Origin of the sequence: Amycolatopsis sp. cmx-11-12 (assembly GCF_046269425.1) — a bacterium.
Lineage (GTDB): Bacteria > Actinomycetota > Actinomycetes > Mycobacteriales > Pseudonocardiaceae > Amycolatopsis.
The window spans coordinates 1-51,419 of the sequence record NZ_JADNQM010000050.1; the positions used below are offsets into that span (position 1 = coordinate 1).

General features: G+C 68.1%; 42 protein-coding genes, 1 tRNA gene and 1 pseudogene. 23 read left to right on the top strand and 21 right to left on the bottom strand.

Going from position 1 to position 51,419, the window contains the following annotated elements:
* The coding region (locus ACLARN_RS39970; RefSeq protein ID WP_409496680.1) for a transposase at positions 1-202 on the bottom strand (202 nt) is incomplete at its 3' end.
* A gap of 198 nt (positions 203-400) precedes the next feature.
* Here ACLARN_RS39970 and ACLARN_RS39975 point away from each other — a divergent pair.
* On the top strand, positions 401-832 hold the full coding sequence (locus tag ACLARN_RS39975) for a DUF6892 domain-containing protein (protein WP_409496681.1): 432 nt from the start codon (positions 401-403) through the stop codon (positions 830-832).
* Between the two features lie 26 nt (positions 833-858).
* Here ACLARN_RS39975 and ACLARN_RS39980 read toward each other — a convergent pair.
* Positions 859-1,126 (bottom strand): annotated as a pseudogene (locus tag ACLARN_RS39980) (IS5/IS1182 family transposase); the annotation flags it as partial.
* A gap of 500 nt (positions 1,127-1,626) precedes the next feature.
* The gene (locus ACLARN_RS39985) at positions 1,627-2,574 is read right to left on the bottom strand and encodes a helix-turn-helix domain-containing protein (protein ID WP_409496682.1); all 948 of its coding nucleotides are present in this window, start codon (positions 2,572-2,574) and stop codon (positions 1,627-1,629) included.
* Positions 2,575-2,585: 11 nt separating this feature from the next.
* Between ACLARN_RS39985 and ACLARN_RS39990 the strand changes: the two genes are divergently transcribed.
* Entirely contained in the window at positions 2,586-5,900 is a 3,315-nt protein-coding gene (locus ACLARN_RS39990) for a DUF5107 domain-containing protein (protein ID WP_409496683.1), read from the top strand.
* Between the two features lie 35 nt (positions 5,901-5,935).
* On the opposite strand, the gene ACLARN_RS39995 is transcribed toward ACLARN_RS39990, so the two are convergent.
* A complete protein-coding gene (locus tag ACLARN_RS39995) occupies positions 5,936-7,618 on the bottom strand; it encodes a beta-N-acetylhexosaminidase (RefSeq protein WP_409496684.1) in 1,683 nt (560 codons plus the stop codon).
* A gap of 158 nt (positions 7,619-7,776) precedes the next feature.
* Here ACLARN_RS39995 and ACLARN_RS40000 point away from each other — a divergent pair, with 158 nt between their 5' ends.
* Genes ACLARN_RS40000 through ACLARN_RS40020 form a run of 5 tightly spaced genes read left to right on the top strand, consistent with a single transcriptional unit; the run spans position 7,777 to position 14,019 of the window.
* Positions 7,777-9,054 carry a glycoside hydrolase family 36 protein gene (locus ACLARN_RS40000; RefSeq protein ID WP_409496685.1) on the top strand — a complete coding sequence of 426 codons (1,278 nt, stop codon included), beginning with the start codon at positions 7,777-7,779 and terminating at the stop codon, positions 9,052-9,054.
* Between the two features lie 20 nt (positions 9,055-9,074).
* Positions 9,075-10,025 (top strand): carbohydrate ABC transporter permease, encoded by a 951-nt coding sequence (locus tag ACLARN_RS40005; protein ID WP_409496686.1) that lies wholly within the window; start codon positions 9,075-9,077, stop codon positions 10,023-10,025.
* Positions 10,026-10,037: 12 nt separating this feature from the next.
* Positions 10,038-10,874 (top strand): carbohydrate ABC transporter permease, encoded by an 837-nt coding sequence (locus tag ACLARN_RS40010; RefSeq protein ID WP_125798859.1) that lies wholly within the window; start codon positions 10,038-10,040, stop codon positions 10,872-10,874.
* Positions 10,875-10,891: 17 nt separating this feature from the next.
* Entirely contained in the window at positions 10,892-12,232 is a 1,341-nt protein-coding gene (locus ACLARN_RS40015; protein ID WP_409496687.1) for an ABC transporter substrate-binding protein, read from the top strand.
* Between the two features lie 11 nt (positions 12,233-12,243).
* Positions 12,244-14,019: a bifunctional metallophosphatase/5'-nucleotidase gene (locus ACLARN_RS40020; protein ID WP_409496688.1), complete on the top strand. Its 1,776-nt coding sequence runs from the start codon at positions 12,244-12,246 to the stop codon at positions 14,017-14,019.
* 8 nt (positions 14,020-14,027) lie between these two features.
* Here ACLARN_RS40020 and ACLARN_RS40025 read toward each other — a convergent pair whose 3' ends face one another.
* Positions 14,028-14,939, bottom strand: coding sequence for a phytanoyl-CoA dioxygenase family protein (locus ACLARN_RS40025; RefSeq protein ID WP_409496689.1), 912 nt, complete (start codon positions 14,937-14,939; stop codon positions 14,028-14,030).
* An 84-nt stretch (positions 14,940-15,023) separates the two neighbouring features.
* Here ACLARN_RS40025 and ACLARN_RS40030 point away from each other — a divergent pair, with 84 nt between their 5' ends.
* The gene (locus tag ACLARN_RS40030; protein ID WP_409496690.1) at positions 15,024-15,884 is read left to right on the top strand and encodes a helix-turn-helix domain-containing protein; all 861 of its coding nucleotides are present in this window, start codon (positions 15,024-15,026) and stop codon (positions 15,882-15,884) included.
* A gap of 247 nt (positions 15,885-16,131) precedes the next feature.
* Positions 16,132-16,205 (top strand) — tRNA-OTHER (locus tag ACLARN_RS40035).
* Between the two features lie 67 nt (positions 16,206-16,272).
* Here ACLARN_RS40035 and ACLARN_RS40040 read toward each other — a convergent pair.
* Positions 16,273-17,730, bottom strand: a complete 1,458-nt coding sequence (locus ACLARN_RS40040) for a trypsin-like serine protease (RefSeq protein WP_409496691.1) — start codon at positions 17,728-17,730, stop codon at positions 16,273-16,275.
* Between the two features lie 31 nt (positions 17,731-17,761).
* The gene (locus tag ACLARN_RS40045; RefSeq protein WP_409496692.1) at positions 17,762-19,297 is read right to left on the bottom strand and encodes a S8 family serine peptidase; all 1,536 of its coding nucleotides are present in this window, start codon (positions 19,295-19,297) and stop codon (positions 17,762-17,764) included.
* A gap of 195 nt (positions 19,298-19,492) precedes the next feature.
* Here ACLARN_RS40045 and ACLARN_RS40050 point away from each other — a divergent pair, with 195 nt between their 5' ends.
* Complete coding sequence (locus tag ACLARN_RS40050; protein ID WP_409496693.1) at positions 19,493-22,339, top strand: ATP-binding protein; 2,847 nt, start codon at positions 19,493-19,495, stop codon at positions 22,337-22,339.
* Between the two features lie 404 nt (positions 22,340-22,743).
* Here ACLARN_RS40050 and ACLARN_RS40055 read toward each other — a convergent pair whose 3' ends face one another.
* Together ACLARN_RS40055 and ACLARN_RS40060 are read right to left on the bottom strand one after the other, a co-directional pair.
* Complete coding sequence (locus ACLARN_RS40055; RefSeq protein ID WP_409496694.1) at positions 22,744-23,112, bottom strand: hypothetical protein; 369 nt, start codon at positions 23,110-23,112, stop codon at positions 22,744-22,746.
* The gene (locus ACLARN_RS40060; RefSeq protein ID WP_409496695.1) at positions 23,048-23,683 is read right to left on the bottom strand and encodes a TetR/AcrR family transcriptional regulator; all 636 of its coding nucleotides are present in this window, start codon (positions 23,681-23,683) and stop codon (positions 23,048-23,050) included. The genes ACLARN_RS40055 and ACLARN_RS40060 overlap by 65 nt, the downstream gene beginning before the upstream one ends.
* Positions 23,684-23,775: 92 nt before the next feature.
* On the opposite strand from ACLARN_RS40060, the gene ACLARN_RS40065 reads away from it, so the two are divergent.
* Together ACLARN_RS40065 and ACLARN_RS40070 are read left to right on the top strand one after the other, a co-directional pair.
* Positions 23,776-25,170, top strand: coding sequence for an MFS transporter (locus ACLARN_RS40065; protein ID WP_409496696.1), 1,395 nt, complete (start codon positions 23,776-23,778; stop codon positions 25,168-25,170).
* Entirely contained in the window at positions 25,167-26,399 is a 1,233-nt protein-coding gene (locus ACLARN_RS40070) for an FAD-dependent monooxygenase (RefSeq protein WP_409496697.1), read from the top strand. The genes ACLARN_RS40065 and ACLARN_RS40070 overlap by 4 nt, the downstream gene beginning before the upstream one ends.
* Here the strand turns inward: ACLARN_RS40070 and ACLARN_RS40075 are convergent.
* The 7 genes from ACLARN_RS40075 to ACLARN_RS40105 all read right to left on the bottom strand — a co-directional run bounded on the left by ACLARN_RS40075 (position 26,343) and on the right by ACLARN_RS40105 (position 31,296).
* Positions 26,343-26,843: a DUF5994 family protein gene (locus tag ACLARN_RS40075; protein WP_409496698.1), complete on the bottom strand. Its 501-nt coding sequence runs from the start codon at positions 26,841-26,843 to the stop codon at positions 26,343-26,345. The genes ACLARN_RS40070 and ACLARN_RS40075 overlap by 57 nt on opposite strands.
* Before the next feature lie 126 nt (positions 26,844-26,969).
* Positions 26,970-28,004 carry a fatty acid desaturase family protein gene (locus ACLARN_RS40080; protein ID WP_409496719.1) on the bottom strand — a complete coding sequence of 345 codons (1,035 nt, stop codon included), beginning with the start codon at positions 28,002-28,004 and terminating at the stop codon, positions 26,970-26,972.
* A 2-nt stretch (positions 28,005-28,006) separates the two neighbouring features.
* Complete coding sequence (locus tag ACLARN_RS40085; RefSeq protein WP_409496699.1) at positions 28,007-28,489, bottom strand: hypothetical protein; 483 nt, start codon at positions 28,487-28,489, stop codon at positions 28,007-28,009.
* Between the two features lie 172 nt (positions 28,490-28,661).
* Complete coding sequence (locus ACLARN_RS40090; protein WP_409496700.1) at positions 28,662-28,919, bottom strand: hypothetical protein; 258 nt, start codon at positions 28,917-28,919, stop codon at positions 28,662-28,664.
* Between the two features lie 19 nt (positions 28,920-28,938).
* Positions 28,939-29,829, bottom strand: a complete 891-nt coding sequence (locus tag ACLARN_RS40095) for an AurF N-oxygenase family protein (protein ID WP_409496701.1) — start codon at positions 29,827-29,829, stop codon at positions 28,939-28,941.
* Positions 29,826-30,707, bottom strand: a complete 882-nt coding sequence (locus ACLARN_RS40100) for a crotonase/enoyl-CoA hydratase family protein (RefSeq protein WP_409496702.1) — start codon at positions 30,705-30,707, stop codon at positions 29,826-29,828. The genes ACLARN_RS40095 and ACLARN_RS40100 overlap by 4 nt, the downstream gene beginning before the upstream one ends.
* Positions 30,697-31,296 carry a TetR/AcrR family transcriptional regulator gene (locus ACLARN_RS40105; RefSeq protein ID WP_409496703.1) on the bottom strand — a complete coding sequence of 200 codons (600 nt, stop codon included), beginning with the start codon at positions 31,294-31,296 and terminating at the stop codon, positions 30,697-30,699. The genes ACLARN_RS40100 and ACLARN_RS40105 overlap by 11 nt, the downstream gene beginning before the upstream one ends.
* A gap of 558 nt (positions 31,297-31,854) precedes the next feature.
* On the opposite strand from ACLARN_RS40105, the gene ACLARN_RS40110 reads away from it, so the two are divergent.
* Both ACLARN_RS40110 and ACLARN_RS40115 read left to right on the top strand, forming a co-directional pair.
* The gene (locus tag ACLARN_RS40110) at positions 31,855-33,744 is read left to right on the top strand and encodes a GTP-binding protein (protein WP_409496704.1); all 1,890 of its coding nucleotides are present in this window, start codon (positions 31,855-31,857) and stop codon (positions 33,742-33,744) included.
* 61 nt (positions 33,745-33,805) lie between these two features.
* Positions 33,806-34,546, top strand: coding sequence for a GAF and ANTAR domain-containing protein (locus ACLARN_RS40115; protein ID WP_409496705.1), 741 nt, complete (start codon positions 33,806-33,808; stop codon positions 34,544-34,546).
* 237 nt (positions 34,547-34,783) lie between these two features.
* On the opposite strand, the gene ACLARN_RS40120 is transcribed toward ACLARN_RS40115, so the two are convergent.
* Together ACLARN_RS40120 and ACLARN_RS40125 are read right to left on the bottom strand one after the other, a co-directional pair.
* Entirely contained in the window at positions 34,784-35,923 is a 1,140-nt protein-coding gene (locus tag ACLARN_RS40120) for a Gfo/Idh/MocA family protein (protein WP_409496706.1), read from the bottom strand.
* Positions 35,924-36,074: 151 nt separating this feature from the next.
* Positions 36,075-36,437 (bottom strand): MerR family transcriptional regulator, encoded by a 363-nt coding sequence (locus ACLARN_RS40125; RefSeq protein ID WP_409496707.1) that lies wholly within the window; start codon positions 36,435-36,437, stop codon positions 36,075-36,077.
* A 63-nt stretch (positions 36,438-36,500) separates the two neighbouring features.
* Here ACLARN_RS40125 and ACLARN_RS40130 point away from each other — a divergent pair, with 63 nt between their 5' ends.
* The gene (locus ACLARN_RS40130) at positions 36,501-37,727 is read left to right on the top strand and encodes an MFS transporter (RefSeq protein ID WP_409496708.1); all 1,227 of its coding nucleotides are present in this window, start codon (positions 36,501-36,503) and stop codon (positions 37,725-37,727) included.
* Here ACLARN_RS40130 and ACLARN_RS40135 read toward each other — a convergent pair.
* Entirely contained in the window at positions 37,648-38,544 is an 897-nt protein-coding gene (locus ACLARN_RS40135) for a LysR family transcriptional regulator (protein WP_409496709.1), read from the bottom strand. The two genes, ACLARN_RS40130 and ACLARN_RS40135, sit on opposite strands and share 80 nt — an antisense overlap.
* Before the next feature lie 86 nt (positions 38,545-38,630).
* Here ACLARN_RS40135 and ACLARN_RS40140 point away from each other — a divergent pair, with 86 nt between their 5' ends.
* The 3 genes from ACLARN_RS40140 (at position 38,631) to ACLARN_RS40150 (ending at position 43,665) form a co-directional block, all read left to right on the top strand.
* Positions 38,631-39,971, top strand: a complete 1,341-nt coding sequence (locus ACLARN_RS40140) for an aspartate aminotransferase family protein (RefSeq protein WP_409496710.1) — start codon at positions 38,631-38,633, stop codon at positions 39,969-39,971.
* 320 nt (positions 39,972-40,291) lie between these two features.
* Positions 40,292-42,187, top strand: coding sequence for a hypothetical protein (locus tag ACLARN_RS40145; protein ID WP_409496711.1), 1,896 nt, complete (start codon positions 40,292-40,294; stop codon positions 42,185-42,187).
* Positions 42,184-43,665, top strand: a complete 1,482-nt coding sequence (locus tag ACLARN_RS40150; RefSeq protein ID WP_409496712.1) for a hypothetical protein — start codon at positions 42,184-42,186, stop codon at positions 43,663-43,665. The genes ACLARN_RS40145 and ACLARN_RS40150 overlap by 4 nt, the downstream gene beginning before the upstream one ends.
* A gap of 103 nt (positions 43,666-43,768) precedes the next feature.
* Here the strand turns inward: ACLARN_RS40150 and ACLARN_RS40155 are convergent, their stop codons facing one another.
* The gene (locus tag ACLARN_RS40155; protein ID WP_409496713.1) at positions 43,769-44,635 is read right to left on the bottom strand and encodes a bile acid:sodium symporter family protein; all 867 of its coding nucleotides are present in this window, start codon (positions 44,633-44,635) and stop codon (positions 43,769-43,771) included.
* Positions 44,636-44,804: 169 nt separating this feature from the next.
* On the opposite strand from ACLARN_RS40155, the gene ACLARN_RS40160 reads away from it, so the two are divergent.
* Both ACLARN_RS40160 and ACLARN_RS40165 read left to right on the top strand, forming a co-directional pair.
* The gene (locus tag ACLARN_RS40160) at positions 44,805-45,830 is read left to right on the top strand and encodes a medium chain dehydrogenase/reductase family protein (RefSeq protein ID WP_409496714.1); all 1,026 of its coding nucleotides are present in this window, start codon (positions 44,805-44,807) and stop codon (positions 45,828-45,830) included.
* 46 nt (positions 45,831-45,876) lie between these two features.
* A complete protein-coding gene (locus ACLARN_RS40165; RefSeq protein ID WP_409496715.1) occupies positions 45,877-46,407 on the top strand; it encodes a DM13 domain-containing protein in 531 nt (176 codons plus the stop codon).
* Here the strand turns inward: ACLARN_RS40165 and ACLARN_RS40170 are convergent.
* Positions 46,404-47,036, bottom strand: coding sequence for a TetR/AcrR family transcriptional regulator (locus tag ACLARN_RS40170; protein WP_409496716.1), 633 nt, complete (start codon positions 47,034-47,036; stop codon positions 46,404-46,406). The genes ACLARN_RS40165 and ACLARN_RS40170 overlap by 4 nt on opposite strands.
* A 60-nt stretch (positions 47,037-47,096) precedes the next feature.
* Between ACLARN_RS40170 and ACLARN_RS40175 the strand changes: the two genes are divergently transcribed.
* The 3 genes from ACLARN_RS40175 to ACLARN_RS40185 all read left to right on the top strand — a co-directional run bounded on the left by ACLARN_RS40175 (position 47,097) and on the right by ACLARN_RS40185 (position 50,825).
* A complete protein-coding gene (locus ACLARN_RS40175) occupies positions 47,097-47,528 on the top strand; it encodes an RpiB/LacA/LacB family sugar-phosphate isomerase (RefSeq protein ID WP_409496717.1) in 432 nt (143 codons plus the stop codon).
* A 262-nt stretch (positions 47,529-47,790) separates the two neighbouring features.
* On the top strand, positions 47,791-49,431 hold the full coding sequence (locus ACLARN_RS40180) for a glycosyl hydrolase family 18 protein (protein WP_409496718.1): 1,641 nt from the start codon (positions 47,791-47,793) through the stop codon (positions 49,429-49,431).
* Between the two features lie 38 nt (positions 49,432-49,469).
* A complete protein-coding gene (locus ACLARN_RS40185) occupies positions 49,470-50,825 on the top strand; it encodes a cellulose binding domain-containing protein (protein WP_409496720.1) in 1,356 nt (451 codons plus the stop codon).
* The last annotated feature ends 594 nt before the right edge of the window (positions 50,826-51,419 follow it).

Sequence of the window (51,419 nt, forward strand, 5' to 3'; positions counted from 1 at the left end):
GCCGGAACAACCCATACACCGTCTGCCAGGGCCCATACCGGGCCGGCACATCCCGCCACTGAACACCCGTACGCACCCGAAACCGGATCCCGTCGATCAACTGCCGCCGCGGATGCACCGGCGGACGACCCGGCTTCTTCCCAATAGGCAGCAACGGTTCCAGCTTCGCCCACTGCTCATCCGTCAGGTCACCACGCCCCACACGAAGATCATCTCAAACCAAGACCCACTTCTGAAACAGGCCCTAGCTCCGCCGTTGCTTCCGCAGCGCTATGGGCCAGGCAAGCCTGCGCCGTGACCTGCGACGTCACGATGAAGAGGGCCCAGTGTGCACGATTCGCCGATCAGAAGGTGTGTGTTGACTGCCCGGATTGTCGGGGTGGTCTGGTAGATGATGGGCATGTTCCGCGACTTCAACTTCAAGCTGTTGGTCATCGACAAGCTCATGTACCAGGACAAGGTCATCCAGCCCCGATTCCGGATCGCCGACATTCTCCACGCCAAGGGCGCCACCGGCGACCTGTGGAAGTACCTGCGCGAACAGGACCTGCTGTACACCGTCCTTGAGGAAGCCCGCCAGTACTTCACCGACTTGGAGATCACCCCCGACCAACTGGCCGCTGTGGAAGAACTGACCACTGACGGCGGCTTGGAGATCTACCACCAGTGCTCGCCGTTCTGGGACGGAGAGGACGACCTCTTCGACGTCACCTCACTGGACGACCTCGCCCTGCTACCCAACCTCCGCGTGATCCACGGCGGCGGCGAGGCCATGATGGCCGCCCCCGGCGCCGAGGACACCCTCAAGGCCCGCGGAATCGCCGTGGAATGAACCCTTTCATCGTGGCCGGGGCGAGTCTCGAGGCGGTGCAGGACGAGGATGATCGCGGTGGCCCGGCGTGGGCAGCAACGGAGTTTGGCCACTTTCCAGCCCATGAGCAGCGAGACAGCGCGTTCGCCGAGCGCGCGGATGCGGGCATGGACACAGTAGACCGCCTTCTGCCCGCGTGACAGGTGAGGGCGTGTGGCGTGGCATCTGAACGGGGTGCGGACCCGTGCAGCCCGCACCCTGGTACACCTTGTCGGCGAAGGCGGTGACGTCGCTGGTGGTCAGCATGCCGATCAGGATCGCGCCGATCTTCCACCGTCATCGTCCACACCACCCAACAACGCGGCCCTTCACCACAGCTGGACCAAGCGGCAGAACCCGGCGTCGGCGAGCCCGAGACTAGCCCGTGAGGTCCGAAACAGTCCGACACCAGGCGACACACCCCGACACCGCAGCCACCTCGCGACCAGACGAAAAGGTCTTGTCCGACGTCATTTGACACCATCCGACACGCCAAGGTTCCGACTCTTAACCAGCGAGTTCGGGGTTCGAGTCCCTGATGGCGCACATTCAGACCCCACGTTTTCGGTTTCGATGACGTGGGGTTTTGTGTTACATGGACGCATTTCTTCCATTTCTCACTGTCCATTGTGGTCTGATCCGCGCCCGAGAAGTCGGACTGAAGTCCTGGGGATGGTCTTGGCGGTCGCTTCGGCCGCAGCGAGGGCGAGCCGCTGAAAGACCCGTCCCCGTCCTCAGGCCCTACCCCGCGTCAACAACCTCACGACCGGCAACAACTAGTTCTTCCCGCGTCGGTACTCGCTGGGACTGCAACCGTGTTCTCTGCGGAAAGTGCGCGAGAAGTAGAACGCGTCGTTGTAGCCGATGGTCCTGGCGATCTCGGAGATGTCGCGGGACGTGGTGGCCAGCAGCTCGCGCGCTCGGGCCATCCGCAGGCGCTTGGCGTATTCGACCACGCCGCAGCCCGCCGCCATCCGGAACAGGGCCGCGAAGTGCGAGGGCGACAGGCCCGCCGTGCGCGCCAGCTCTTTGACGATCACCGGCTTCGCGAAGTTGTGCCGCAGGTACTCCTGCGCCTGGCGAACCGGCTCGGTGGGCTGGTGGGCTTCGGTCAGCGCGTCCGCGGCCAGCTGCGCCAGCAGGGTCCAGCCCGCGCCGGAGGCCGAGATAAGGTGCGGGAAGCTCTCGTCCCGTTCGAGGAAGCCGATGGCGTCGTCGATCGCCGAGACGGCCCGGTAGGCGTCGCGCACCTCGATGATGGCTTCTCCCCCGTCCGGCGTGACGACCGAGAGCAGCTCCGAGACCTGGGAGCCCGCGGCGTGCAGCCACCAGATCGTCCAGGGGTCGCGCGAGTCCGCCCAGTAGAAGTGCGGGCGGGATGGGGGCAGGACGAGGGCGTTTCCCGGCCTGATCACGCTCACCCTGCCGTCGACCTCGCAATGCCCGACCCCGTCGGTGCAGACGATCACGATGGCTTCCGGTGCGCTGCGCGGACGGTGCATGCCGTGGTCGGCCGCGCTGGGGAAGTACCCGGCGTCGGTGACGAGCAGGCCCGAGGTCGGGGCTCTGCGCAGGGCTGACGCCACCAGCGGCCGCGGCAGCACGCGCAACCGCTGACCTGGGAAGCCATCGGGCAGCAGCATCCGCACACCGTACATCCGGCCGTCGAATCGTCCAGGTGACTCGGTCGATTCGGCCATCCCGCCGAACGGGTGCCCGGGCATAGCGTTGCCGCATGTCACAGGGTGAATCGACGCTGATCCTGCCGTCCCGACCCGCCGAGCACGCCGAGGCAGGGGTCGCGGCGTGGCGGGCGGGGGTGATGATCGACAGCTACCTTCCCGAGGCGCCCGACCGGTATCCCGCCTACCTGGACCGGCGCGTCTATCAGGGCTCCTCCGGGCGGGTGTATCCACTGCCGTTCCATGACCGGATCAGCCCGGTGAAGGCCCCGGCGGAGTGGGACGCGGTGCACCTGGAGAACCGCTGGCTGCGGCTGATGGTGCTGCCCGAGCTCGGTGGCCGCATTCACGTTGCTTTCGACCGCACCCGAAACTACGACTTCTTCTACCGCAACCCGGTGATCAAGCCCGCTCTCGTCGGCCTGACCGGCCCGTGGATCTCCGGCGGAGTCGAGTTCAACTGGCCGCAGCACCATCGTCCCGCCACGTTCCTGCCGACCGACGTCGAGATCGAGCACGAGCCCGATGGCGCCGTGACCGTGTGGTGCTCCGACCACGACCCCTTCGACCGGATGAAGGGGATGCACGGCGTCCGGATGCGGCCCGACAGCGCCGTCCTGGAGTTGCGGGTGCGGCTGTACAACCGTTGCGAGCGGACCCGGACGTTCTTGTGGTGGACCAATATCGCCGCGCGAGCGGATGAGAACTACCAGTCGTTCTTCCCCCGTGACGTGCGCGTGGTCGCCGATCACGCCAAGCGTGCGACGACCGGCTTCCCCGCCGCGGACCGGGCCTACTACGGGGTCGACTACCCGGCCCGCCGCGACGAGGTCGACACGGTCGCCGGTGGCGTGCGGGTCCGCGGCGACCGCCTTGACTGGTACCGCAACATCCCGGTGCCGACCTCGTACATGTGTGTGGGCAGCAAGGAAACGTTCTTCGGCGGCTATGACCATGCCGCGCGGGCCGGGTTCGTGCACGTCGCCGATCGGCAGATCGCTGTCGGGAAGAAGCAGTGGACTTGGGGCGCTTCGGAGTTCGGTGACGCGTGGGGCCGCAATCTGACCGACGACGGTTCGGCCTATGTCGAATTGATGGCCGGGGTTTTCACCGACAACCAGCCGGACTTCTCCTTCATCGCGCCCGGGGAGACGAAGGTGTTTTCCCAGTTCTGGTATCCGATTCAGGAGATCGGTCCGGTGCAGGCGGCAACCGTGGACGCCGCGGTGCGGGTGGACCTCCGGGGAACGAGCGCGCGGGTCGGAGTCGCAGTGACGGCTGACCGCCCCGGATGCCGCTTGTCGCTCGTCGACGGCACTGGGGCCGAGGTCGCCGAGGTGCGCGCCGACATCGCGCCGGGCAAGCCCTTCCATGAAAGCATCCCGCTGACGCGGCCCGCTGATCGACTCGTGCTGCGCGTCCTCCACGGTGACGAACTGTTGGTGGAGTGGGATTCCCTGGTCCCCAGTGCGGACGATCAAGTCACCCCGGCACGCGAGCCCGCCGCGCCCGAGGACGTGCCGACCGTGGAAGAGCTGGCCGTGATCGGCGCGCACCTCGATCAGTACCGGCACGCGACGCGCTCGCCGGAGCTGTACTGGCGTGAGGCCTTGCGCCGCGATCCAGCGCATGTCGCGGCCAATGTCGGGCTCGCCGGGCGCGCGTATCAGCGTGGCGACTTCGCTGAGGCGGAGAAGTTGTTGCGGGTAGCCGTTTCCCGGCTGACGACATTGAACCCCAATCCGGTCGACACGACCGCGCTGTACTGCCTCGGTCTCGTGCTGGAGCGACTCGGCCGGGCCGAAGAGGCGTACGACGTATACGGTTCCAGCTCCTGGGCGCGTGCGTGGCGGGCACCGGCGGGCTATCGCATGGCGCGCATCGACGCCGCACACGGGCGGAACAGGGAGGCGCTGGCCAGGCTTCAGGATGTGCTGCGCACCGAGCCGGAGCACCTACAAGCCCGTGCGCTCCGGGTGATTGTGTTGCGCCGTATCGGAAAAGATGGTCAAGCGGCAGAACTTGCCGAAGCCACCCGTGCGCTTGATCCCCTGGACTGGTGGACGCGCGATCTACTTGGCCTGCCTCTCACTACGGACGCGCAGACCTGCCTTGACCTCGCGCTGGAGTACGTCGGCGTTGGTGAGCACGATGCGGCGCTGCGGGTGCTCGACGTCGCCCGCGAGCGGGAGGGTGCTCGCGCGATCGGACAGACAGCGGCCGGGCCGTTGCTGGAGTACTACCGAGCCGAGGTGCTGCGCAGGCTGGGCAGAGACCACGAGGCGCGTGAAGCCGTTGGGAGGGCGCGAAATCTCGACGCGACGTGGTGTTTTCCTTCGCGGTTGGACGACGCGTTGACGTTGGAGCGTGCGGCGAACTCCGACGACACGGACGCGCGGGCTCGCGCGCTGCTCGGACACTGGCTCTACGCCAACGGACGCCCTGATGACGCGTGCACGGCCTGGACCGCCGCGGCGGCGATCGACCCGGATGATCCCGTGGTGTGGCGGAATCTGGGGCTCGCGGCCTTCAACCACCTCGGTGACGCCGACCAGGCATGCGCGGCCTACGACTCCGCGCTCGCCGTCGCGGGGGACGACGCCAGGTTGATCTTCGAGCGTGACCAGCTCAGTGCGAGGCGCGGCGTGCCGCCAGGGCAACGGCTGGACTGGCTCCTGCGGAACCGCGCCCTGGTCGAGACGCGGGACGACGCCACCCTTGAACTCGCGCACCTGCTGATCACCGCCGACCGGCTCGACGAGGCCCGCGAACTGCTGCTCGGCCGCACCTTCCAACCGTGGGAGGGCGGTGAGGGCGACGTGCTGCGCGTGTGGGACCGGCTGTGCCGCTTGCAGTCCACAGTGGACGACGCGTTCGCGCCGCCGGAATCCCTCAGTGAGGCAAGGCATCCGCTCGCGAACACCGCGCAGCTGCACCTGATGCGGGGTGACCTGCTTGGCGACCGGGCGGCGTGGGAGCTAGCCGCCGCGCAGCAGGGCGACTTCCTGGGGATGAGTACCCAGCCCTACTCCGAGGCGACCTACTCTTCGGTGCTCGCGCTGCGCAGGCTTGGTCGCACCGAGGAAGCCGACCGGCTCACGGAGGCATTGCGCGCCTTCTGCGACACGTTGGAGGCGAGCCCGGCGACCGTGGACTACTTCGCGACTTCGCTGCCGTCGATGTTGTTGTTCACCGAGGACCCGGCCGCCGCGCAGCTGCGCCGAGTAGGTTTTTTGCGGGCGCAGCTCGACATTCTCGACGGGCAGCACGCACGTGCGGGTGACCGGTTGGCCGCGCTGCTGGCTGAGGACCCGCACCACGTCGACGCGCTGGACCTCGCCCGTTCGATCCGGACTCCGACGCGGTGACGGCGTCTGTGCACCGTCACCACGCGCGGAATTCCTTACACGTCAGGGCTATCCGCTACGGTTCCGGTCGCGGCCGCGTCGGCGTAGTTCGCGAGGCGCTCGGCCATCGGGACCCCGGCACGATGGGCTCGCCTGCCGGTGCCGCCGCGCTGCCACGGCGCCGGGCCGGTCAGCGGGCGGAACTCGACTCCGGCCGCCGCCAGCCGGTCGAGGTGGCGGGGCAGCCGCCGGTGGAGATCCTGCGTGCGGGAGCCCCAAGCGATCTCCGCGAAGGCACACGTTCGCGGGTACAGGAGGTAGTCGACCAGTCGTGGGTCCTCGACGAACTCGGTCCACATCTGGCACTGGATCCCTTGCACACGAGCACTTTCGGCCTCGGACCAGTCCTGCGGGATCGGCTCCCACGAGGCGACGTCGCCGAGGGTGACCGGGCCGCCGATCGCGAGTGGCTCGTCGGGGTGGGCCTCCTGGAAGTAGTCGAAGTAGGTCGGCATGACCGGCGAGAGCACGACGTCGTGACCGGCCGCCGCCGCCCGGCGGGCGACCTCCGCGCCACGCCACGCCATGACCAGCGTGGTGGTCGATTCCGCGTCGGCGGCGGTTCCTTGTGCGGCAAAGCTGTCGTCCCACGTGACCGGTGTTTTGCCGTGCTCAGTCAGCATCTGCCGCACTTCGGCCATCAGGGCGGCGAAGATCTCGGCGCTCCCGGAAAGCCTCCGCTTGTCGGCGAACGCACGCACCACCGGATCGTTGTCCCACGCCCGCAGGACGGACTCGTCGCCACCCACGTGCACGTAAGGGGAAGGGAACAGCGGGAGCAGCTCGTCGAACAGGAGGCGCAGGAACTCCAGGGACTGCTCCGACGGCGCCAGGAGCGCGTCGTGCACACCCCAGTTCGTGTGCACCGCGCGATCCGGCACGGACGGGGACCCGAACTCCGGGTAGGCGGCCAGCAAGGCGCCGGTGTGGCCGGGAACGCCGATCTCCGGGACGACCGTGATCGCGCGGTCCGCCGCGTAGGCGATGATCTCGGCGAGGTCGTCGCGGGTGTAGTAGCCGCCGTGCGGTGTGCCGTCGTGGACGACCTCGTCGGAGTAGTGGCTGACCTGGCTCGTCGCCCGCCAGCTGCCGACCTCGTGCAGGCGCGGGAAGCGAAGGCTCTCCACCCGCCAGCCCTGGTCGTCGCTGAGATGCAGGTGCAGGGTGTTCAGCTTGTGCGCGCTCATCAGGTCGAGGTGGCGCAACACCTCCCGCTTGGGCAGGAAGTGCCGGGCGACGTCGAGGAGCATTCCACGCCAGCGGAATCGTGGGCTGTCCTCGACGCGGACGACCGGTGCGACCCACCGGGTGTCCGACGGCGCGGCCTGCCGGTACGCGGCGTCGGGAAGGAGCTGGCGCAGGGTCTGCACGGCGTACACGACACCGGAACGGTCCGCCGCGGTGATGGTCAGTCCGGCCTCGGTCACGTCGAGCACGTAACCCTCGGGAGGGGTCGCGCCCGCGCGGAGCAGCACCCGCAGAACCGCGGGTTCGGTGACGACCTTGCCGGCCATGGGCAGCAGCGCGATCGCCCGCAGGACCGCCGCCCGTTCCTCCGCCGGCACGTCCAGGCGCACCGGGAGTTCGGCCGGAAGCCGGAGCACCCCCGCGCCGAGCAGCACCGAGTGTGGTTGGGGAACGAGGTGCGCCGCCCGGTCTCGCGCGTCGTCGTGGCTCATGGTCGCTGCCTCCCGGTATGCGTGCACATGTTTCTTTCTGTTCAATTACCGTCTAGAGTACGCATATAGTGCTCATTTGTGAGCCATTATGCGCATAAACAAACGAAAACCACCACGAAGGGACGCCGATGTACCTTCCGATCGCCGAGGTTGCCTGCGTGCCGGCTCGGGCGCGCGTCTTCGAACAGGGCTGGCAGTCCTGGAGTCCCACCGGCACCTACCCGGGTGACGCGACCTCGCCCCGGCCGTCCTCGGCGCAGATCGCGGCGAGCTGCTTCCGCTTCGACCGGCCGATGCCGGAGTCCGGCTTCCAGGGCGAGGGACTCATCGTGATCGACCCTGGCGACGGCGGCCCGGTGCGGTCGTGGTCCGCGGTGGATCACTCCGCCGAAGTCCCCTCCATCCGCGTGCGGGCGCTCGGGGACCGGCTCGTCGTCTCCAGCCTGGGCGCTGTCCGGGAGACCGAGCACGCCGACCTCCCGCGCGCGCTCGTCGCCTGGGCCGAGGAGGTGGCGGCCGGCGGTGGCGTGACGGCGGTCCGTCCGCTCGGTCCGGGGTGGAGCAGCTGGTACGGGCACTGGAACAAGGTCACCGAGCAGGACATCGCCGACACCCTGGTGCACGCCGAACGACTGGAGCTGCCGCTGGAGATCATCCAGCTCGACGACGGCTACCAGAGCGCGATCGGGGACTGGCTCGACATCCGGCCGGGCTTCGGATCCCTTGAAGGAGTGGCGAAACGCGTCGCCGACACCGGACGGCGCGCGGGCATCTGGCTGACGCCGTTCTTCGTCGCCGCCGACAGCCGGGTGGCGACCGAGCATCCGGACTGGCTGGTGCGGGGCACGCCCGCGATGCGCGAGTGGGACCGGGACATCGCGGTGCTCGACGTGACGCACCCTGGCGCGGCGGAGCATCTCGGTGGCGTGTTCAGATCCCTTGTGGCGACCGGGTTTTCGTTCTTCAAGATCGACTACATCTACGCCGGAGCGCACCCCGGCCCGCGACACGCCGACGTGTCGGGGCACGACGCCTACGTGGCGGGGATGCGGATCATCCGCGAGGCGGTCGGGCCGGACTCGACCGTTCTCGGTTGCGGCGCACCGATGCTGCCCAGTGTGGGACTCGTCGACGCCATGCGGGTCAGCCCGGACACCGCGGTCGCCGTCGAACCCAAGTCCGGGGACGTCAGTCAGCCCTCGCAGCTCGGCGCGCGGCTGGCAGGGGCCGCGCGGGAGTTCATGCACGGCCGGTTGTGGGTCAACGATCCCGACTGCCTGCTGGTGTCTCCGCGCGTGGAAGACCGCGCCGGCTGGGCGGATCACGTGGCCTCCAGCGGTGGGTGGAGGTGTTCGAGCGATCGCCTCGCCGACCTCGACGAGTGGGGGGCCACGCGCACCCGCGAGCTGCTCACGCCGTCAACCGGTCCTGCCTGATCTCCGGAAGGGAGTCCGCCATGACTCAGGTCCTCACGGTGCCGGCCCCGCCGCCACCGGCCTCGACCCGGCCGGTGCCGCCACGGGGACGTCGTCGGCGGGCGCGGGAAACCCTGACGGCATATGCCTTTGTGGCTCCGAGCCTGTTCGGCGTCGTCGCGTTCCTGTTGCTGCCGGTACTGATCGTCGCCGGGCTGAGCCTGTTCGACTGGAAGCTGCTGGCCGTGCCGGAGTTCGTCGGGCTGGCCAACTACGAGCGGCTCTTCGCCGACGGCGGGATCGGCCACTCGCTGCTGGTGACCATCGCCTACGTGGTCCTGACCATCCCGGTGCAGACGATGCTGGCCCTGTTGCTCGCGCTGCTGCTCAACCAGCGAGTGCGCGGCGTGAAGATCTTCCGTGCGTTGTTCGTCCTGCCCTGGATGGCGACGCCGGTGGTGATGGGCCTGGTGTGGGGCTGGATCTTCGACCCGGCCAACGGCGCGGTCAACTCCTTCCTGGAGATCTTCGGGATCGACGGGCCGAGTTGGCTGTCGTCGGCCAGCCTCGCGCTGCCCTCGGTGGCGGCGACGCAGGTGTGGCAGTTCGCGGGCTACAACATGCTGTTCTTCCTCGCCGGGTTGCAGTCCATCCCGAAGGACTACTACCAGGCGGCCTCGCTGGACGGGGCGTCGCCGGTCCGGCAGTTCTTCGCGATCACACTGCCGCTGTTGCGCCCGACGCTGTTCTTCGTCCTTGTCACCAACGTGATCGGCTCGTTCCAGGTCTTCGACACCGTTTTCGTGATGACCAACGGTGGTCCCGGCAACAGCACCGAGGTCATCAACTACACGATCTACCAGACCGCGTTCCGGCAGTTCGATTTCGGCTACGCCTCCGCCATCGCGATGGTGCTGTTCCTGATCATCCTCGCGGTCACCATGGCGCAGGTCCGGTACTTCAACCGCACCACGACCTACGACCTGACCTGAGAGGGGCCGACCGTGACCACGACGACCCGGCGACGGCGGCCCTCCCGCCGCGCCGCCCTCTACGCGACGCTGATCATCGGGGCGGCCATGTCGGTCTTCCCGTACTGGCTGATCGTCTCGACCGCGTTGAAACCGCGCGGTGAGCTCTTCGAAGCGGCACCGTGGGCGCCGCCGTCCTCGCCGACGCTGGAGAACCTCGGCGCGCTGCTGGGCTCGGACTTCGCGCAATCCATCCTGAACACCTTCATCTTCGTCACCGTCCTCACCGTCGGGCAGCTGATCTTCACCACGCTGGCGGCGTATGCGTTCGCGCGCTTGGACTTCCGAGGCCGCAACTCGCTGTTCTGGCTGTACCTGGCCACCCTGATGGTGCCCAACGTGGTGACCCTGATCCCACTGTTCCTGATCATGCGTGAGCTGGACCTGGTGAACAGCTGGTACGGGCTCGTCGCGCCGTACGTCTTCGGCACGCCGTACGGGATTTTCCTGATGCGCCAGTTCTTCCGCAGCATCCCGCGCGAGATCGAGGAGGCCGCGCGGGTGGACGGCGCGGGGCACCTGACCATCCTGTGGCGGATCATCCTGCCGCTGAGCAGGCCGATCCTGGCCACGCTGGCGATCGTCACGGTGATCTCGTCCTGGAACAACTTCCTGTGGCCGCTGATCATCACCAGCAGCGAGGACACCCGCGTGGTCACCGTCGCGATCGCCGCCCTGCGCTCGGAGATCGGCATCGACTACACCCGGATGATGGCAGGCAGCCTGCTCACGCTGCTGCCGATGCTGCTCGTCTTCGTCTTCTTCCAGCGCTACATCGTCCGGTCGGTCGCCCTGACCGGACTCAAGTGACACAAAGGAGTGTCCCCATGAAGCTCTCGGCTTTCCGGCGGAAGATGTTCAGCATGCTGACAGTCGGCGCACTGGTCGGGCTGGTCGCCGCCTGTGGCGGCAGCGGCGACAGCAACGGCAAGACGACACTGACCTACCGAATCTGGGACGAGCAGCAGCAGAAGGGCTACGAGAAGGTCTTCGAGGCGTTCAAGGCCAAGCACCCCGACATCGACGTCAAGATCGAGCTTCAGCCCTACGACCAATACTGGACCAAGCTCGTCACCGAGATGGTCTCCGGCACCGCGCCCGACGTGTTCTGGATGACGCCCGCGAACTTCCCCGAACTGGCGACGCAGGGCGCATTGATGGACGTCTCCGCCGCCGTGGAACAGTCCGGCCTTGCCAAGGACAAGTACCACCCCAACGTGGTGGATTCCTTTACCTACAGGGGAAAGATGTACGCCGTCCCCAAGGACTGGGGCGTACCGGGGATGCTCTACAACAAGCAGGTCTTCGCCGAGGCCGGCGTCGAGATGCCCACCGAGCCGCTGACCTGGGCGCCCGACGGATCCGGGACGTTCCTGCCGCTGATGCAGAAGCTCACCGTCGACGTGAACGGCAAGCACCCCAATGAATCCGGCTTCGATCCGGCCAAGGTCAAGCGGTGGGGCTTCGCCTCCTGGAACCACTCGGGCACCCAGTGGCTGAACTGGATCCCGAGCAACGGCGGCACGACGATCACCAAGCCCTACGGCACGTTCAACTTCAACGAGCCCGCTTCGGTCGAGGCGTTGCAGTGGGGCGTCGACCTGATCAAGAAGTGGCACGTGTCCCCGCCCGCCGAGCAGACCAACCCGCCCGCGGGCCGTGCGACCGAGATGTTCCAGCGCGGCGAGGTCGCGGTCTTCCCGGCCAACAACGCGCTGCTGCCCTTCGTCGCCCCCGGCTCGACCTTCCCGATCGGCACCGCATCGCTTCCCGCGGGCAAGGCGGGCCGCGTCGTGATCATCAACGGCCTCGGCGAGGCGGTCTACTCCCGCACCGAGCATCCCGACCAGGCCAAGCAGCTCGTGTCGTTCTTGGCCACCCCGGAGGCGCAGGCGATCATGGCCGAGGGCGGCTATGTCTTCCCGGCCATCAACGACCTCGCCCCGCGCTACGTCGAGCACTGGAAGGCCAAGGGCATCGACACCCAGCCGTTCCTGGACGAGGCGCGCGGCAAGACGGTGAACTTCCCGATCGTGTCCGGCTTCGCCGCGGCGGAACCCAAAATCAACCAGATCTTCAACGACATGTACCTCGGATCGGTCAACGTCCCCGACGCCGCCGGGGAGGCTGTCAAACAGGGCAACGCCCTGCTCCGTCCCGAGAAGTAAGGAGGTCTGCCATGTCCGCATCACCCAAGAGATGGCGCGCGGCGGCGATCGCCACCGCCGCGTCGCTGGCCGTCTCACTGGCACCGGCCGCGACGGCCGAGTCCGCGCCCGGGGTTCCCGTGCAGCTGCTGTCGATCACCGACCTGCACGGCTACTTCGGCGAGTACACCACGACCGTGCCCGGCTCGCGTGCCGGTGAGCCCGCGAAAACCGTCGGTGGCGGGGCATATCTCGCCTCACACCTCGACCGGCTGCGCGCACCGGAGAACTCCGTACTGTTCTCCGCGGGCGACGACTTCTCCGGCTGGCCGTCGGAGACCGCGTGGTTCTGGAACGAGCCGACGATCGAGTACATGAACATGATCGGCGTCGAGTTCTCCACCGTGGGCAACCACGAGATCGACCGGAAACCGGCCTACCTCAAGCACATGATGGAGGGCACCTGCAAGGGCCGCCCCGACCGCGACCTCTGCTTCACCGACTCGACCGGGAAACGCTTCCAGGGCGCGGACTTCGACTACTACTCCGCGAACGTGGTCAACGAAGCCACCGGCCGGCCGCTGGTCAAGCCGTACCACGTGCGGCAGGTCGATGACGGTCGCGGCGGCACGCTCCCGGTGGGATTCATCCACGCCACGACCACCCACACGCCGGAAGAGCAGCTCTCCTACTGGCCGAGCGAGCTGAAGTTCCTGCCCGAAGTGGAGACGATCAACCGCTACGCCGAGGAGCTGCGCGGGCGGGGCGTCCAGGCCATCGTCGCCGTTGTGCACGAAGGGTTCTCGCAAGCGAACGGGGCGGGGTACAACGACTGCACCGCACCGTTCGGCCCGCTTGCCGACATGAACAAGCAGATCAGCCCGGCGGTGGACGCCATCGTCGGCGGGCACTGGCACGCGCTGGTGAACTGCATGCTGCCCGACCCGGCCGGTAATCCCCGCCCGGTGGTGGACGCGGCGAACCACGGCAGGCTGATCAACGAGATCAACCTGGAGCTGGACCCGGCGACCGGCGATGTCCGCCGAGACCGGACGAAGTCGGTCAGCCACGCCAACACCCGTGATGTCGCACCGGATCCCGAGGTGCAGCGGATGGCGAAGTACTGGAAGGACCGGCTCCCCGCGCGGGGGAACCAGCAGGTCGCCACGGTCACCGGCGATCTCACCCGCACCTCCGGCACCGACGAGGAGTCCACGCTCGGCAACGTGACCGCCGATGCGTTCCTCTGGGCGGCCAACAAGGACGGACAGGCCGACCTCGCGGTCGCGATGCCGGGAATCTTGTTGCGCGACATACCTTTCGCTCCCAATCCGGCCAATCCCGCGGACGCGCCAGGGCGGGTGCTGTTCTCCGAGCTGGTCTTCGGCACGGTCTATGAGAACGGCATCGGCCCGGCCGTCGTGCGCGGGACGGTGACCGGCAGGAAACTCGACGAGCTGATCGAGAGCCAATGGCAGCGGGGGGCCGACGGTGTCGTGACGTATCGGCACATGGCCGTTTCCGGCAACGTTTCCTACACCTACGACCCCGGCGCCCCGCTCGGGCAGCACGTCGACATCAAGAAGATCCGGATCAACGGGAAGCCGGTGAAGGCCGACCGCGAGTACCGGATCGCGACTCTGGCCAACAACTTCTTCGCCCGCAACGCCACACCCGGGTTCACGGCGCTTTTCGATGCCAGGAACCAGGATCGGAGCATCTACTCCGGTGCGGACGCGCTCTGGAAGTACCTGGAGGCGAGGTCGCCGGTCCGGCCGCCGAAGCTCGACCGGGTCCGGCCCCGTTAAGCGCCGGCTCACCTGAACCGGGACGGAGGGGTTGGCACGTGTTCGCTCATCGAGTCGAACTTGCGGACATAGGTCAGCCCCTCCGGGATCTCGATGCTGGTCGTCGAGGTCCAGCCCCGGGCCAGGGTGGGCCAGTCGGGCACATCGGGGTGGAAGTGCGGCCGGAACGGCTCGTAGCCGTCGATGAAGGCGGCCGGTTCCGACCTCGCCTGCCACCGGATGTCCGCCGACAACCGCAGCCGGTCGCTGAGGTTGGGGCGGGCCCCGTGCACGGTGAGGCTGGTGAACATGAGGACGTCCCCCTGGCCGAAGTGGGTGCTGCGCCAGTCATCCACGCCGCTGCCAGCCACCTGCGCGGTGACCCCGCCGGGACCCTCCGCCCGGGACACACCGAGCACGCCGAGCTTGTGCGACCCGGCGAGGACCTCAAGCCCGCCGGCGTCGGAGGGACAGTCGGCGAGGGGGATCCACATGGTCAGGGTGTCGACCGCGCCCTGGATGAGGCGGTAGTCCTGGTGAGCGGGCGTGGGTGTGGCCCGCGGCGTCGGCGCCGTGATGCGGGCGATGTGCATCGGGTGGCAGAAGACCTCCTCGCCGAGCAGCCGCCGAGCCAGGCCGCGCAGCTCCTCCCGTTCGCTGAGCTCGTGGAAGGACTGCGTCGCCTGGACGGCGGAGTACATGCCGAAGAAGGTGGACTTGCCCTCCTCGACCGCCCGGTCGGACGCCCGCAGCTCGTGCGGCTCGGTGCCGGAGGCCAGCCACCTGCTGTCGTGGAGCACGGCCGCGATGTCGGCGCGAACACCGGTGACGTAGTCGCTGGGCAGCAGGCCTGGGAAGTAGAGGTAGCCGTCCTCGGACATGCGCTCCCGTAGCGCCGCGACGTCGTCGGCGATGTCGCTGGAATCGATCAACTGCTTCATGTTCTGCCTCCGCCGTGGGGGTCTCGTCGGATTCGACTGTAGGAAAGGCGGGGCATCGCGGACATGGCTGAACCTGCCGGGGAGATGACAGATCCTGCTGCGACGCCCTCGCCTCCGGCCGGGTTGCTCGTCGTCGGCGAGAGCACCTTCACCAAGCGCGTCGAGGCGATCCGGCCGACCGGCTCGCCTAGCTGGCTGCTCATGTGGACAACGCGGGGGCGCGGCGTCGTGCACCACGGGGACACGGCCCTGACAACCAGCGCGGGGCAGCTCGTGCTGATCGAACCCGGCGTGCGGCACACCTACGGAGTCGCGCCCGACGCCGGGGAATGGTCGCTGCTGTGGGCACATTTCCGGGCATCACAAGGAAACTGGCTCGGGACGAGTCGCCATCTGACACCGGCGGCGAGTGGCGCCGCGGAGGCCATCGACGCCGCCTTCGACCGGCTCCGCCGTTACGCCCGGCTCACCGGTGATCACATCCCGCCGTCGCCGGTCCACCTTCCGGCCTTCGCCACCCGCCCCGAACAGCAGGCCCTCGCCATGTGCGCGCTCGAAGAGATCGTGCGCCTGGCCGACCTCACCGGTGCTCCCGCCGCACCGCCGGGCCCTGACCCGCGCATCGCCCGCGTGCAGCAGCTCATCGCCGAGACACCGGAGGCCCCGCACACCCTGAACTCGCTCGCCGCCATCGCCGGGCTGTCACCGTCACGCTTCAGTCACCTCTACGCGAGGGCCACCGGCCACAGTCCCATGCGGGAGGTGCGCAACCGCCGCCTGCACCGCGCGGCTCGACTGCTGACCGGCACGGGAATGTCCGTCGCCGCTGTCGCCGGCACCGTCGGCTACGTCGACCAGTTCCACTTCAGCCGCGCGTTCCGCCGCGAGTTCGGCCTGCCGCCGAGCAGTTACCGGCACAACGGCGAGGTTCCCGGTTGGGACTGACGTGTGCGGAATCTGTGCGGGCGTCCCCCAACGGGCAGCAGTGGCCGTCTTGGTCGCGGCCGCCCCTTCCGCGCGAACCAAGGTCGTGAAGGCCTCCTTGCTTACCCTCAAGGTAGGCAAGGAGGCCTTCACGACCTTGACGATACGGACATGCGGTATTTAATCGGGCAATATGGCTCTAAAAGCGTCCTTCACGTGATTTCTCACGGAATCAACCGCCTGGGGGCGCATGGGCCAGCCGTTCGGCGCGAGGCATTGCGGAGCTATCGCATCGCGTTGGGCTGACCCAGCGGGTTCGGGGTTCGAGTCCCTGATGTCGCACCGACCGTCAATAACCGTGGAGCCCGTGACCGTATGGTGGTCATGGGCTCCACAGGGTCGGGTCACCTCATTGGACGGTAAGGCTGTATTCGGTGGTACCGGTTTTGCCGGTGCTGTCGGTGGCGGTGATGGTGATCTTGTAGGTGCCGCGCTGGAACGGGGCGGCGATGGACATGCGTGATGTACCGCCAGGGGCGACGGTGGATGGCTGGAACATCGGGTTGAACGTCAGGCCCGTCGCGGTGAGTGTGCTGTTGCCCGTTCCTCCGGCGACGGTGACCGTCGCATTGACGAACGAGCCGGATGTCACCGTTCCCGCACCAGGAGAGACAGTCGGCTTGGGACCTTCCGTGGTACCACCGTCGCCGACGGTCAGGGTGTAGTCGGCGGATTTGGTGCCGGACGGGCCTTTCGCCGTGACGGTGATCCGGTGCGTGCCTTTCGGAGTGCTCGCCGCGGTCTCCACGGTGAGTTTGGCGACGTCGCCGGAGTTGACGGACGCACCGGGCTGGAACGTGGCCGTCGCGCCGGCGGGCAGGCCGGACGCGGCCAGCTCGAGCTTTTCGGGTCCCGCGTCGCCTGCCTTGGTCACGACAGAGGTCGAGATGTACTTGCCGGGCTCGACCTTGCCCGCCGCCGGACTGAGGGAGACGCCGAACTTCCCGTCACCGGGCTGAGTGCCGCCGATCTCGCCGCGGGCCCAGTCGCCCATCTCGTTGGTGAGCCGGGCCATGATGCTGTAGCGGTCGCATCCGGACGCGCCCCACGAGACGACGCCGACGATCACACCGTCCACGATGAACGGCCCGCCGCTGTCACCGGAGCAGGTCGCGGTGCGTCCGTCGTCGTACCCGACGCACACCATGAGGTCGGGATTCACCCGCACGTTGAACACCTGGCAGTTGTTCCCGTCGTTGACGGGCATCGTGGTCTTGTACAGGACGCCGGATCCACCGCCGGACGAGGTCTTTCCATAGCCGACGGCGGTGCCCGACTTCCCCGGTGCGGTCAGCCCGGCATCACCCGATCCGGCCACCTTGGCCCACTGGCTCTCCGGGACGGGCAGGTCGGTCTCGGTGGTGATCACCGCGACGTCGTAGCCGGTCTGCCAGGAGTTCGGGCCGGTGTAGCGGGGGTGCACTTTGTAGGAGGCGACAGGAGTGCGGAAGGTTTCGTCGCCCGGAGTGTTCAGGTCGTCGTCGCCGTAGAGGTAGCTCTTCGCCCCGCCGACGTCGATCATGCAGTGTGCCGCGGTGATGATCTTGCGTTTGCCGACGACGGAAGCGGTGCAGGACTGTCCCTGCGGGCCGCCGCCACCCGCTCGCAGACCCGCGATGATGTAAGGGTTTTCCCGTACGGTCGTGCGTTGTCCGTTGACCACCCGGGTGCCCATGTCCGGGGGCCGCAGCTGATCGGTGGGTGTCGCGGCGATGGCGGTGGGTTCGGCGTTCGCCGTCCCGATCGCGGGCAAAGTGATCACGGCCAGTGCCATGGCGACGGCGGTGACCAGACGCGCTGTTCTCATCGTGCTCCTCGGTTCGCAGGGTTGTTCCCGATCAGAACGTGATCGACCAGCCGGTCAGGGTGCCGGTGTCGAAGCGGTGGATGTCGCGCGCCTGAAGCTTCCAGGTGCCGTTGGCGTTCTCGCCGGAGGCGTTCACGGTGAAGGTCTGGTGCACACCGCCTGCCTCACCGATCCCACCCGCCGGTTTGACGGGCAGCGTGGCCCCGCTCGGCCCGATCAGGTCGATCGCCAGATCCGCGGAGTAGGTGTGGTCGATGTCCACCCGGACGGCCAGTTCCGCCGAAGCGTTGCCGTCGCAGCCGCTCTGGGTCACGGCGCTGCCCACGGCGGCCCCGGCGTCGGGGATGGACACATCCTCGTCATTGGACTTGACACCGCACTTGGGCGGCGTGCCACCACCGATGAATCCGGTGTAGAGCAACGCATCCGGCGAGCCCGCGCCGGGATCGGTCACCAGCCCCGGTGAGGCGTTGCGGACGAGCGCGTCGCGTACTTGCTGGGGTGTCGCGCCGGGATTCGCGGCGAGGTACAGCGCCGCCGCACCCGCACCGTGTGGCGAGGCCATCGAGGTGCCGCTGCCGGTACGGTAGCCGCCGGTGTGATCGGTGGAGTAGATGTTGCCGCCCGGGGCGAACAGGTCGACACACTTCCCGTAGTTCCCGCTACGGCCGCCGCCCTGGTTGATCCAGCCGACGGTCAACGCTTCGGGGGTACGGCCGGGGCTGGCCGTGCAGGCGTCCTGGCCGTTGTTGCCCGCGGCTACCGCGACCACAAAACCCTTGTCCACCAACGCTTTCACTTGAGCATCGCCGACGCCGACGGTGTCCATGACCAGGCTCAGGTTGACCACGGCCGGTTTGCTCCCGTTGGCGGCCACCCATTCCAGTCCGCTGACGGTCGCCGAGTCCGGTCCGGAACCGCCGCAGCCCAGCGAGCGGACCGCGACCACCTTGGCCTTCTTGGCGACGCCGACGGTTTTGCCCGCGATCGTGCCCGCCACATGCGAGCCGTGCCAGAAGCAGTCGCTCGCGTCGTTGTCGTTGTCGATGAAATCGCGGCCGTGCGCGGCCCGGCCCTCGAATTCGGTGTGCCGGATACCCACGCCGGAGTCGACGACATACGCGGTGACCCCCTCGCCGGCGTTGGGGTAGACGTACTTCTTGTCCAAGGCCTTCGTGCGCTGGTCGATCTGATCCAGCCCCCACGACGGCGGGTTCGGCTGCTCTCCGGCGGCACGTGTGACGCCGTCCTGGTGCACCGTCCGCACCGCCGGGTCGGCGGCCAGGCGCCGGGCCTGCCGCTCGCTCAGGTCTCGGACCGAGAACCCGTTCAGAGTCAGCGCGTAGGTGTCGACCACCGCACCGCCGTAGCGCTGGGTCAACGAGGCGGCCCCACCCTGAGCGGCTGCCTGCGCGCCGTCCCGGAGGACCACTATGTAGCGACCGGCGATGGGCTGCCGGGCTTGCACGACGTCGCTTTCGGGCGTCGCGGCCGACGCGGTGGGGCTCACCGCCACCAGTGCGACCGCGATGCCGAACAGACCTAACGTCATTCGGGTCTTGCGCATCTCTCCTCCATTTCCCGTGTGCGCCTGGCGCACCGCTTCACCATTCGGCGCGGGCGGAGGGGAAACAATCGTGGTGAGACCCCGGAGGGGTACGGCATTACCGTGATCAGGGTTACGCAGTGGCGACGGTCCGACGTATCGTTGCGGCCTCCTGGGACCGGTGTGACCAGCGCGGAGGTGGCGATGGGTGGTGCGATGGCACGTCCGCCGAAGTTCGGCACGGGTTCTCTGTCGACGCGCGGACGATCCACCCCGATGGTCGGCCGGAGCGCGGAACTGGCCGCCCTGTTCGACGTCGTCACCCGCCCGCCCGCGGTGGCGTTCATGGAAGGTGAAGCGGGGGCCGGAAAGACCACCTTGATCGGCGCCCTCGCGACGGCGGTGCGCGGCAGGAACCTGTGGATGGCCGTCGGTACCTGTCAGCCACTGGACGAACCCTTCCCCTATGGCCCGTTGCTCGACTGTCTCGGGCGAGCCGGGGACAGGGTGGGCCTCCCCGATCCGGTGACCGGCGCACTTCGCGGACACCTGCCGGAACTCGCCGATCTCCTGCCGCCGGCACCGCCACCGCTGGACCGCCCCGAGGCCGAGCGGCATCGGATGTTCCGTGCGGTCTGCGCGCTGGTGCGCGCGCTCGGGCAGGCCGTGCTCGTGGTCGAAGACGTGCACTGGGCGGACGAAGACACCCGTCAGGTGCTGAGATTTCTGCTCGCCGATCCGCCGCCCGGTCTGTCTCTGGTCACGACCTATCGGCGTGAAGAACTCCCCGGTGATGCCCCGCTGGGGCCGGTCGTGCACCCGCCGTCCGAGGTCGCCACCGCGCGTCTGGGACTACGACCCTTCGAGGAGCCGGAGGTGCGGGCGCTGATCGAAGCCGTGACCGGCGGCGTCGTTTCGGAGTCGTTCGCGACCGCGGTTCTGCACGAGACCGGCGGAATTCCTTTCGTGGTCGCGGAAACGGCCCGTGCGCTACGTGACCGGCTCGTGGACACCCGGATCGAGGGGGTGGCGGCGGGCCGGGTCCTGGCCACCGTCGATGTACCTGTCCTGGTGAAGGAGTCGGTGCTCGAACGACTGCACCGGCCGATCGAACCGGAGCGCGCGGTCGCCGAGGCCGCGGCCGTGCTGGGCGACGCGGCGCCGTCGGAGATCCTCGCGGCGGTCGCGGGGTCTCCCGGAGTGCACCCGGTGGTGAACTTGGTGCGTTCCGGTGTGCTGTCGGAGGGCCCGCCGAACCGGTACGGCCTCCGGCACGGCATGGCGCGGCGGGCGGTGTACGCGGCCTTGCCGGGACCGCGTCGGCGGGAACTGCACGGCGCCGCGGCACGCGTGCTGGCCGACGTGGCCGGGTGGCCGGTCGCGCGGCTCGCCAGGCACTGCGCCGAGGCTGGCATGCCGGAAGAGTGGTTGCGATACAGCGAAAGCGCCGCGGACGCCGCGGCCGAGGCAAAGGACATGTCCCTTGCGGTGGACGTGCTCTCCCAAGTGGTCTCCGACCGCGACGTACCCGCCGAGGACATGAACCGGCTGGCCACGAAACTCTGTGGGTACGCGCTGGCCGGGCTGCCTGACGCTGACGTGATGATGCGCATCGAGGCGCTGCAGTCAGACCCCAGATTGGCCGCCGACGTGCGCGGCGAGGTGCGTCTGTGCTTCGGCACCCTGCTGGTGCGCGAGTCCATGCTGGACCGCGGCTGTGCCGAAATCACCCACGCGATAGAGCTTCTCGGCGACCAGCCCGAGCGCATCGCGTCCGGGATGGCCCTGCTTTCCGTGCCATACCTTGACATCGCCACCGTAGCGGACCACCGGGCCTGGCTTCTGCGGGTGGAGGACCTGCTCGCTCACCTGCCGCAGCGCCCTGCGCGCACGGCGGTGCTGGCCACTGTGCTCGGTGGGCAGCTCATCGTCGGTGACCCGATGATCTGGGACCGGATCACCCGGCTGCCCGCGCCCGACGACATCGACGACCCCGCTGAGATCAGGCATCTCGCCCGGGCCCACACCAACCTGGCCGACGCGTGCTCGTGGACCGGCCGGGACCGTCAGGGACGAACGTTCCTGCACACCGGGTTGGCGATGGCCTCACGTGCGGGCGCCCCTTATGTGGTGGCGACAGCCGAAGCCACCGCGGCCCGGCTGGATTGGCTCGCGGGCGAGTGGTCCGGTCTGGCCGAGCGGGTACAGGCGCAGATCCATGCCTATTCCCACCTGCCACACATCGCGAACGAACTGAACCTGGTCATCGGCTGGCTGGCCGCCGCACGCGGCGACTGGCTGACCGCCGAACACGGATTCCACGCCGCCCTCGACATTCACCCGACGGCGGTGATCCCGGTGGCGGTGGCCGCGGCGGGAGGGATGGCCGCCATGCTGCTCAGCCGGGACGACACCGCGGCTCGCGGTCACGCGGAGCGCGGACTCGCCCTCCTCCGCGCGAAGGGCTCCTGGGCATGGGCCGCCGAGATAGTCCCCCAGGCTGTCGCGTGCTACCTCGCCGACGACGAGACCGGTGCCGCGCGGCAGCTCGTCGCGGAAGCCGAGGAGGAGCTGGACAGCATCGACGCGCCCTCGGCGCGGATGGCGCTCACGGTGTGCAGGGCGCAGGTGGCCGCCGCGGCGGGAGATCACGACGACGCGGAGCAGCACTACCGTGACGCGCAGCTGCGATACCAGGAACTCGGGCAGCGCTACCGCGCCGCGCAGTGCGCCGACAAGGCCGCTCGCATCACCGGTGCCGATCCCGCGGTGTTCCGTGAGCTGGCCGTCACTTTCGACGCACTGGGCGCCACCGTCGACGCGGCCCGCTGCCGTCACCACATCCGCAGCACCGGCACTGTCATACCTTCTGTCCGTGGCCGCCGCAGCTACGGCACACAGCTGTCGCCGCGCGAACACGATGTCGCACGCCTGCTGGCGAACGGCCACACCAACCGGGAGATCGCTCAAGCCCTGTTCATCTCACGGCGCACCGTCGAGGACCACGTCGCCAACGTACTCCGCAAACTCGACGCGCCCTCCCGGCACGATGTCCGACTCTGAACCCACCGGGAGATCCCCTCGCCGAGGTTCACCAGCAGTTTGCGAGCGGCCCGCGTCGTCCACACGCCGCAGTCGGATGCCGGGTGCGGATCTCCATCAGGACCAGGACGTAGAGCCTTCGCGAGCCGATAGTGTCCGGTTGGAAGAACTACGGCGGTACCTCAGCGGGCATTCACAGCGACCGATGCGAGATCTTGGCGTTGCCGTCCTGCTCCTCGTCGCAGACCCCGGCGAAATCGTCTTTGGAGTTGGCGCGTAGTCGAGTTCCTGCCAGATGGTGCAGCTGGTCTCATCGTTCCCCTCCCCTAACCCCCTACGGGCACGGGAACAGCCTGTCGCCCATCTCCACCGGCCGTCGAGACTTTTGCACCAGAGCGGAAAACCGCAGGCAGGGACCGAGATCGTCAGGCGTCCTGCGCCGGTCGGCGCCAGGCCTTCGCGGCAGCGGCACCGTCCTCGGCCGCGGCCAGGGCATCGACGTACGACGGCGTCGCCGCGACTCGGATGCGGTTGCCACGTCTCGCGTAGCCCAGGACCACACAGCGAAGCTGTTGGCCGACAGCGGGCCACGGCTCGCCGATCCCATCCGTGATGTAGGAGCTGTCGACGAATCCCCGCTCGCCGTCTTCGGTTTCGATCAGCAGTCCGTAGTGGACGTGCCCGACGACCGTGCACCGGACGAGGTCGTATCGCTTCCGTGCTTGGATCTCAGGCTGCTGATCGGTATGCCCGGAGAAACGCCCGCACTCCCTCGAGGATGAGTGGCCGGACACGGGTGTCCTCGGCGGCGTTCGCGGAACCGAGCCTGCTGATGGTGACCCCGAAGGTCAGCGCGATGAAATGGTCGGCGGCGAGTCGCGCGTCGGGGATATCGAGCAGCCCGGCACCGGCGAGGGCGGCGAAGCGTTCGCCCATGGCCTCCTCCGGCGCGTTGGTCAGCGCACGGTCGTCCGGGTGCGGCAGGTGATCGGATCCGGCCCTGACCAGCCGTTGCAGCGTGGAGTATTCCGCCGAGCCGAGCCATTCGGTCGCGATCCGCATCGAGAACGTGACCAGTGCGGGCTCCAGTTCCGCCGCCTCGGTGACGCCGTCGAGCGTGTCGTCGAGGGTGCGCCGGATCGTGGCGAGCAGCGACTGGCCAACGGCGTCGAAGACGGCGTGCAACAAGGTCTTCTTGTCGCCGAAGTAGTCGTAGACCGTCCGTTTGGACACCCCGGCACGGGCGGCGACCGCGTCGACGCTCGACCGGTCGAAACCGTCGGCCAGGAACAACTCCCTGGCCGCGGTGAGGATGGCGGCGCGCTTGTGCGCGGATCCCGCACGCAGCGTCTTCGCGGTCGACATGGTCGGATCGTAGCCGATCTACACTGCACGGTGTAGTGTAGATGCTGTCGGCGCGCCCCTCTGCTTCGTAACCAACGACGAATAGGACGTCCATGTCCGAAGCTCTGGTTTCCCCGGTCCGCATCGGAAAGTACGCGATCGCCGCCCTCGGCTTCCTGGCTCTCGCCCTCGGCACGCTGCAGTCAGTGGTGGACCCTTCGCTCCCACTACTGCAACGCGAGCTGGGGATCGGCCCCGGCGAAGGTGCCTTGATCACCATCACCTTGCTCACCACCGGCGCGGTCGTCGCGCCCATCGCGGGCAAACTCGGCGACCGCTACGGCGGAAAGCGGGTCCTGGTCGTGCTGATGACGGTGGTCTCGGCCGGTGGCCTGTTCTCCAGCCTGGCACCGAACCTGCCGGTTTTGTTGCTCGGTCAGGTACTGCAGGGCGCGATGATCGGCGCGCTGCCCCTCTCCTTCATCCTGGTGCGCGAACACCTTCCGCCAGGACGGACGCAGGTGGCCGTCGGAATCGTCAGCGGCTTGTTCACGGGCGGCGGCCTGGTCGGGACGCTGATCGCCGGGCCGGTGGCGGAAGGCCTGTCCTGGCATTGGATGTTCGCGCTGCCGACGATCGCGATCATCGCGGCCACGGTGCTCGTGTCCCGACTGATGCCGCGTGACCCGCCGATCCGGTCGGACGCCAGGATCGACTGGCTCGGCGTGATTCTGCTGAGCTGCACGTTGCTCGCGCTCATGCTCGGGATCATGACGGTGACCCGCGCCGGGCTGCCACCACTCGCCGTCGGCGCCATCGCGGTGGCGGTGGCCGCCCTCGCGACCGGCTGGGTCGCCGTCGAGCGCCGGGCGGCCTCGCCCATGGTCGATCTGCGCATGCTGGCGACACCGGCCATGCGGAGCTCGTGCGTGCTCACCTTTCTCGTGACCGCCAGTTCCGGGATGGCGCTCTTTCTCGTGCCACAGCTGTTCTCGGTGTCGGCCCAGGGGTACGGATTCGGCGCCGACACGTCCGACATCGGCCTGTTCCTGATGCCCGGGGCCATAGCCGGGGTGGTGAGCGGGACCGTCGGCGGGATCGCCGCGCGGCGGTTCGGTCCGCGTGCCGTGGTCATCATGGGCGCCATCGTCGGGGCGGCGACCTTGTTCGCCCTGGCGTCGGCGCACGAGGCGGCCTGGCAGCTCGTCGTCGCGAAGGTGCTGATCGCGTTCGCCGCCGGCATCGGAAGCACGGCGTTGCTCGCCGCCACCGCCACCGCCGTCGATGCCAAGGACACCGGCATCGCCACCAGCCTGCTCGTGGTGACCCGCGTGGTCGGCATCGCCCTCGGTACCCAGGTTGCCGGCCTGATCCTCGCCGCCGGGACCGACCCGGTCTCGGGCCGTCCCGCCGAATCGGCGTTCGTCACCGGTTTCACCGTCGCCGGTGTCGTCGCCGCACTGTCGCTGCTCGTCGTTCGCGTCATGAAGAAAGGAACCCAGGCATGACGACCACTCCGAAGCGCGAGGTCCTGATCTCCGGGGCAGGCATCGCCGGACCTACGCTGGCGTATTGGCTTCACCGGTACGGATTCACCGTCACGGTGGTGGAGAAAGCGGGCACGCCGCGCGTCGGCGGCTATCCGATCGACGTACGCGGAACCGCGGTGGAAGTGGTCCGGCGGATGGGGATCCTGCCCCGGCTGCGGCAGGATCACATCGGCACACGGCGGTTCACCTTCCTCGACGCCGAGGGCGGCGAAGTGGCGTCGGTCCTCCCCCACGCCGTCGCCGGGAACGTCGAAGGACAAGACCTCGAAGTGGGTCGCGGAGATCTGATGACGGCCCTCCACACGACCGTCCGCGACGACGTGGAATTCCGGTTCGGCGACTCCATCGACACCCTCGACCAGGGCGCGAACCGGGTCGACGTCACCTTCCGCGGCGGCGACCGGCGCGCGTTCGACCTGGTGATCGGCGCCGACGGCATGCACTCGCGCACCAGGGAGATCGTCTTCGGCGCCGAAGAATGGTTCCACCGCTACCTCGGCTACTGCTTCGCCGTGTTCACCATGCCCAACACCTTCCGGCTCTCCCGCGAGCTCATGATGTGGAACACCCCCGGCAAGGCCGCGGCCCTCTACGCCACCGGCGGGGAAAACGACGACCTGCACGCCTTTCTGAACTTTCACCGGCCGGAACCGCCGGTCGGCGGTTTACGAGACCTTGTCGCCACGACCTTCGCCGGCACCGGCTGGGAGGTCCCCGGCATCGTCGACGCCATGCGCGAGGCCGATGACGTGTTCCAAGACACGGCGGGCCAGATACGGCTGCCCGGCTGGTCGAGCGGCCGGGTCGCGCTCGTCGGCGACGCCGCGTACGCACCGTCGTTCCTCACCGGACAAGGCACCAGTCTCGCGCTCGTCGGCGCCTACATGCTCGCCTACGCCCTGGCCACGAACCAGGACCACACCAAGGCTTTCGCCGCGTACGAACAAGACACCCGGGAATTCGTGACCATGAACCAGGCGCTGGTCGACAACGGCGGGGCCACGCTCTTCCCCGCCACGGCGCACGCCCTGGAGCGACGCAACGCCAAGCTACGCGACCTCGTCACCATGCCCGCCACGACAGCGCGACCGGCCTACTCGGCACTGACGCTGCCTGATCCGCTCGACCACTCACGCGCCCGTTCCGGCGGTGTCGCCATGTCCGCCTTCGGATTCCCAACGGGCTAGGGCGTTTTCCGGAGCGGGCCGGGCGCCGAACTCGTCAAGGAGCGCCTCCGGGCAGGCCACGCTGTTCTGCCCGGAGGCCGCCACCAGCACGCGCTCGGCGGCCACCGGATCCGCCTCCGGCGGGATGACCAGCAGAGTGAGCCGGTACATGTTCCCGCCGGTCACATGCACGACGTGCACGTTCTGCGAGTCGATTCCCTCCAGTTTGACCAGCCGGCCATGGAAAATCAGCTCGCGGACCGTGCCCGCCCAGGCCGACGGCTGGAACGCCACCCGCCACACCGGGCCGTTCCGGCCGTTGAGCGCCGTGGCGAGTTCGGGCACCTCGGTCGTCAGGTCGCGGGACCGGGGCCACCAGGCGCCGTCGACGAAACCGCTCTCGGAGTTGCGGGGTTTGAGTCTCAGCCGTTCGGCGGCATCCGGGGCGCGGGGGTCGGCACACACGTTCGGCTCCGGTCTCCGGCCGCGAGGGCCGGCGTCGGTGAAGAACCGAAGGTGACATCGGCCATTATCCGACGTGCGGAATACTCTCGGTTCTTTCATTGTACAGAGGAAATCGCGCGCGTTCGGTCAAGGCAAAGCGAGGCGGAAGATCTTGCGGACGACCGAGCCGAGTTGCTTCGACAGGGAACCGGTGTTGTAGGGCAGATCGTGCTTCTCACAGATCTCCCGCACCTCGGCCGCGATCCGCGGATAGCGGCGGGACGGGATGTCCGGGAACAGGTGGTGCTCGATCTGGTGGCTGAGATTCCCGGTCAGCAGGTGGAACAGCGGGCTTCCGGTGATGTTCGCGGAGCCGAGCATCTGGCGCAGGTACCACTGCCCCTTGCTCTCGTTCTCGCTCTCCTCCTCGGTGAACACCTCGGCGCCGTCGGGGAAATGGCCGCAGAAGATGATCGAGAAGGCCCAAAGGTTGCGGATCAGGTTCGCGCTGACGTTCGCCGCCAGCGTCACCGGGAACAGCGGGCCGGTCAGCGCCGGGAAGAGCAGGTAGTCCTTGCCCGCCTGCCGCCCCACCTTGCGCAGCATCGGGCCGAGCAACGGACGGATGTCCGCCCACGAACGGCGACCTTGCACGATCCGGTCCGCCTCGAGGTCGTGCAGCATGATCCCGTACTCGAAGAACAGCGCCTGCGCCGCCGCGTAGAGCGGATTGCCGAGGTAGTACGGATTCCATTTCTGGTCTTCGGTGATCCGGATGATGCCGTAACCGACGTCGCGATCCTTGTCGAGGATGTTGGTGTAGGTGTGGTGCATGAAGTTGTGCGAACGGCGCCATTGTTCGCTCGGGCAGACCATGTCCCATTCGAAGGTCCGCGAATTCAGCGTCGGATCCTTCATCCAGTCGTACTGACCGTGCAGGACGTTGTGCCCGATCTCCATGTTGTCCAAGATCTTCGACAACGACAGCGCGCCGACTCCGGCGATCCACGCCGGCGGAAACCAGCCCGCGAACAGGAGTATCCGGCCCGACACCTCACTGAGCCGCTGCACCGCGACGACCCGGCGGATGTAGTCGGCGTCGTCCGCGCCGAGGTCCGCCACCACCCGCTGGCGCAGCGAATCCAGTTCCTCGCCGATGATCTCCAGTTCCCGGGTGGTCATGGTCACGAGAGGTCTCCTTGCCCGGACTTCACCCGTGTGGCCAGCGAAGACATCCCGGCGTGCAACAGGCGGCCCGCCTGTCCCCTGGTCCAGCCGGTGTCCTCGGCGATGTCGGCGACCTTCCGATGCCGGATCACCGCTTCCCACACCGCGAACCGCTGGCGCGGCGGCAACAAGGCCAATTCGTCCAGCACCATCGCGTCGGCGAGGGCCTCGTCGAACACCTCGGCACCACGCCGCCGCCGGAGCCGGACGCGCAACTCCGCCGACCACGACGCCCGCGCACTTCTCGCCCCGGCCGTCCGGCCGGCCGAACGCCTGGACATCAGGCGGGTGCACAATTTCGCCGCCGAGGCGGGCGATCGGCCGGTCCGGCGGGCGACGAGGTAGACGAAAGTCAGCGCCCGGTCCTCCTCGGGCACCACCGTCCACCGCAGCCAGACCGGTTCTTCCACCGCCGCGGTCACAACAAGGCGGGGGTTCACGACAGGCACCGCTCTCGACTGGGAAGCACGCTCGGGCTCCTGGTCCGCCGACCGCGATGGCGATCGGCTTCAGTGGGGTGATCGACGCGAAGAGCGTGGTCTCGGCGCTTCCGGCGCGGGCATCGTCAGCGTACCCCCGCGGCCCTCCACCCGCGCGTTCCCCGGGACCGCGTCAGCGCCGGGAGAGAACGCGACGCGCCAGCCAACCTGCGTAGACGGCCAGTCCCGCGAACCCCGCCTTCCGGGTGGGGGCCGCCGCGATCGCGAGCCCGATGGCGAGTTCGGTGGCGCCGTTACGATAGGTCCAGTTGCGGACGTCGTCGGCGAAGGCCATCTTCGTCACCGGTTCGAACGCGGCCGGGGCGGCGAAGTGGGCGAGACCGGTCGCGGCGATGGTGAGGCCGAGGACCTGACCGGTGCTTGCGGACATGGGTTCCTTTCGTTGACGTTCAGTCGAGGACGCCGGCGCGGCGCCACAGACGGCGGCTCGGGCCGCCGATGAGACCGATCTCGGTGAAGTATTCGACGGCCTTCGCCGCCCACGACGCCTTCGTCCGGCGCCAGTGCGGGTTCGCGGCGGCGACTTGGCGGGCTTCGCGGGGGTCGAGTCCGACTGAGGTGTATGCCTTGGGGTGCAACAACTCCGACGTCGCCACGTACGCCATGCCCGCGATCGCCCAGCGGATCAGCTCGCGGCCGACTCGGCCGTGGCGGGCCCAGGCCCGGCCCAGTTCGTCCTTGGCGAAGCTGATGTGGCGCGCTTCCTCGATGACGTGGATGCGCGAGATCATCCGGATCATCGGTTGCAGGCTGGAGTCACGCATCATCTCGCGTTGCATGCCGTCGGCGAGTTCTTCGACGTAGATGGCTCCGGCGAACAGCAACGCCGGGCCGCAGACCGCGCCGAACACCTTGCCCGCCCGGTGCGCCGAGCGGCTGGGGCGGCGGACGACGCCACCGGTCTTCGCGATCGAGCGGGCGAACATGGTGCTGTGACGGCATTCGTCGGCGATCTCGGTGAGCGCGTACTGGGCGTTGTGCGTCGTCGGATCGCTGTTGTACACGTGGCGCACCAAGCCCTGCATCAGGATCAGCTCGAACCAGATCCCCGACGCCGCCGCGGCCGCGGCCTCCTGACGGCTCAGTTCGGCGCGCTGGGCCTCATCGAGCCGGTCCCACAACTCGGTGCCGTACAAGGAACATCGTTCCGGCGCCTTGCCGTAGGCGCCGTCGACCAACGGTGCCAGCCAATCGACGTCGACGTCCGGGTCGTAGGAAAGCCGCGCTGCAGAACGTTGCAGGCGCTCGGCGACCCGTTCGCTTTCGGTGTTCGCGGTCATGACGACCTCCTCGGGTCGGTGCTCTCCGGCAGCGGTCCGCCGCCGTCAGGGATGACCTGTCCGGAATCGCGGTAGGCCACCGCCTCGTGGAAACCGTCGCGTTCGGCGAACTCGCGGAACCAGCGGCCTTCCGGGGTGTGCCGGGTGATGCCGTCGAAGAACGTCGCGAGTGTCTGGGTGCCGGACAGGCCCATGTTGTCGTAGGCCTGGTTGATCATCAGCTTCTGCATCACCAGCTGGTTGGTCGGCACCCCGGCCATCCGATCGGCCAGTTCCTCGGTGGCGGCTTCCAGCTTCCCGGGTTCCACGGCGTCGAGCGCGAGTCCCCATTCCGCCGCGGTGGCGCCGTCGATGGTGTCGCCGGTGAGCAGCATCCGTTTCGCGCGCTGGGCGCCGACGTGGTAGACCCACATCGCGGTCGTCGGGCAGCCCCACACCCGCGCGGGCGGATAGCCGATGCGCGCGTCGGCCGCCATGAGCAGCACGTCGCACGAGAGCGCGATGTCGCTGCCGCCCGCGATCGCGTGCCCCTGTACCTGGCAGATCGTGGGTTTCAGCGACCGCCACAGACTGAAGAAGTCGTCAGTGTTGCGCTTCATCACCCGGTAGTCCTTGACCGGATCCCACACCGGTCCCTGGTTCCAGCGGCCTTCGGAGTCCTGCTCGGCGAACTGCTTGAGGTCGTACCCGGCGCAGAACGACCGTCCTTCGCCGCGCACCACGATCACCCGGACCTCGTCGTCCTCGTTCGCCCGTTCCACGGCCTGCCGGATCTCGCCGGGCATGACGTCGTTGATCGCGTTGAGCCGCTCTGGGCGGTTCAACGTCAGGTAGGCCTTTCGATCCGCGACGCGGTAGGTGAGCGTCTCAAACGCCATCGGAACCTCCCAGCGCGCGAAGGGTGAACGTGACCAGGTGCGGGATCGTGTCCGGGCCGCCGTCCCCGGCCAGGGGGCCGACCAGCATTTCCGCGCCCGCGCCGACCAGCGCGGCGGCGGTCGCTTCCGCGTCCTGCGGGGGCAGCAGTCCCCTGGCGACCCCGTCGGCGATGTTCCTGGCGATCACTTCGCGGAACGCGCGGCGGAACACCAGCCGCTCGGCCTCCACCACGGCGTCGACCGGTTCGGCCAGCAGGGCGTACGCCAGCCGCGGGGCCTTCAGCGCCCGGCCCGCGAAGGTCTCGATCACCGCGACCACCCGCTCCCGGACGTCGCCTCGGGACGCGGCGGCCTCGACGGCCGTGACCTCGCGGGAGACCACCTCGCGGAAGACCTCGACGACCAGATCGGCCTTGGAGGGGAACTGCCGGTACACACTTCCGGTGCCGACGCCCGCCTGCGCGGCGACCGCGGCCATCGAGCAGCTCGCGTAGCCGGTCTCGGCCAGCAACGCGATGGCGGCGGCGAGGATCTCCCCGCGCTGGGAGTCCAGCCTGGCCTGCGTCTTCGGAGTACGTCGGTACGGCACGCAAGGAGTGAAGCACGGATTCCGCACTTCAGCAACGGCCCGCAATTCGTCCTCTGGTTGCGGTCGTTGCGCGTGCAACTACCGCAACTAGAGGGCTACTTGCGGCAGGTCGCGTTGCGTTTGGTCGCGTTCTCAGAGGGGCCATGTCCCCAATGCGGCATTGGGGACACTGAGCGTCTCCAATGCCACATTGGGGACGCCTACGCTCCGCGACTGGCCTGGGCCGAAGGCGTCCTTCGCCACGTCAGATGCGGCGAAGGGAGCCCTCACCTCGCCACTGGCCGAGTCCACGGACACGGCATGACGGCCACCTGCCCGCAATTCGTCCTCTGGTTGCGGTCGTTGCGCGTGCAACTACCGCAACTAGAGGACTACTTGCGGCAGATGGCCGAGGGGCGCCGCAAGTCGACGCCCGGCCGTAAATCGCGTGACCGGTCGGAAACACGTTGCTAACGTCCGGCAGGCCAGGTGTTCCCTGATGAACGGAGAGCGGCGTGCGCCGAGCTGTCGAGTCCTCGAGTCGTACGGACCTTTCGACAGCCCTGGAGCCGTTCATCCATGGAACACCTGAACATCGGGATTCTCGCCCATGTCGACGCCGGTAAGACGAGCCTGACGGAGCGCCTGCTCCATCACACCGGTGCCATCGGCACCCTCGGCCGTGTGGACGCCGGGGACACCCGCACCGACACGATGGAACTGGAACGCCGTCGCGGCATCACGATCCGCTCGGCGGTCGTCTCCTTCCGCATCGGTGACCTGCGCGTCAACCTGATCGACACCCCGGGACACCCGGACTTCATCGCCGAGGTCGAGCGCGCGCTGCGGGTGCTCGACGGGGTCGTCCTCGTCGTTTCCGCCGTCGAGGGGGTGCAGGCGCAGACCCGGGTGCTGATGCGCGCGCTCGCCCGGCTGCGGATCCCCGTGGTGCTCTTCGCCAACAAGGTCGACCGGGCGGGCGCCCGCTACGACGGTCTCCTCACCGACCTCACCGACCTCACCGAGCGCCTCGGCGTCGCGTGCGTGCCGGTGTCCGAGGTCGACGGGCTCGGCACCTCGGCCGCGAAGGTCCGGCAGCGGCCTGTCGCGCCGTCGGCCGGGCTGGCCGAACAGCTGGCCGAGCACAGTGACGCCTTCCTGACCGCGTATCTCGAGGACACCTTGGCGGCCGAGGACTACCGGGCCGAGGTCGTCCGCCAGACCCAGCTCGGCGTCGTCTCACCGGTCTTCTTCGGTTCCGCGCGCAGCGGCGAAGGGATCGCCGAGCTGACCTCCGGCATCCGCGAATTCCTTGCCGGGGCGGGGAAACCCGCACCGGACGACCGCTTGCGCGCCGCCGTGTTCAAGATCGAACGCGGCCGCGCGCACGAGAAGATCGCCTACCTCCGCGTGTTCTCCGGCGAGATCGGCGCGCGGGACCACGTCCTGTTCCATCGCGGGACGGTCACGGCCGAAGCGAAGGTGAGCGCGGTACGCGTCTTCGAACTCGGCGACGACACCGTCGAGGCCCGCGCGCGGGCCGGGCAGATCGCCAAGGTCACCGGGCTCAAGGAGATCCGGATCGGCGACCGCGTCGGCATCCCCGATTTCGACGGCGTCGCCGCGCAGTTTCCGCCGCCCGCCTTGGAAACCGTGGTCAAGCCGACCCGGCCCGCGGAGACGCCGTCGGTGTTCGCCGCGCTCCAAGAGCTGGCGGAACAGGATCCGCTGATCACCGTCCGGCAGGACGACGAGACACGACAGCTCTCCGTACGGCTCTACGGGGAAGTCCAGAAGGAGATCATCGCGGAGACGCTCGCCGCGCAGCACGGCCTCGACGTCGAATTCGGCCTCACGCGGACGATCTGCGTCGAACGGCCGATCGGCACGGGGTCCTCCGTATGGCTGATCACGGAGAAGCGGAATCCGCACTTCGCGACGCTCGGGCTGCGTGTCGGGCCCGGCGTCCCCGGCTCGGGGCTGACCTTCGGCCTCGACGTCGAACTCGGTTCCCTGCCCCTCGCCTTCCACAAGGCCATCGAGGAGACCGTCGAGGCGACGCTGCGGCGGGGCCGGGAGGTGATCGACTGCGTGGTGACCGTCACCCACACCGGGTATTTCAGCCCGGTCAGCGCGGCGGGTGACTTCCGCAAGGTCGCGCCGCTCGTGCTGGAGGAGGCGCTCCGGGAGGCGGGGACCGAAGTGCTCGAACCGGTGACCCGCGTCGAGGTGGAACTGCCCGCCGATTCGGTGAACGCGACGCTGTCCAGGCTGGTCGAGCTCGGCGGGGCCGTCACCGGCTCGGTACCGCGTGGCGACCGGGCCGAACTGACCGGCACGCTGCCTGCCGGGCAGGTGACCCGGTTCGAACAGCAACTGCCGGGGCTCACGCACGGTGAGGGCCTGCTGACCACCGAACCGGCGGGCCACCGTCCGAGGGTTACCCCGAATCGGCCAATGTCCGGCTAGCCGGAACGAGTACGTTTTGGGGAGGCCGGTCCGACCGGACCGGCCGCGGGAAAGGGACACGATGGATCAGTTTCGCGACACCGCGTCGGCGTTGCGGGAGCTCACGGAGTCGATGAGGCTCGACGAACCCCGTGACGACCTGCTGGAGCGGGTGGCGAAGAAGGTGGTCGGCATGCTGCCGGGCGCGGACGCCGCCACGGTCACGCTGTATTCCGACAACGAGCCGAGCACCGTCGCCGCCACCGACGAGTCCCTGCTTCCCCTGGACAAGGCGCAGTACAGCGCGGACGAGGGTCCCTGCCTGAAGGCCACCAAGAGCGGGACGATCGTCCGGACCCGGCTGGAGACGGCGGCCGGACGCTGGCCGGATTTCGCGGCCGCCGCCGAACAGCTCGGCGTGCGGACCGCGCTGGCCTGCCCGCTGTTCGTCCCCGACGAATCACACTTCAACCGGCGCGAAACCGAGCCGCTGGCGGGCGCGCTCAACGTCTGGAGCTTCGAGGAGAACGCCTTCGACCCGGTCGAGGCGGCCCTGGTCGCGATGTTCACTTCGGCGATCTCGGCGATCATCCTGACCGCGTCCCGCTGGGCCGCCGCCGAAAAACAGGCGGAGACCCTGGTCGCCGCGTTGGAGACCAGGGACGCCATCGCCACCGCGAAGGGCATCGTGATGGCACGTCTGGAACTGAACGCCGAGGAAGCCTTCCGCTGGCTCACCGAGGCGTCGCAGCACACGAACCGCAAGATCCGGGAGATCTCGGTGCTGATCGCCGAAGACCCGGGAGCGGTCTTCGGCCGCTAGGCGAGGGCTTCCGGCTTGCCAGACGCTTTCAGTTCGCTGCTGCCTGGCGATTTCGCGTGACTGGACGGCGAACACACGTGTTTGAGCGGCGATCTCGCGTGCTTGAGCGGAGAACACGCGTGACTGGGCGGAGATCACGCGACGGAAGCCAGTTGCAGGTGTGTTCTCCGCCCGATCACGCGTGTTCTCCGTCCAGTCACGCGAGATCGCCGTCCAGCCACGTGTGGACCTTCGGACTCAGGCGAGCGAGATCCGGCGGTTCTCCCGCGAGGACTCGAGGCCGGCTTCCGCGAGCCGGATGCCGCGCACGCCAGCCATGAAGTCGTACGGATGCGGCGCGTCCTCGACGACGTGACGGATGAACTGCTCCCACTGGGCGCGGAAACCGTTGCCGAAGTCCTCGTTGTCCGGCACTTCCTGCCACTGCGCGCGGTACGACCGGGTCTCGGCCAGATCCGGGTTCCACACCGGCTTCGGAGTGGCCTCCCTCGGCTGGACGACGCACTTGTGCAAGCCCGCGACCGCGCTGCCGCGCGTGCCGTCGACCTGGAACTCCACCAATTCGTCACGGTGCACCCGCACGCACCAGGACGAGTTGAGCTGCGCGATGACTCCGCCTTCGAGCTCGAAGATCGCGTACGCGGCGTCGTCGGCCGTGGCGGCGTACCGCTCGCCCTTCTCGTCGACGCGCTCCGGGATGTGGGTGACGGCCTTCGCGGTCACGGCGTTGACGGCGCCGAAGAGGTTCTCCAGCACGTAGTTCCAGTGGCAGAACATGTCGACGACGATGCCGCCGCCGTCTTCGGCGCGGTAGTTCCAGCTCGGCCGCTGCGCCGCCTGCCAGTCGCCCTCGAAGACCCAGTACCCGAACTCGCCCCGCACGGAGAGGATCTGGCCGAAGAAGCCGCTGTCGATCAGCCGCTTCAGCTTGAGCAGGCCGGGGAGGTACAGCTTGTCGTGGACGACGCCGTTCTTGACCCCGGCCGCCTCCGCGTGCCGCGCCAGGGCGAGCGCGCCCTCGACCGACTCCGCCACCGGCTTTTCGGTGTAGATGTGCTTGCCCGCGTCGATGGCGCGGACGATCGACTTCTCCCGGACGGCGGTCAGCTGCGCGTCGAAGTAGAGCGGGAGGTCGTCGTCGCCGAGTGCGGCGTCGAGGTCGGTGGTCCAGCGGGTCAGCCCGTGCCGCTTGGCGATCTCTTCGAGCTTGTCGGCGTTGCGCCCCACCAGGACCGGCTCCAGCTGGACCCGCGACCCGTCGGCCAGCTCGACCCCGCCCGCCTCGTTGATCGCCAGCACCGAGCGCACCAGGTGCTGCCGGTAGCCCATCCGCCCGGTGACGCCGTTCATCACGACGCCGAGTTTCCGCGTGGTCATCCGTTCTCCTTTGAAAGCGCTTTCCCACGCCCATCCTGAAAGCGCTTTCTCGCCGTGTCAAGGCCAAAGAGAGTTGAAGGGGACTTTCCCCACATGAGACGCGGCGAAGGGAGCTTTCCCCGCGTCTGATGCGGGGAAAGCTCCCTTCAGCTCAACGACGAGCGCGGACGGCGTCGAGGTACTCGGTGATGGCATCCCGATTGCGGAGCAGGCATTCGGCCCGCCGGGTCATCCGGTCTCGTTCGGTCTCCAGGGTTTCGAGCATCTCCCTGGTCGCGTCCGGGAAGTAGATCTGCCGGGGCTTGTCGAGGCACGGCAGGATCTGCTTGATGATCCGGGTCGGCAGCCCGGCGTCGAGCAGGCCCCGGACCTGGATGACCCGGTCGACCGACGACTCGTCGTAGTCCCGGTAGCCGTTGGCCCGCCGTTCCGAGATGATGAGACCCTGTTCCTCGTAGTACCGCAGCAAACGGCGCGACGTCCCCGTCCGCTCCGAAAGCTCACCGATCCGCATGTGCGCCACCTCACTCCGCCCGGCTTGACCTTCACATCTATGTGATGGTTCGAGCATACGGACATGACTCCGAAACTCCCGCTCGGCGCGCTGCTCGCGCTGACCACGGCGGCGTTCGTCACCGTCCTCACCGAAGCCCTGCCCGCCGGGGTGCTGCCCGCGATGAGCGCCGGTCTCGGCGTCGGCGAAGCGGCGACCGGCCAGCTGGTGACGGTGTACGCGATCGGCACCGCGCTCACCGCGATCCCCCTGTCCGCCGCGACGGCGGGCTGGCGCCGCAAACGTTTGCTTCTGGCCGGGGTGGCCGGTTTCGCCGTCGCCAACACGGTCACGGCGCTGTCCACGAACTACCCCCTGACCCTCGGCGCGCGGTTCGTCGCCGGGATCGCGGCGGGCGTGGTCTGGGCACTATTGACCGGTTACGCCCGGCGAATGGCGCCGGAACCGGTGCAGGGCAAGGCGATCGCCGTGGTGATGACCGGCATCCCGCTCGCGCTTTCGCTCGGCATCCCCGCCGGAACGTTCCTGGGCAACCTCTTCGGCTGGCAGGTGACGTTCTCGCTCATGTCGGCGATCGCGCTCGGCCTGCTCGGCTGGATCACACTCGCCGTCCCCGACTTCCCAGGGCAGGACAAGGGCGGCAGGCTCCCGGTGCGCAGGACCCTCGCCGTGCCCGGCGTGGCCGCGGTCCTGTTCGTCACGCTGACCTTCGTGCTGGCGCACAACATCCTCTACACCTACATCGCCACCTTCCTCGAACACGTCTCGATGGGCGGCGAGGTCGACCGGATCCTCCTGGTGTTCGGCCTGGCGTCGATGGTCAGCATCTGGGTCGTCGGCATCCGCATCGACCGGCGGCTGCGTTCCTTGACCGTCACCGGCACCGTCCTCGTCGCCGTCGGCGCGACGATTTTGGCTCTGCTGGGTGAAAGTCCGGCGCTGGTCTACGTCGCGGCGACGCTGTGGGGGCTCGGCTGGGGCGGCATCCCGACGCTGCTGCAAACCGCCGCCGCGCAAGCGGGCGACAAGGGCGGCGTGGCGGATATCGCGCAGGCCATGCTGGTCACCCTGTGGAACGCCGCGATGGCGGGCGGCGGGATCGCCGGTGGCGTCCTCCTCGCGGGTTTCGGCGCCGAGTCGTTCCCCTGGACCGTTCTGGTCTTGCTCCTGCCGACGCTCGCCGTGGTGCTGCTGGCGCGACGGCACGGGTTCACAGCGGCAGTTCCGGATGACTCCGGATCGCCTCGAGAACCAGGTCGACAGCGGCGCGAGGCGCGGACCCGCGCCTGATCGCGGCGGTGATGGACCGGGTGACCGGCGTCGCGAGCTCGCGGGTGGCGACGCGGTACCGCTTGTCGACGGCGAGGCCGGGCAGGAGCGCGATCGCGTGCCCGGCCTCGACGTGCTGCAAGGTCATCATGTAGTTGCTGAACCGGGCGACCACGCGGGGCTCGAAGCCGGCTTCGCGGCAGAGCCGGGTGGCGAGGTTCGCCATGTACGACTGGGGGATGTCGAACGCCCAAGGCTCGCTCGCGTACGCGGCGAGGTCGGCGGGGCCCCGGCCCGCGGCCGGATGGCCGGGCGGGACGACGAGCACGACCGGGTCGGTGGCGAGCGGTACCAGGTCGATGTCCGGGCCCAGCGGCTGCTCGACGAAGTCCGTGGTGGTGATGATGACGTCGGCGTCGCCGACGCGGAGCGCGGGCATGCTCACATGCGGTTCGAGTTCGAGCAGTTCGAGGTGCAACTGCGGATGCGAGCGGGCCAGCCGGGTCACCGCGGGGACCGCGATGGTGTGGATCGCGCTCTGGAAGGCGCCGAGGCGCACGAGCCCCGTCGGCGCCTCGCCGAGGCTGCGCAACTCGGCCTCGACGGTGTCCATGTGATCGAGGATCGCTCTCGCGCGGCGGGCCAGCAACCGCCCGGCCGGGGTCAGCCGGACCCGGCGGCCGGTGCGTTCCAGCAGGTGCGTGCGCGTCTCGGCCTCGAGGACCGCGAGCTGCTGGGACACGCTCGAAGCGCTCAGGTTGGCCGCCTTCGCGACCGCGCGGACCGTGCCGAGGGTGTCCAGCCGGCTCAGCAGGCTGAGCCTCCAAGGGTTGAGCATCAGGCCATTGTTGTACGGATCAGGCGAACAGCACAGCCAGAATTGTGAGATGGACGTGTCGCTCGGCTCCGCTTTACCGTCGAGGCATGGCTGCTCCGACCACTGACCTGTCCACCGCCGACCGTTTCTGGGCCGACGCCGACCGGCACCTCGTGCGCTACGCCGGGGCCGGTGACTTCACCCGCGAGATCATCGACCACGCCGCCGGGAGCTACCTGTTCACCGAGTCCGGGCGACGGATCCTCGACTTCACGTCCGGGCAGATGAGCGCGATCCTCGGGCATTCGCATCCCGAGATCGTCGACACCGTGCGGCGGCAGATCGGCTCCCTCGACCACCTGTTCAGCGGGATGCTGAGCCGTCCCGTCGTCGACCTCGCGCGGCGGCTGGCCGAGACTTTGCCGTCACCGCTGGAAAAAGCGTTGCTGCTGACCACCGGGGCGGAGTCGAACGAGGCCGCGATCCGGATGGCGAAACTGGTGACGGGCAAGCACGAGATCGTGTCGTTCGCCCGGTCGTGGCACGGGATGACGCACGCGGCGGCGAGCGCGACCTACAGCGCGGGCCGCAAGGGTTACGGCCCGTCCGCGCCCGGCAACTTCGCCATTCCCGCGCCGAATTCCTATCGGCCGGACTTCCTCACCGCCGAAGGAGAACTGGACTGGAGGCGGCAGCTGGACTTCGGGTTCGAGATGATCGACGCCCAGTCCGTCGGCAGTCTCGCGGCGTGCGTCGTCGAACCGATCCTCAGCTCGGGTGGGATCATTGAGCCGCCGCCAGGGTATTTCGCCGCCCTGCGGGAGAAATGCCGCGAACGCGGAATGCTGCTGATCCTCGACGAGGCGCAGACCGGCTTGTGCCGCACGGGGAACTGGTACGCCTTCGAACGCGACGGCGTCGTCCCCGACATCCTAACCCTGTCCAAGACGCTGGGTGCCGGCCTGCCCCTGGCGGCGGTGATCACGAGCGCGGAGATCGAGCAGGAAGCGCACGACCGCGGCTACCTGTTCTTCACCACGCACGTCGCCGACCCGCTGGTGGCGGCGGTCGGGAACACCGTGCTCGACGTCCTCACCCGCGAACGCCTCGACGAACGCGCCACCGAACTGGGCGCCTTCCTCCGCCGCGGCCTCGACGACCTCGCCGTCCGTCATCCCGTCGTCGGCGACATCCGCGGACGTGGCCTGCTGGTCGGCGTGGAACTCGTCGTGGACCGTGCCACCAAGCAGAGCTCCGACGAACTGGGCGCGCTGGTCACCCGGCGCTGTCTCGAGCTGGGGCTGCACATGAACATCGTGCAGTTGCCGGGGATGGGCGGGGTTTTCCGGATCGCTCCCCCACTGACCGCGACGGAGAGCGAATTGGCGGAAGGACTGGGGATTCTGGACGAGGCGATCACAGACGCCTGCGCGCGGTTCGGCGGATGATTTGTCGTCACATTCGTAACGTCTTCATATCCGTGCATGAATTACGGTTTCACTCTTCCCTGCCCGGAGCTAACCGTGACCTGATCTTAGGCCAAATCGGTTAACACGAATCGGCGACGTCTCGGTCCCTGCCGGATTTCCTGCGGTTACGCCATCGGCTGTCTATAGTCGACGCTCATCAGCGGGCGCGGTCGAATCGGGGAGCCGCGCGGGGAGGGGGGCCGATGCCTGCCGGCATACCCCGCATATCTGGTTTGGGCTCGATTACCGGAGGATTGGTCGAAGAACTGCTCACTCGCCCGAAAGGGCAAAGCCGGGCCTTGCCCATCGTGGTCGCGCTCGGCGCCCGAGGTACCGGTAAGTCGGCGTTACTGGACTCGATCGCCGAGCGCTGCGAGGAAATTCCGCACGCCTATCTCGATTTCGAACGGCACGAACGGGAGAACATCCAGCCACGGGAGCTGCTCGCGAATCTCGCGTTCGACCTCGGCAGGCACCGGAAACAGTTCGGCCGGTTGGCGTTTCCCCGGTTGTGGCTGTGCATGCTCGTACTGAGCGCGCCGGTGGAACTGCGTGACCGCCGGGCCGCGCTGCGCAAGATCCGCGAACTGCTGGTGGAGAACCAGCCGCTCGAACAGAACCGGGAGACGATCGTCGACGTGGTGCGCCTCGTCGGCGGGGTCGCTCCGGCCGGCGGGTTCAAAGGCTGGTCCGAGGCCACGGACCTGCTGCTGCGCGGACTCGGCTGGTACAACAGGCGACGGCTGCTCGGCAAGATCAAGGCGCTGCCTGCCAACACCGGCAACCACGAGGACTTCCTCATCGAGATCGCCAAGCACTCACGGGGCGACGACGAGGACCGCGCCGCCGTCGACGGCATCTTCTGCGACGCCTTCCTCACCGATCTGCGCCTGGCGTATCAGGGCGTCAACCGGTCCCGCCGCACGCTCAACAGCGTGGTCCTGCTGGACAACGCGCACACCCCGGGCGGTCAGGTCTTCCTGCGGGCCTTGACGGAGGCGCGGCATCGCTCCGGTGGGGAGCCGGATCCGCTGGTGGTGATCGCCACCAGCCGCCGCTGGAATCCGGACTGGAACGAGAGCTGGTCGCTGCTGACCCCGCAGCGGGGTGCGCCGCGACGAAGACGGCCGAGCGGTCACCGGACGGACGGGCTTCCGGCGCCGTCGCCGCGGCAACCGTACGATGTGGAATCCGACTGGACGGCGGGCCAGGACCCACGCTGGTATCCGTGGTATCTCCTCGAACTCGGCACGCTTTCCGAGGACGACGTGGTGGATATCGTCGCCCGTGGCGACATTCACCCGACGTCCAGGCTGCCGCGGTTCCTGTACCGGCTCACCGACGGGCACCCCGGTGCCGTCGCGACCCTCTTCGGCGCGTCGGCGCAGCTCTACGATTCCCGTGACCCCGCGGTCCTGCGCACCTCCTTGCGGACCGGCGTCACGGCCGAAGACGGCGCCGAGACGACCTTGCTCGCCGCGGCGCAGTCCTATCTGCTGCAAGACCTTCCGGTGCCGAGCAGGCAGGACCTCGTCACGGCGAGCGCCGCGCGCGACGTGGAAACGCTGTTCCACAAGAACATCGTCGACCTGCGCAACGCCACCGAGGAAGGCGCGCTGTTCAAGGAGCTCGGCGATCTCCTGTGGCTGCGAGCGGAACCCGGCGAGGAACTCCAGTATGTCCTGCATCCCTGGTTGCGCCGAATCCTGTTGCAGGAACTGGCTTCTCGCGCCGATCATCACCCGCTGAACTGGGAGCGGGTGCACACCCGGTGCCGCGACTTCTACGAGAAACACGGCCAAACCGTGGCGGCGCGCTATCACGATCTGGCGCTGGAGAACGTCGACGCGGTGGTCACGCACCTGAGCAAACCGTTCGCCGATGACCAGGTGGAGTTCGACGTGGCGGCCGCCGAGGCGTGGCTCGCCGAACTCGACGTCATCACCTCGGCGCCCAACCGGCTGGACCCGGCCGTCGCGCCGTACGAACAACTGGAGGCGCACGCCGGGAACGCCGACGGCGAATTGGAGACCACCCTGTCCTGGCTGGTGGTCGCGCTGTGGATCGCGGCGGATCCGCTCGGGGACCCTGGCGAGACGGTGAATTCGACCATCGAAGGCGGTTTCCACCAGTTGGCGCACGGCCGGGGACGGGGATCCATCCTGTTGCACGAGAGGGCGGAGAGATACCGATGACCGCACGGAGCGAGCGGATCAGACCACCACGGCCGACGTGGTCGAAGTGGCTGATGGCAGGCGGGGGTGTGCTCCTGCTCGTCGCCGCACTCGTGGTCGTGTTCGTCGTCGTCCCGGCGATCGACGAAGCCGGGCGCAGCTGCGCCGACGGGGTGGAAAAACGCGGTGAGCACGCCGAATGCGTCGGCGTCACGGACGGAAGCTACGTGTTCTCCCCGGAACTGTCCGGAGTGGAGGACCACATCCGCAAGGAGAACGAATCGGTCGCCGCCTCGGGCAAACCGTCGGTGACGATCGCGGTCATGCTGCCGATGACCTTGGTGGAGAACGACATCCTGTCCGCCGAGTGGGTGCGGCATCAGATCCAGGGCGCCTACATCGCGCAACGCCGGGCGAACACCACCACTTCCTGGGGCAGTCTCCCGCTGATCCGGTTGCTGCTGGCCAATCCCGGCAGCAGGCTGACCCAGTGGGAACCCGTGGTGGACGACCTCGTCGGCCGCGTGGAACGCGAACGCCTCGTCGCCGTCACCGGGATCGGGCTGAGTCTCGGCTCGGCACGCGACGCCATCGAACGGTTGTCACAGCACAAGATCCCGGTCGTCGCCTCACCCGTGGCCGCCGACGAGTTCTCCGAGATCCCCGGTTTCCTGCGGGTGTCCCCGACGAGTTCCACCTACGGCATGGCCGCGGCGGGCTACGTCCGCCAGACCGCGCACACGGCGACGCTGGTGCAGGACGCCAACCCGGGCGATCTGTACCCGAAGACGCTCGCGAAGGCGTTCACCGAGAAGTTCGCGGACGACACCCACCGGATGGTCGGGCGCACCGAGGTGTACGACTCCAGCTTGCCGGGGATCGAGAACACGTTCCTGCAGATGATGCCGAACATCTGTGGCAACGAAGCGGAAGTCGTGTACTTCGCCGGTCGCGAAAACCATCTCTCCTCCTTCGTCGCGGGACTGGCGCAACGCCCGTGCCTCGGCAGGCCCATCACGGTCCTGACCGGTGATCTGGCGCTGGTCGGCCCGCCGAGCGCGGAAATGCGCCGGGGACTGGAGTCCAAGGTGACCGTGCTGGGTCCCGGACTGGCCCACCCCAGCGCGTGGACCACCGAACCGGGGGTGTTCAACCCCGCGGCGGTCGCGAGTTTCCAGGAAGACGGCTGTACCGAATGCTTTCGCGCGGTGTTCCCGAAGGAACGGCTGGACGACGGCATCGCGATCCTCTCCCACGACGCCGTCCTCACCGTGGTGTGGGCGATCCGCGGCATCCCGAGGACCGCGCCCGCCCAGGTGACCGCGCAGGACGTGCTCCAGTCCAAGAACCGCTTACACGGCAAGCTCGCGGTCCCCGGCGCGAGCGGCATGATCTCCTTCGACGACAAAGGGGACCCGGTGAACAAGACGGTGCCGATCCTGCGGGTGCGCGTGGACGACACCCCCGAGTACGTCCAGCTCTCGACTCCGGCCGGGTGAGCCTTACCCTCCCAAGTACAGGAAGGCCCCCTTCCTTGCGCTAGGCGCAAGGAAGGGGGCCTTCCTGTACTTCAGGTGACCGGCGCCAGTAGGCGACCGACGCTCAGACTCGCGCGCTCTCCGGACTGCGCGACAACAGGAACGCCGCGATCCCGGCCGGGAAGAACATGAGCACGCCGTAGATCCCGGCGGGAACGGCCATCTTCTCGTCACCGAGCACCGAGATCGCCACGGCGATGGCGAGAGTGGCGTTGTGCACGCCGATCTCCATGGCGGACGCGATCGACTGCCCGCGGTCCACCCGGAACAGGCGCGGCACGTAGTACCCGATCGCGAGGCTGAGCACGGACAGCGCCAGCGCCACCGGCCCGAGCGTGCCGATGTTGTCCAGCAGGGTCTGGATCTCCTGCGCGATCGCGGCCGCGATCACCAGCACGAGCACCACGGCGGAGCCGATCTTGACCGGTTTGCGCATCCGTTCGGCCCAGTGGGTGAACCGGCTCCGCACCGCCATCCCGATCACGACCGGGATCAGCACGATCGCGAACACCTGCACGAACTTCGCGGGCTGGAGCCCGACCGAGGCGCCGCCGTCGAGGAACCCGGCCATCGACAGGCCCACCACCAGCGGCAGGGTGAACACGGCCAGCACGGAGTTGATCGCCGTGAGGGTGACGTTGAGGGCGACGTCACCGCCGGCGAGGTGACTGAACAGGTTCGCCGACGTCCCACCGGGTGACGCGACGAGCAGCATCATCCCGACCGCGAGCACCCCGTCGAGGCCGAACAGCAGGATGAGGCCGAGGCAGATGGCCGGCAGCACGATCATCTGGCACACCAGCGCGATCACGGCCGCCTTGGGGTATTTCAGCACCCGCGTGAAGTCGCCGACGGTCAGGGTCAGTCCCAATCCGAACATGACCAGTGCCAGCGCTATCGGCAGGAGAACCGAGAACATCGCCGAACCCATCGAAGGGCCTCCGTCCGATATGCCGTTTTCAGATCGGCAATCGTGTCAAGCGGCGACAACCCGGTCAAGGCACCGAAACCCAGACGTGACCCCACTTGACTTTTCCGAGAGCAGTGCTCACTATGATTACAAGCTCTAACGGACACGACAAGCAATCAGGGAGATCGAGATGAGCACGCTGACCGAGGTCGTACTGCCGGGCAAGGTCGAGCCGGAAGGCCTGGAGCTGCGGGAACGCCCGCTGCCCGCGCCCGGCCCCGGCCAGGTCGTGATCGCGATGGAGGCGACCGGAGTCTCCTTCGCCGAACAGCAGATGCGCCGCGGCAAGTACTACGACCAGCCGCCCTTCCCTTTCGTCCCCGGCTACGACCTCGTCGGCACGGTGCTGACGACCGGTGACGGGGTCGACCCCGCGCTCGCCGGCCGCCGGATCGCCGCGCTGACGAAGGTCGGCGGCTGGGCCAGCCACGTGGTCCTCGACGCCGCCGACATCGTCGAGGTCCCGGACGGCGTCGGCGCCGAGGAGGCCGAGACCGCGGTGGTCAACGGCATCACCGCCTGGCAGATGCTGCACCGCAAGGCCAAGGTCCGCGCCGGGCAGACGATCCTGGTCCACGGCGCGAACGGCGGCGTCGGCTCGCTGCTGGTCCAGCTCGCCACGCAGGCGGGCGTGCAGGTGATCGGCACGGCGTCGAAACGGCACCACGAAGCGTTGCGGCGCTGGGGAGTCATGCCGATCGACTACCGCACCGAGGACATCTCCGCCCGTGTCCGCGAGCTCGCGCCGGAGGGTGTCGACGCCGTCTTCGACCACGTCGGCGGTGCCAGCGTGCCCGCGTCGTGGAAGCTGCTCGCCCGCGGCGGCACGCTCGTCTCCTACGGCAGCGCCGCGACCCGTGACGACGAGGGCTCCAAGCAGTTGCCCGTGCTCAAGATCCTCGCCCGCGTGATGCTGTGGAACAGCCTGCCCAACGGCCGCAGCGCGTACTTCTTCAACGTCTGGGCAGGGCGTTCCTTCGCCAAGAACCGCTTCCGCGCCCGCCTGCGCGCCGATCTCACCCAGGTTTTCGCGGCGTTGAAGGACGGCGCGATCACCGCCCAGGTCGCGGCGCGGCTGCCGCTGAGCCGGGTCGCGGAAGCGATGCGGCTGGCCGAATCCGGGACGGTCGCGGGCAAGGTGGTGCTCACGCCGTAAGAGTTCGGTAACGCGTTTCGGGCGCCGCACGCGGTTGAATGAAGTCATGAAACGCAAGCGGGTGCTCGCCGTCGTGGCGGTCGGACTGGTGGTGGCGGTGGCCGCGGGCCTCTCTTGGTTCCAGCCGTGGAAGCTCTGGGTGAACGAAACCGTGCAGGAAGCCCTGCCAGTCGCCCAGACCTCCGCTCCGGTCTCCGAAAGTGCCGCGCCCGCACCGAAAGAACCCGCGATCGTGGCGACCGGCGAGCTGATCAGCCACGAACACACGACCAGCGGCGGCGTCCGGATCCTGCGCGCGGCCGACGGATCGCTGGTGCTGCGCCTGGAGAACCTCGACACGAGCAACGGCCCGGATCTGCGGGTCTGGCTCACCGACGCGCCGGTCATCCCCGGCAAGGACGGCTGGTTCGTCTTCGACGACGGCGCGCACGTGAGCGCCGGGAAACTCAAGGGCAACAAGGGAAGTCAGAACTACACCCTGCCGGCCGGCACCGATCTGGCGCGCTATTCGAGCGTGACCATCTGGTGCGATCGGTTCGACGTCTCCTTCGGCGCGGCCGAGTTGACCAAGGTTTAGGCCACGAGCCGGTCCACCGCGTACTCCATCTCCGCGCGGACGGCACGCAGATCGATGCCACCGGGATCGATGATCGCGGCCACCGCGATCCCCCTCAGCTGCCCCACCAGCGCCGCCGCGTACGCGTCGGGGTCACGGACACCGGCGATGGAGCCGTCCGAGATCCCGGCGGCGACGGTCTGCGCGATGGCGAACCGGTACCGGCGATCGGCCTCGGTCATCGCCGACCGCACGGCCGGATCTCCGACGGTCGCGTCCGTCCACAACACCACGAAGGCCCGGTTCAGCGGCGGCATGTCGGTGAGCAGCTCGAAGAAGATGTCCAGCAGCGCGCGCAGCATGTCCATCGGACTGGGCGTGAGCCCGCCGGTCCTGGTGGCGACGGCGGCACTGAAGACGTCGGCGAACTTCTCCGCCGCGAACTCGACGAGCCGCTGCACCAGCGTCTCCTTCGAGCCGAACAGCTGGTAGACGACGCCGCTGGGATAGCCGGTCCTGGCGCAGATCATGCCGATCTTGAGCCGGGCGAAGCCGGTCTCGCCGACGAGGCGGGCGGCGGCGTCGAGAATCCGCGTCCTGGCGACCTCCTGGTCGCGCTGGACCTGGCGCTCCTCCGCAGACGGGTCCACGCCGCGATCCTCCCATGACTTCCGGTTCGTCACCTGTCGACGCGGCGTACGATTCCGGGCATGAAGATCGCCTTCGCGGCCGACGACCGGAACGCCACCACGGACGCCGTCCGGGCCTTCCTCGCCGAGGCCGGTCACGAGGTGATCCTCCCGGCGACGTCGGACGACTGGCCGGAACTCGGCGCGGCGGTGGGCAAGGCGGTCACCGACGGCGAGGCCGACTTCGGCGTGGTGATGTGCTGGACCGGGACCGGCACGGCCATCGCGGCCAACAAGGTCCCCGGCGTCCGCGCGGCGCTGGCCTGGGACACCTGGATCGCCGCGGGCGCGCGCAAGTGGAACGACGCCAACGTGCTGGCACTGAGCCTCAAACGGCTCTCCCCCGACGTGGCCGTCGAAATCACCGAGGTCTTCCTTTCCGGTATCGCGCCGGACGCGGACGAATCGGCGAATATCGCCCGGCTCGGCGAATTGGACGAGCCTCGTCGGTGAACCACACCGAACCTGTGAACGGTTAACGCTGTCGAACGTATTAGGCCGTTCGCAGGAAAATCACCACTCTGCGTAGTGATGCTTCCCATATTGGTCCAGACCACGTAGCGTCTCCGGCAACAAAGCGTTTCCGCATGGAGGTGGTCGATGAAGACGCATCCCCGCCTGCCCGGCCTCGGCCGCGGCAACGCGATGTCGCCGATTTCCCATTGAGGAAATCCTCTCCAAGATCATTTCCCTGCACCGGGTTGTAAGGAGTGAAATGTCGAGAAAAAGATGGCATCTGATCGGTCTGTTCACGGCCGTCGCGGCGCTGGCTGTCGGTCTGGTGACCGTCCCGGCCAGCGCGGCGGGCGGGGTCGGAGCCTCGCTCACCAAGGGGTCGGACTGGGGCTCCGGCTGGGAAGGCAAGTACACGATCAGCAATAAGTCGGGTTCAAGCCTCAGTTCCTGGACGCTCGAGTTCGACCTGGCGGCCGGGCACTCCATCGCCTCGCTGTGGGACGGCAGCTACACCGTCTCCGGCCAGCACGTGACCGTCAAGAACACCTGGAACGGCAACGTTTCCAACGGCGGTACCGTCAGTTTCGGCTTCAACGTCAAGTACTCCGGCGCTTACACCGCGCCCGCCAACTGCAAGATCAACGGCGGCTCCTGCGACCCGGGTGGCGGCACCCCGACGACGACGCCGACCACGACCACCGGGACGACCACGTCGAATCCTCCGACGTCGACCAGCACGAGCAACCCGCCGACCACGACGACCACGAACCCGAACCCGGGCGCGAAGAAGAACCTCGGTTACTTCGTGCAGTGGGGCGTCTACGGACGTAACTACCACGTGAAGAACATTCACACTTCCGGTTCCGCGGCCAAGCTGACGCATATCAACTACGCGTTCGGCAACGTCACCAACGGTTCCTGCACCGCGAACGACGACACCTACGCCGACTACGACAAGTTCTACGACGCCGGGTCCAGTGTGGACGGTGTCTCGGACAGCTGGGACGCGGGTTCGCTGCGCGGTAACTTCAACCAGCTGCGCAAGCTGAAGAAGATGTACCCTGGCCTGAAGGTGCTGTGGTCGTTCGGTGGCTGGACCTGGTCCGGCGGCTTCGGCCAGGCCTCGAAGAACCCGGCCGCGTTCGCCGACTCCTGCTACAAGCTGATCAAGGACCCGCGGTGGGCCGACGTCTTCGACGGCATCGACATCGACTGGGAGTACCCGAACGCCTGCGGCCTGACCTGTGACACCAGCGGTCCCGGCGCCATCAAGGACCTGTCGCAGGCGCTGCGCACCAAGTTCGGTTCCTCGTTCCTGGTCACCGCCGCGATCACCGCGGACGCCAGCAGCGGCGGCAAGCTCGACGTCGCCGACTACGGCCCCGCGTCGGCGTACCTCGACTGGTACAACGTCATGACGTACGACTTCTTCGGCGCATGGGCAGCGAAGGGCCCGACGGCCCCGCACTCGCCGCTGACCGCGTACCCGGGTATCCCACAGCAGGGCTTCAACTCCGACGAGGCCATCCAGAAGCTCAAGGCCAAGGGCGTCCCGGCGAACAAACTGTTGCTGGGCATCGGTTTCTACGGCCGCGGCTGGACAGGGGTCACGCAGGACGCTCCGGGCGGTACCGCGACCGGCGCGGCACCGGGCACCTACGAAGCGGGCATCGAGGATTACAAGATCCTGAAGAACAGCTGCCCGTCGACCGGCACGATCGCGGGCACCGCGTACGCGAAGTGCGGCAACAACTGGTGGAGCTACGACACTCCCGCGACCATCAACTCCAAGATGGGCTGGACCAAGAACCAGGGTCTCGGCGGCGCGTTCTTCTGGGAACTCAGTGGTGACACCGGCAACGGTGAACTCGTCACGGCCATGCGCAACGGCCTGAACTGAGAGGTTTGACAGTGGTCAAGCGGACTTGGGTACAGGCCATCGGCCTGGCCGCCGCTGCCGCAACGGTCGGCGCGGTCCTCGTGATCGCGCCGGCCTCCGCGGCCGGCGGCGTCGGCGCCGCCTTCAGCAAGGGCTCCGATTGGGGCTCCGGCTGGGAAGGCAAGTACACGATCAGCAACAAGTCGGGATCGAGCCTTCCCACGTGGACGGTCGAATTCGACCTCCCCTCAGGACATTCGATCGCTTCGCTGTGGGACGGCAGCTACTCCGTCTCCGGCCAGCACGTGACGGTGAAGAACACCTGGAACGGCAACCTTTCCCACGGTGGCAGCACCAGTTTCGGGTTCAACGTCAAGTACTCCGGGGGTTACGTCGCCCCGGCGAACTGCAAGATCAACGGTGGTTCCTGCGATCCGGGCGGCGGCACGCCGACGACGACGCCGACCACCCCCACCACACCGACCACCACCACGTCGACGTCGAACCCGCCCACGACGACCACGAGCAACCCGCCGCTGCCCGGCGGCCGTGGAGCGCCGTATCTGTACATGGGCTGGGGCAGTCCGCCGAACCCGCAAACGGTCATGAACGCGACCGGGATCAAGTGGTTCACGATGGCGTTCATCCTGTCCTCCGGTGGTTGCAATCCCGCTTGGGACGGCAGCCGTCCACTGCAGGGCGGTGTCGACGCGAACGCGATCGCGCAGATCAAGGCCGCGGGCGGCCAGATCGTTCCGTCCTTCGGCGGGTGGAGCGGCAACAAGCTCGGCCCGAACTGCTCGACGCCGGAATTGCTCGCCGGGGCCTACCAGAAGGTGATCGACGCCTACGGTCTCAAGGCGATCGACATCGACATCGAGAACACCGACGAGTTCGAGAACGCGGTCGTGCAGGATCGTGTCCTGAACGCGCTGAAGATCGTGAAGGCGAATAACCCCGGTATCCAGACCATTCTCACCTTCGGCACGACGACCAGCGGCCCGAACTCCTGGGGCAACCGGCTCATCGACCAGTCGAAGGCGCTGAACGCCGGGATCGACGTCTACACGATCATGCCGTTCGACTTCGGTGGTGGCGCGGACATGTACGGGAACACCATCAACGCCGCGAACGGCCTGCGGGACAAGCTGAAGTCGACGTTCGGGTGGAACGACGCCACGGCGTACAGCCACCTGGGCATCAGCGGGATGAACGGCCTTTCGGACCAGCGGGAACTGACGAGTCTCGACACTTGGACCAGGATCACCGACTGGTCCAAGACGAACAAGATCGCCAGGCTCGCGTTCTGGTCGGCCAACCGTGACCGGGGCTGCCCCAACGGTGGGGTCGCCGAGAATTGCAGTGGTATCGCGCAGAACGACTGGGACTTCACGCGGATCACCGCGGCCTTCTGACGTCCCTTTCCCCTGAAACTGCGGGCCCGCGCCGATGCTGCACGGTGCGGGCCCGCTCCACGTCCACCCTCCCCCACACAATTCGTCCTCTGGTTGCGGTCCTTGCGTGCGCATCTACCGCAACTAGAGGACTACTTGCGGTGAGGGCCGGAAGTCCGTGAAGGCCTCCTTCCCTACTTTGAGAGTAGGGAAGGAGGCCTTCACGACGTCGTGAGCCCCGTACCCAACGATCACCGGCACCCCGGGGCTGCGACTGTGTGGATTTGGGACGTCGCCCGCCAGAGGCAAGCAAGTAGTCCTCTAATTGCGCCAGGGCACCAAGCCCAAGCGCGTGAAGGCCCCCTTCCTGTACCTAGGCGCAAGGAAGGGGGCCTTCGTGTACTTGGGAGCGGCAAGCGAGCCGCAACGCGTCGTGCGCTTCCCGAAGCAAGTAGCCCTCTAGTTGCGATGTATGCGTACGCAAGGACCGCAACTAGTGTCGCGCGTCGTTAGTTGGTTTACGGTCGTGGGTTTGCGATGATGGGTCATGCCTTCGTCGGGTTTGGTGATCAGTGGTGAGGATCGGGCGGTCTTGGAGTCGTGGGCTCGGTCGCG

What these genes read in the sequence shown, in the direction of transcription:
- ACLARN_RS39975 (WP_409496681.1), top strand. Translation starts at nt 401, where the DNA reads ATGTTCCGCGACTTCAACTTCAAGCTGTTGGTCATCGACAAGCTCATG.
- ACLARN_RS39985 (WP_409496682.1), bottom strand. Translation starts at nt 2,574, where the DNA reads ATGCCCGGGCACCCGTTCGGCGGGATGGCCGAATCGACCGAGTCACCT.
- ACLARN_RS39990 (WP_409496683.1), top strand. Translation starts at nt 2,586, where the DNA reads ATGTCACAGGGTGAATCGACGCTGATCCTGCCGTCCCGACCCGCCGAG.
- ACLARN_RS39995 (WP_409496684.1), bottom strand. Translation starts at nt 7,618, where the DNA reads ATGAGCCACGACGACGCGCGAGACCGGGCGGCGCACCTCGTTCCCCAA.
- ACLARN_RS40005 (WP_409496686.1), top strand. Translation starts at nt 9,075, where the DNA reads ATGACTCAGGTCCTCACGGTGCCGGCCCCGCCGCCACCGGCCTCGACC.
- ACLARN_RS40015 (WP_409496687.1), top strand. Translation starts at nt 10,892, where the DNA reads ATGAAGCTCTCGGCTTTCCGGCGGAAGATGTTCAGCATGCTGACAGTC.
- ACLARN_RS40020 (WP_409496688.1), top strand. Translation starts at nt 12,244, where the DNA reads ATGTCCGCATCACCCAAGAGATGGCGCGCGGCGGCGATCGCCACCGCC.
- ACLARN_RS40025 (WP_409496689.1), bottom strand. Translation starts at nt 14,939, where the DNA reads ATGAAGCAGTTGATCGATTCCAGCGACATCGCCGACGACGTCGCGGCG.
- ACLARN_RS40030 (WP_409496690.1), top strand. Translation starts at nt 15,024, where the DNA reads ATGACAGATCCTGCTGCGACGCCCTCGCCTCCGGCCGGGTTGCTCGTC.
- ACLARN_RS40040 (WP_409496691.1), bottom strand. Translation starts at nt 17,730, where the DNA reads ATGAGAACAGCGCGTCTGGTCACCGCCGTCGCCATGGCACTGGCCGTG.
- ACLARN_RS40045 (WP_409496692.1), bottom strand. Translation starts at nt 19,297, where the DNA reads ATGCGCAAGACCCGAATGACGTTAGGTCTGTTCGGCATCGCGGTCGCA.
- ACLARN_RS40050 (WP_409496693.1), top strand. Translation starts at nt 19,493, where the DNA reads ATGGCACGTCCGCCGAAGTTCGGCACGGGTTCTCTGTCGACGCGCGGA.
- ACLARN_RS40060 (WP_409496695.1), bottom strand. Translation starts at nt 23,683, where the DNA reads ATGTCGACCGCGAAGACGCTGCGTGCGGGATCCGCGCACAAGCGCGCC.
- ACLARN_RS40065 (WP_409496696.1), top strand. Translation starts at nt 23,776, where the DNA reads ATGTCCGAAGCTCTGGTTTCCCCGGTCCGCATCGGAAAGTACGCGATC.
- ACLARN_RS40070 (WP_409496697.1), top strand. Translation starts at nt 25,167, where the DNA reads ATGACGACCACTCCGAAGCGCGAGGTCCTGATCTCCGGGGCAGGCATC.
- ACLARN_RS40080 (WP_409496719.1), bottom strand. Translation starts at nt 28,004, where the DNA reads ATGACCACCCGGGAACTGGAGATCATCGGCGAGGAACTGGATTCGCTG.
- ACLARN_RS40090 (WP_409496700.1), bottom strand. Translation starts at nt 28,919, where the DNA reads ATGTCCGCAAGCACCGGTCAGGTCCTCGGCCTCACCATCGCCGCGACC.
- ACLARN_RS40095 (WP_409496701.1), bottom strand. Translation starts at nt 29,829, where the DNA reads ATGACCGCGAACACCGAAAGCGAACGGGTCGCCGAGCGCCTGCAACGT.
- ACLARN_RS40100 (WP_409496702.1), bottom strand. Translation starts at nt 30,707, where the DNA reads ATGGCGTTTGAGACGCTCACCTACCGCGTCGCGGATCGAAAGGCCTAC.
- ACLARN_RS40110 (WP_409496704.1), top strand. Translation starts at nt 31,855, where the DNA reads ATGGAACACCTGAACATCGGGATTCTCGCCCATGTCGACGCCGGTAAG.
- ACLARN_RS40115 (WP_409496705.1), top strand. Translation starts at nt 33,806, where the DNA reads ATGGATCAGTTTCGCGACACCGCGTCGGCGTTGCGGGAGCTCACGGAG.
- ACLARN_RS40120 (WP_409496706.1), bottom strand. Translation starts at nt 35,923, where the DNA reads ATGACCACGCGGAAACTCGGCGTCGTGATGAACGGCGTCACCGGGCGG.
- ACLARN_RS40125 (WP_409496707.1), bottom strand. Translation starts at nt 36,437, where the DNA reads ATGCGGATCGGTGAGCTTTCGGAGCGGACGGGGACGTCGCGCCGTTTG.
- ACLARN_RS40130 (WP_409496708.1), top strand. Translation starts at nt 36,501, where the DNA reads ATGACTCCGAAACTCCCGCTCGGCGCGCTGCTCGCGCTGACCACGGCG.
- ACLARN_RS40135 (WP_409496709.1), bottom strand. Translation starts at nt 38,544, where the DNA reads ATGCTCAACCCTTGGAGGCTCAGCCTGCTGAGCCGGCTGGACACCCTC.
- ACLARN_RS40140 (WP_409496710.1), top strand. Translation starts at nt 38,631, where the DNA reads ATGGCTGCTCCGACCACTGACCTGTCCACCGCCGACCGTTTCTGGGCC.
- ACLARN_RS40150 (WP_409496712.1), top strand. Translation starts at nt 42,184, where the DNA reads ATGACCGCACGGAGCGAGCGGATCAGACCACCACGGCCGACGTGGTCG.
- ACLARN_RS40155 (WP_409496713.1), bottom strand. Translation starts at nt 44,635, where the DNA reads ATGGGTTCGGCGATGTTCTCGGTTCTCCTGCCGATAGCGCTGGCACTG.
- ACLARN_RS40160 (WP_409496714.1), top strand. Translation starts at nt 44,805, where the DNA reads ATGAGCACGCTGACCGAGGTCGTACTGCCGGGCAAGGTCGAGCCGGAA.
- ACLARN_RS40165 (WP_409496715.1), top strand. Translation starts at nt 45,877, where the DNA reads ATGAAACGCAAGCGGGTGCTCGCCGTCGTGGCGGTCGGACTGGTGGTG.
- ACLARN_RS40175 (WP_409496717.1), top strand. Translation starts at nt 47,097, where the DNA reads ATGAAGATCGCCTTCGCGGCCGACGACCGGAACGCCACCACGGACGCC.
- ACLARN_RS40180 (WP_409496718.1), top strand. Translation starts at nt 47,791, where the DNA reads ATGTCGAGAAAAAGATGGCATCTGATCGGTCTGTTCACGGCCGTCGCG.